Raw genomic sequence first — 57,671 nt, 5'->3', positions numbered from 1 at the left:
AAATACAGCGTCAGCGACATGTGCAAGCTGATCGGGGCTGACAGCCTGGGCTTTTTAAGCATTCCAAGCCTGATCAAGGCGGTTGACATGCCAGACGCCGGCGACGCGCCAAATGGTGGTTTAACTGTAGCCTACTTTGACGGCAAGTACCCGACTCCTTTGTACGACTACGAAAACCAAATCAAGGAACCACTGGACGTTGAACCGGTCGAAGAAATTTTAAAGAAGCAAAACAGAGGTGAATGATCGTGAATCGCTATAAGGATGCAGGCGTTGACGTCAATGCCGGCTATGAATTAGTACGGCGGATCAAGGGGGCGGTAGCCTCAACCAAGCGGCCGGGTTACGTTGGCAATATCGGCGGCTTTGGCGGCCTGTTTGACCTTGATTCCCTGGGCTATGACCACCCGGTCCTGGTTTCCGGGACTGATGGTGTCGGTACCAAGCTGATGATTGCCCAAAAGATGGACAAAAATGACACTGTCGGTATTGACGTCGTAGCCATGTGCGTCAACGATGTCCTGGCTCAAGGGGCAGAACCGCTTTTCTTCCTGGACTACATCGCCTGCGGGCACAACGATCCAGCCCTCCTGGCTTCAGTTGTCCAAGGCGTGGCTGAAGGCTGCAAGCAGGCAGGTGCCAGCTTGATCGGCGGGGAAACCGCGGAAATGCCAGACATGTATGCGCCAGATGAATATGACCTGGCCGGCTTTACGGTTGGGGTAGCGGAAAAAGACCGCCTTTTGTCAGTTGACACTCCACAAGCCGGGGATGTTCTCTTGGGCCTGGCTTCAAGCGGGGTTCACTCCAACGGCTTTTCACTTGTCCGCAAGATCCTCTTTAAGGACCATGACGTCAAGTTGACTGACACGCCAGCTGAATTAAAGGGCAAGAGCGTGGGCGAAAGCTTGCTGGCTCCGACCAGAATCTATATCAAGTCTGTCCTGCCTTTGATCAAGCAAGGCCTGGTTCACGGCGTGGCCCACATTACGGGGGGCGGCCTCATTGAAAACGTGCCGCGGATGTTTAATGACGGCCTGGTGGCAGAAATTACCGCTGGCAGCTGGGAAGTTCCAGATGTCTTCAACTACCTCAAGCAAGTTGGCAATTTGTCAGATGATGACTGCTGGCAGACCTTCAACATGGGCCTGGGGATGATTCTGGCAGTTCCAGCTGACAAGAAGGAAGAGGCCAAGCAGCTGCTTTTGGAAAGCGGCGAAAAGGTCTTTGAAGTTGGCCGCTTGAGCCAGAGAACTGACGGCGAAAAGATCATTATCAAATAGGTGGCAGCGATGAAAGTAGCAATTTTTGCATCCGGCAACGGAACCAACTATGAAGTTCTGGCCGAACATTTTCAAAAGGGCGACCTGCCCGGCGAACTTGCCCTGCTCTTTTGTGACCACCCGGACGCTCCGGTGATCAAGCGGGCAGAAAAATTCCACACCCCGGTAGTGACCTTTACGGTCAAGTCCTGCGGCGGCAAGCAAAAGTACGAAGAAAAGATCCTCCAGGTTCTGCAGGATTACCAAATCGACTTTATTGCCCTGGCTGGCTACATGCGGGTAATCGGGCCAACGATTTTGAACGAATATGAAGGCAGAATCGTCAACCTCCACCCGGCATATTTGCCGGCTTACCCTGGCCTGCACTCAATTGAACGGGCCTTTGCCGACCACCCAGCCGAAACTGGGGTAACGGTTCACTATATCGACTCTGGCCTGGACTCTGGTCCGGCTATTGCTCAAAAGCACGTGCCCATTTACGATGACGACACGGTTGATACTCTGGAAGCAAGAATTCACGAATGTGAACACCACCTGTATCCGGAAGCCTTAAGAAAAGCTTTGCTGAAATTTGAAGAGGAGAACAAATAAATGAAGCGTGCACTTGTAAGTGTTTCAGACAAGACCAACCTGGTTCCTTTTGTCAAGGGCCTGGTAGCCAATGATTACGAAATCGTGTCAACTGGTGGTACCAAGCGCGTTTTGGACGAAGCCGGCATCCCAACCATTTCAGTTGAGGACGTGACTGGCTTCCCGGAAATCCTTGACGGCCGGGTTAAGACCTTGAACCCCTACATCCACGGCGGCCTCCTGGCCCGGCGGGAATTGCCTGAGCACGTGGCAACCTTGAAGGAACACAAGATTACGCCAATCGACCTGGTTTGCGTTAACCTTTACCCATTCAAGCAAACCATTGAAAAGCCTGACGTGACCCTGGCCGAAGCCATTGAAAACATTGATATCGGCGGCCCAAGCATGGTGCGGTCAGCTTCTAAGAACTACCGTGACGTAACTATTGTCGTTGACCAGGCCGACTATGACCAGGTTTTGGCTGAAATTGAAAAAGACGGCTCTACCAGCTTGGAAACCCGGGCTAAGTTGGCGGCCAAGGCCTTCCGTCTGACTGCTTCATACGATGCCTTGATCTCCCAATACTTGACTGAAAAGGCCGGCGAAACTGCCCCGGAAAAGCTGACTTTGACTTACGATTTAAAGGAAGCCATGCGCTATGGGGAAAACAGCCACCAAAAGGCCTGGCTCTACGAAGATGCTCTGCCAAAGGCCTTCTCAGTTCTGCAGGCTGAACAATTAAACGGCAAGCAGCTGTCCTACAACAACATCAAAGACGCTGACGAAGCCTTGAGATGTGTCCGCGAATTCAGCAAGCCGACTGTCGTAGCCATGAAGCACATGAACCCATGCGGGATCGGTCAAGGGGAAAGTTTGGAAGAAGCCTGGGACCGGGCATACGAAGCTGACCCTGTATCAATTTTTGGCGGGGTAATTGCCTTGAACCGGAAGGTTGACCTGGCAACCGCTGAAAAGATGCACAAGATCTTCCTGGAAATCATCATCGCGCCAGACTATGATGAAGATGCGTTGGCAGCTCTGAAGACCAAGAAGAAGAACCTGCGGATTCTCAAGCTGGACTTCAGCAAGAAGGATGAAGCAACCCGCAAGGAAACTGTTTCCGTTATGGGCGGTTTGCTGGTACAAGACCAAGACGTTCTGGACGAAGACTTTGCTGACTGGGAATGCGTAACTGAAGCTAAACCAACGCAAGAACAGCTGGAAACTCTCCTCTTTGCCTGGAAGGCCGTTAAGCACACCAAGTCCAACGCCATCGTCGTGGCCAACAACGAACGGACTCTGGGCGTTGGTGCCGGCCAGCCAAACCGGATCGATTCTGAAAAGATTGCCATCGACCACGCGGCAGAAGCGCTGGACGACCGGGCAGTCATTGCCAGCGATGCTTTCTTCCCATTCAGTGACTGCGTTGAATACGCCGGCAAGCACGGCATCAAGGCAATCGTGCAGCCAGGCGGGTCTGTCCGTGACCAGGAATCCATCGACATGGCCAACAAGTATGGCATTACCATGGTCTTCACCGGCGTTCGTCACTTTAGACACTAAAAGGGCTGATAAAAATGAAAGACAAGCTGAAAATTTTGGTAGTCGGGTCTGGTGGCCGGGAATTCGCTGTCGCCCGCGCTTTGAAGAAGAGCCCGCACGTTGCTGAAGTCTTCTGTGCTCCGGGCAACTCCGGCATGGCCGCGATCGGCGTTAAAGCCACTGGCATTCCAGAAGATGATTTCAAGGCCTTGAAGGACTTTGCTATTAAGGAAGATATTGCCTGGACCTTTGTCGGGCCAGAAGATGCCTTAGTAGCCGGGATCGTTGACTACTTCCACGCTTTTGACTTAAAAATCTTCGGGCCAAATGCCAGAGCAGCCCAATTGGAAGGGTCAAAAGACTATGCTCTGCAGTTCATGGAAAAATACCAGGTGCCGCACCCGCGCTATGAAACTTTCCAAACAGCAGAGACCGCGATTAGTTCCTTGCCAGACTTTGGCCTGCCAGTCGTTTTGAAAGAAGACGGCCTGGCTGGCGGGAAAGGCGTGGTTATTGCTGAAGACCAGGAAACGGCAGAAAGTACTTTGACGGAAATGTTTGCCAAGGGTCAAAAGCAGGTTGTTCTTGAAGAATTCCTGACTGGTCCTGAATACTCCGTCTTTGCCGTCATGCAAGGCGGCAAGTACCGTCTCCTGCCCCTGGCTCAAGACCACAAGCGGGCCTATGACGGTGACAAGGGGCCAAACACTGGCGGGATGGGGTCATACAGCCCTGTTCCGCAGTTGAGTCAAGCAGAATACCAGGAAATCGTTGACCAGTTGGTTGAACCAACGGCCAAGGGTCTTCTCGCTGGCGGCTATGACTACCACGGCGTTTTGTACCTGGGTCTCATGATGACCAAGCAGGGGCCGAAGATGATCGAATACAACGTCCGTCTGGGCGACCCGGAAACGGAAGTTGTATTGCCACGCTTGAAGAGCGACTTTGCTGAACTGGTTGATGCAAACGTAAATGACCAGGAAATGCCAGCCGTTGAAGAAAAAGACGAGGCTGTTCTTGGCGTCATTTTGGCCGCTGAAGGCTATCCGAAAAAGCCGCTTAAGGGGCAAAAACTGGGCCAATTGCCAGCAGAAGAGGGCATTTACGTTGACTATGCCAACGTATCCGGTCCAGCTGACGATTTGGCTGGCAGCGGCGGCCGGATCTTGATGGTCCGGGCAGAAGCTGCTGACTTAAAAGAAGCGCAAGAGCACGTTTATGCCTACTTGGCCAAGCTGGATATCCCGCAGACTTTCTGCCGGCGCGATATCGGCTACCGGGCAACCGGCAAGAAGTTTTAAAGCTAGAAAAAGGAGCCACCCGCTCCTTTTTCTTTTTGCCTAAAAACAAAAATTAAACAAAAATGATAAATGAGCTTGACATTAAGACAAAAGTTAAATAAAATAAAAGCAACTTAAAATTAAAAGGAGCTGAGAATTGTGAAATGTCAAATGTGTCAACAAATGAATAATGCCATGCTGTTCTCAGCTGCCGTCATTACTCTCTTGCAAATTATGTAGAGCTCTGTGTGAGCTCTTCTTCGTCTGCATTTGTGAGTGAGCTCAATGATCCGGATTAAGAGTCTTCACTCACGAGATGAGTGAAGACCTTTTTAATTTAGGTTTAAGTGTAAAGAAAGAATTTGAAGCCTAATATATTTGATTGAAATGGGGAAATTCATTATGCAATTCAAGAAAGCTTTCGGCTTAGCCGCCGCAACCATGATGTCCGCCGCAGCCCTGACCGGTTGTGCAACCGCCAAGACCAGCTCAACTGCCGGCAACAAGTCCAGTGACAACACGATCAGAATCGGGGTCAACCTGGAACTTTCCGGTTCAGTTGCCAGCTACGGCCAGCAAGAAAAGAAGGGGGTTGCTTTAGCTGCTCAAGAAATCAACAAGAAGGGCGTCAAGATCGGCGGCAAGACTTACAAGGTTAAGCTGTATATCAGCGATAACAAGTCATCCACTTCAACTGCCGCTTCTGTAGCTGCCCAAATGGCCAACAGCGACAAGATCGTTGCCCAAGTCGGCCCGGCAGCTACGGCTTACGCTACTGCTTCAATCGCCAACCTGACCAAAGCGGGCGTGCCAATGGTTGGTCCATCAGCAACCGCTGCTGAATTCACTCAAACCAAGAGCGGGCAGACGCAAAAGTACGCTTTCCGTGCTTGCTTCATCGACCCGTTCCAAGGCAAGAAGGCTGCTGACTTCATGTACAACACTTTAAAGAAGAAGAGCGTGGCCATCATGGCTGACAACTCAACTGACTACGGTACTGGTCTGACCAAGTCCTTCACTAAGGAATTCAAGAAGCTGGGCGGCAAGATCGTCACTACCCAATACTTCCAATCAGGTGACAAGGACTTCAACTCAACCCTGACTACCATTAAGGGCAAGAAGCCAGAAGCAATCTACCTGCCAGGCTACTACACTGAAATCGGTCTGGTCCTCAAGCAGGCCCGGGAAATGGGCTTAAACGTTCCAGTTGTTGGTGCTGACGGCATGGGCTCACCAAAGCTTGCCCAAATCGCCGGCAACAAGAACGCAACCAACGTTTACTACACTACCCACTTCTCAACCAAGTCCAAGGAACCAGAAGTTGTTAAGTTCCTGAAGGCTTACAAGGCTAAGTACGGTGAAGAACCGGCAACCTTCAGCTCCCTGGCTTACGACTCAGTTTACATGATCGTCGACGCTGCCAAGAACGAAGGCGAAGTATCTTCAAGCGCTATCCAAAAGGGCCTGGCAAACCTGAAGAACTTCAAGGGCGTAACTGGGAACATCACTATGGACTCCAAGCACAACCCGCAAAAGTCAGTCGTTGTTGAACAAATGACCAACGGCAAGGTATCAAAGGCTTACACGGTTAAGTAATTAATTTTGGATTTGATAATTTAGCCGGTAATGCCACAGGCAAGTCAAGGAGGTTTTAAACTTGCAAACATTTTTCCAGCAATTGATAAATGGGCTCTCCCTCGGCAGCATTTATGCTTTGCTGGCTTTGGGATACATGATCGTTTACGGGATCTCAAAGCTGCTTAACTTCGCTCACGGGGACGTCTACATGCTAGGTGCTTACTGGGGTTACTACACGATCAACTACCTGCACTTTGGCTTTATCACCGCCTTGATCACGGCTATGATTGTCTGTGGCTTGGCCGGCGTGATTATTGAAGCAGTTGCCTACCGGCCGCTGAGAAACGCGCCCCGAGTTGCTGCTTTGATTACGGCCATTGGTGTTTCATTCTTCCTTGAAAACGGGATGTCCTACCTGGTAACTTCAGACACGCGGAATTTCCCTCAGGTCATCAAGCGGAAGACTTTTGACCTGGGCGGGGTAACGATTTCCAACATTCAGCTGATCATCCTGGTTACTACTTTAGTTTTGATGCTGGGTTTGATGTACATCATCAACTACACCAAGACCGGCCGGGCCATGCGGTCAGTTTCAACTGACTACGACGCAGCCAGCTTGATGGGGATCAACATCAACCATACTGTTTCTATTACTTTCGCCCTGGGCAGCGCCCTGGCTGGGGCAGCCGGCGTTCTGATCGGCTTGTACTACAACTCAATTGACCCACTGATGGGGATGACGCCAGGGATCAAGGCCTTCGTTGCCGCCGTGCTCGGCGGGATCGGGTCCATCCCAGGGGCAGCTGTCGGCGGCTTCTTGATCGGTCTTTTGGAAACGGCCGTCCAGGCCATGGGCTTCTCAGCCTTCAGAGATGCGGCCGTCTACATCGTTTTGATTGTTATCCTGCTTGTCCTGCCGGGCGGTCTGTTTGGCAAGAAGCAAGTTGAAAAGGTTTAGGAGGAAGAAGTCAGATGAAGAAAAACTGGAAATACAATCTTTGCTGGCTGATCCTCATGGTGGCAGGTTTTTACCTGATCAACACCTTGATGCTGACCGGCGTGATCAATACCTTCATTGAAAACATGCTGGTAACGATTGGGATCAACATCATTCTGGCGGTCGGGTTGAACCTGGTCATCGGCTTTTCTGGTCAATTCTCATTGGGTCACGCGGGCTTCATGGCCCTGGGGGCATACGCCACCGGGATCATGACCCAGACGATGAACTCGGCAGGCGGCTTTTACCTGTCGATTCTGGTCGGGGTGGTTCTCGCGATTGTTGTTGCCCTCTTGGTCGGCATTCCGACCCTGCGTCTGCACGGCGACTACTTCGCCATCGCGACGATGGGGGCAGCGGAAATTATCAGAATCGTGATCAACAACATGAAGATCACCAACGGGGCAGCTGGTCTGTTTAACATTCCTCAGTTTGCGACCTGGGACGTGGTTTACATCTTTGTCTGCTTGACCACGATCGTGACTGTCAACTTTATTCACAGCCGGGACGGCCGGGCGGTTATTTCCATCCGGGAAAACGAAATCGCGGCTGAAGCCATGGGGGTCAACACGACTAAGTGGAAATTGTCAGCCTTCGTTTTAGGGGCAGCAACAGCTGCTATCGCGGGTTCCCTGTACGCTTCATACCTGCAGACAATCGTTCCGTCCAGCTTCGGGATCATGGAATCAATCAACACTTTGATCTTCGTGGTTCTTGGCGGTCTGGGCAGCATCACCGGGACCTTCGTGGCCACTACCCTCTTGGGTGTTTTGGACGCGGCTCTGCAAAGCCTGGGCGTTTTGCGGATGGTCTTCTACGCGGTAGCTTTGATCATCATCATGATCTTCAAGCCAGGCGGTTTGTTTGGCAAGTGGGAATTTTCTTTCAAGCGCCTTTTGACTAAAAAGCAAGACGGCGACATGAAAGAAGCCGGAAAAGAAAGCAAGTAGTGAGGAGGAACTGAAATGACAGAAGCTTTAAGCGCGGACCACATCACCAAAGTCTTTGGCGGTTTGACCGCGGTCGACGATGTTTCTCTGCACGTGGGCGAAAAAGAACTGGTTGCCTTGATCGGGCCTAACGGGGCCGGGAAGACTACCTTCTTCAACTGCCTGACCGGGGTGGCGCCAGCCACCACTGGTACGGTCAAAATCGGTGGCCAAGAAGTTAAGAAAAATACCAAGGCCTACAAGGTAGCGCAGATGGGTATTTCCAGAACTTTCCAGAACATCCGCCTCTTCAGCCAGTTGTCCGTTTTGGAAAACGTGCTGATTGCCTTGACCAACCATTACAAGGAAAATTTCTTGACCGCGGTTCTCCGGCTTCCAGCTTACTATAAGACTGAAGATGCCATGGAAGAGCGGGCCAAGGAATTGCTGAAGGACTTTGACCTGCAGGATGTCATGTACTTCCCTGCTGGCAGTCTCCCATATGGGACCCAGCGGAAGGTTGAAATCGTCCGGGCTCTGGCAACTGACCCAAAGATCATCTGCCTGGATGAACCAGCTGCCGGGATGAACCCGGAAGAAACGGCTGATTTGACCAGACTGATCAAGCGCCTGCAGACTGAATACGGGATTGCCGTCCTCTTGATCGAGCACGACATGTCCCTGGTCATGAACCTGGCGGAAAGAATCTATGTTTTGGCTGAAGGCAAGCTGCTGGCAACGGGGACGCCAAGTGAAATTCAAAACAACGAAGCCGTAATTAACGCATACCTCGGAGGTGGAGCAGATGCCTAAAGAAATTTTAAAAGTCGACCACCTCTCAGTCAATTACGGGGCGATCAAGGCCGTCCGCGACGTCAGTTTTGACATCAAGGAAGGCGAAATCGTGACCTTGATCGGGGCCAACGGTGCCGGCAAGTCGACTATTTTGAAGACGATCTCTGGCCTCTTGAAGCCGGCTGACGGCGACATTGTCTTTTTGGGCCAGTCCTTGTCCAAATTGACCGCGCCAAAGATTGTGGCTGCCGGGATTTCCCAGGTGCCAGAAGGCCGGCGGATTTTCGCCGGGATGACGGTTAAGGAAAACCTGCAGCTGGGCGCCTACCTCAGAAAGGACAAAGATGGGGTGGAAAAGGACATGGAAGCCATGTTCAAGCGCTTCCCGATCTTGAAGGAAAGGCAAAAGCAGGATGCCGCCACTCTTTCCGGTGGTGAACAGCAGATGCTGGCCATGGCCCGGGCCTTGATGGCGCGGCCAAAGCTGCTCTTGCTGGATGAACCTTCCATGGGTTTGGCGCCAATCTACATTCAAGAAATTTTTGACATTATTAAAAGCATCAACAAGGAAGGCATGACTGTTCTCTTGATCGAGCAAAACGCCCGGCAAGCCCTCAGCATTGCCAACCGGGGCTACGTTTTGGCTTCAGGCGAAGTCAAGATGACCGGCAGCGGGCAGGACCTGCTCAGTGACCCGGCCGTGCAAAAGGCCTACCTTGGCGGCTAATAAATCTGACCTCTGAAATTAGGATCCTAATTTCGGAGGTTATTTTTTCTTCAATTTTCGTTTCTAGGAAAAGCCGGCTCCTTCGGGTATAATTAAGCTTAGATTAAAGAAAATCCTGATAATGAAATTAGGCTTAATGCAAAAAGGAGGAAAAAGATGGCGGGATTTAACACGCGGCTGGTTCACCAGCCAAGGCAAGACGATAATCAAACCGGGGCCGTGGCCGTGCCGGTTTACAAGGCGACCACTTTTGCCTATCCAAAGATCGGGGCGGAAGTAAAGTATGACTATTCCCGGTCGGGCAATCCAACCAGAAATGCCGTTGAAGAGCAGCTGGCCAGCTTAGAGGGCGGCGACCGGGCCTTTGTTTTTGCCAGTGGGATGGCGGCGATTCACGCGGCTTTGGCGATTTTTGAAGCAGGTGACCATATCGTCATCGGTGATCAGATCTATGGGGGCACCTTCCGGATTGTCTACCAGTACTTCAAAGACCGGGGCTTGGATTTCACGGCGGTTGACACCAGGGATTTGGCGGCAGTGGAAAAAGCGATCCAGCCTAATACCAAGGCAATCTACTTTGAGCCGGTGACCAATCCGCTCTTGCAGGTGACCCCGGTTGAGGGAATTGCCAAATTAGCTCATGAGCACGGCATTCTGGCCATTACCGACAACACTTTCCTCAGTCCTTATCTTTTGCGGCCGCTTGAATACGGGGCAGACCTGGTCGTGCACAGCGCGACCAAGTACCTGGCCGGCCACTCCGACGTTAGTGCCGGGGCCGTGATTGCCAAGGGAGCAGAGCTGGCAAAGCGGGTTTACTTTGTGCAAAATGCCATCGGCGGGATTTTGTCGCCGGAAGATTCCAATGAGCTGGCCCGGGGAATCAAGACCTTGTCACTGCGCTTAGACCGGCAGATGGAAAATGTCCTGGCCATTATTGCCTTTTTGAAAAAGCAAGCTGGAATCGACAAGATCTACTATCCAGGTGATCCAGACTTAGCTGGTTATGAGGAGCTGCGTAAAGAAGCCAAGGGGGCTGGCGGTGTCTTCTCCTGTGAACTGGACGACGAAGCTTATGACCCGGTAGCTTTTGTCAATAGTTTGCAGCTTTTCAGCCTGGCTGTAAGTTTGGGCGCGGTTGAGAGCCTGGTCGAACTGCCAAGCAAGATGAGCCATGCTGAATTGTCAGAAGAAGAGCAGCTGGCTGCCGGAATCAAGCCAGGACTGATCCGCTTCGCCGTGGGCATTGAGGACGCGGATGACTTGATCGCCGACATTGCCCAGGCCCTGGCAAAGGCTAAAAGATAACGGATTTGAGGAAATGGAGAAAAAAGATGACAGAAAAAGATACCCGGTCTTTTGAGACCATCGTGGCGGAAGCTGGCAGCATTAAAGACGGAGCTAATCCGGTTGCCCAGCCCCTATACTTGTCGGCCTGTTACCGGCACCCGGACTTGGACCAGGCGGTCAACTTTGACCGCTTGCAGGGCTTCACTTATTCCCGGGTGGAGACCCCCAACCGGAAAACAGTGGAAGAAACCCTGGCCAAACTGGAAGAAGGATGCCAAGCTTTCGCGGTAGCCAGCGGGATGGCAGCTGTTCAGCTGGTCTTGAGCGTTTTGAAGACCGGGGATGAAGTAGTCAGCTTAGACGACCTTTACGGGGGCGACTTCCGCTACTTCCGCCACCTGGCAGACCACTTCCAGATCAAGTTCAAGCTCTGGAACGGGGAAGCTCTGGACTCATTAAAGGAACTTTTGACGCCAAAGACGAAGCTGGTCTGGCTGGAAACTCCGTCAAACCCGATGATGAAGAGCGTGGACATCCAGGCCGTGGCAGATGCCGTTCATGACTATAATCCAGACATCCTGGTGGCTGTTGACAATACTTTTTACACGCCATATTACCAAAAGCCCTTGACCCAAGGGGCAGACGTGGTTATTCACTCAGCTACCAAGTACCTGGGGGGCCATAACGACATCTTAGGCGGGATCGTGGTGGTCAAGGATCCGGTCTTGGCCGACTTTTACTTCCAATACACGATCACGGTTGGCGATACCATGTCGGCTTTTGACAGCTGGCTTTTGACCAGAAGCTTGAAGACTCTTCCTTTAAGAATGCAGCAGCACACGGCCAGCGCGAAAAAAATTGTTTCCTTCTTGGAGCAGGCGCCGCACGTGGAAAAAGTCCTCTACCCGGGCAAGGCGGGGATGATCTCCTTTTATTTGGACAGCGACGAAGAAGTCGACCGAGTTCTGAGGAGCGTCAAGCTGATTACTTTCGCGGAAAGCCTGGGCGGGGCAGAAAGCCTCTTGACCATTCCTTACTACCAGACCCATGACGACGTTGAAGAAGACCAGCGCCTGCGGCTGGGGATTACGCCGCGGCTTTTGCGGCTCTCAGTTGGCCTGGAAAACGCGGATGACTTGATTGCTGACCTGACCCAAGCCTTAGGGGAATAAAAGAAATAAAAAACAAGTTCCGGAAGTCGGAACTTGTTTTTGCTATTTCCAGGTCTGCTCATAGACCTCTTCTTTAAAGCCGCAGGTTAAGTGCTGGTCATCAACGACCAGGGGGCGCTTGATCAGCTTGCCGTCTTTAGACAAGAGGTCAGCTGCTTCTTCCAGAGTCATGTCCGGCAACTTGTCTTTTAGGCCCATTTGCCGGTAGTGCTGGCCGCTGGTATTGAAAAAGTAGCGCAGGCCGCGGTCTTGGTACTTGGTCAGCCAGGACAAGAGCAGGTCTTTTTCAGGCGGAGTCTCCACCAGGTCCTGGAAGTCATAGCTGATGCCGTTGTCATCAAACCACTTCTGGGCTTTGCGGGAAGTGGAGCAGCGCTTGTATCCATAGAATTTTGGCATATTTTTTCCTCGATTTCTTCCTTACAAATTATCTCTTTTGAGTTTAACGCAAAAAATCTGGCAAAAACAGGAATTTGCCTGGCAAAAGACTTGAGCAAGGCGGGCAAAGCGTGCTATACTAACAGAGTTGCAATTTGAGTGATACCTCGATTCTGCAACCGCGCAGATAAGGTTGACAAGCCTGCTTTGGGCAGCACCTTTGATGGCGAGTCTAAGTAATTTTATACGGAGGTGTACTAATGTACGCAGTTATTAAGACCGGTGGCAAGCAATACAAGGTTGCCGAAGGCGAAAGTATCTTCGTTGAAAAGCTTGACGTACAAGCTGGCGAAGAAGTTGTTTTTGACCAAGTTATCCTGGTAGCTAATGGTGACGACGTTAAGGTTGGTACTCCATTAGTTGAAGGTGCTAAGGTAGTTGCCAGTGTTGACAAGCAAGGCAAGGAAAAGAAGGTTGTAACTTTCAAGTACAAGCCAAAGAAGCACTCACATTCTAAGTACGGTCACCGTCAACCTTACACCAAGGTTACTGTTAAGAGCATCGAAGCTTAGTAAGAGGTGAACACTATGATGATGAACATTCTTTCAAACGCAAAGTTACTCGCCCACCACAAGGGTGGTGGTTCAACTGCCAACGGTCGTAACTCAGCTGGTCGTCGTTTGGGCGCAAAGCGTGCCGACGGTCAAGAAGTACACGCTGGCTCAATCATCTACCGTCAACGTGGTACTAAGATCCACCCAGGCAAGAACGTTGGCCGCGGTGGCGACGACACTTTGTTCGCATTGACTAACGGTGTTGTTAAGTTCGAACGTCTTGGCAAGTACAAGAAGCAAGTTTCTGTTTTGCCAGTAGAAGACGCTGAATAATCAAGCCGGCAAAGGAGCAGACAGCCCAGCTGCCTGCTTTTTTCTTGCCCTTTTTCAAGGGAAAGCATGTTTAAGCCCTTGATCTTTTGTATAATAAAAGCATCATGAACAAAAGCTTAAAAGCTGCAGAAAAGGATGGTGCTTATGATCAAAAACAATGAATTGTTAAGTCTGCTGACCAGACGGATCAAGGAAACTGCTGACTTGATCAAGGACAAAGACGCGGATGCTTTGCTGGTTTTCAACCGGGCAAACTACCGCTACTTGACCAACTTTACAGGTGAAGAAGCCCAGCTGATCATTACCAAAAACGGCGACCGGGTACTTCTGTCAGACTCCCGTTTTGCCCCGCAAATCGAAGCCCAGGCTGTGGGTGAATTGAAGGTGGTCATGAAGCATGGACGCGAAGCTGCTGAAATCGCGGCAGAAATCAAGAAACTGGGGGTCAAGAAGCTCTTAGTCGAAGCAGAATTCGTTTCTGCTTATGAATATGACGCGATCAAGGCCCAGCTGCCAGATGTTGAGATGGTCATGGCTGCTGAAATCGTGGAACGGGTCCGCAATGTCAAGGATGACCTGGAACTGGCTACTCTCAAAAAAGCAGTTGAAATTTCAGAAAGAGCTTTTGAAGAAGTTCTGCCAATGCTTAAGCCGGGTGTTAAGGAAAGAGACGTGGGCGCCAAGCTCGACTACCTCTTCAAGTTATACGGCGGCGACGGCCCGGGCTATGACTCAATCATCGCTTCCGGTCCGCGGTCTTCCTGGGCACACGGGGTGGCCAGCGACCGCTTGATGCAAGAGCATGAACTGGTCGTAATTGACGCGGCCGCCTCATACAACGGCTACACCGCCGACATTACCAGAACTTACGCTTTGGGCAGCGTGGAAGACGAACTGGAAAAGATCTACAAGATCGTTCTGGAAGCCCAAAAGCGGGGGATTGCTGCTGCCGTTGTCGGGGCAACTGGCAAGGATGTTGACCAGGCAGCCCGGGGCTACATCAATGACGCTGGTTACGGGCAATACTTCGGTCACGGGATTGGCCACGGGATCGGCTTGGAAATCCACGAAATGTGCCAGCCGGAATTTTTGTTCAGCCAGACGACCCTGGAAAACGGAATCGTGCACACGGTTGAACCAGGTATCTACCTGCCGCAAGGCGGGGTCCGGATCGAAGACGATATTTTGGTTAACGGCGACACGCCGGAAGTTTTGTCAACTTTGCCAAAGGACGAACTCATTCACCTGTAAGATTATTTTTATGGTAAAATTTAGTGTTTATTGGTACAATTTAAGATGTAGAAATGGGGGATTTACCAGATGACAATGATTTCTGTTAACGAATTCAAGAACGGCCTCACGATCGAATACAACAACGACCTGTGGCGTATCGTTGAATTCCAGCACGTTAAGCCAGGTAAGGGTAGTGCCTTCGTTCGTTCAAAGCTGAAGAGCTTGCGGACCGGCGCTGTTCAAGAATACACCTTCCGTTCAACTGCCAAGGTTGAAACGGCCGACATTCAAACCCGGCAAATGCAATACCTTTACAACGACGGTTCAAGCTATGTCTTCATGGACACGGCAACTTACGAGCAATTGGAAGTGCCGAACGCCCAGATTGACCAGGAAGCCAAGTACCTGAAGGAAAACATGATTGTGAACATTATTTCCCACAATGGTGAAACCTTGGGTCTGGACCTGCCAAACACGGTTGACCTGGAAGTCGTTGAAACCGAACCAGGCATCCGCGGCGATACCTCATCTGGTGGTGGTAAGCCAGCTACGATGGAAACCGGTTTGGTTGTCACCGTGCCATTCTTTATTAACGTTGGTGACGTGCTGACGATCAACACTAGTGACGGTTCATACGTATCACGTTCTAAGTAGTAGTTTTCGAGGTGGAAAAATGGCTGATAATTCAACAATCGTTTTAAGCGGCAATGATGAGGGTGATCAAATCAAGATCGACCTGCAGGTACTCGAAGTCATTCTGGGCATTTCTGCTCAGAAGGTCGACGGCGTTGCCGGGATGCGCGGTGGCTTGAAGTCAGGCTTGAGCCGTGTCTTTGGCCGCGAGGATCGGGGCAAGGGAGTTGCCGTCTCTGTTGATGAAGACGGCGAACTGACGGCTGACGTTTACGTATATCTCAAGTACGGCGTCAACGTGCCAGCTGTTGCGGGCAAGATTCAAGAAGCTTTGAAGCAGCAGTTGACGCAGATGACGGATATGAATTTGAAGTCAATTGATGTTCATGTCGTTGGTCTCGTCTTCCCTGAAGATGAAAAGAACTTTGAAGATGCTGATCAACCATTATTCCCCGATCAAGAAGAAGATAAGTAATGAATCAACACGATAGTCGAAGAATTGCACTGCAAGCCATTTATCTGTACAACCAGGATCCCAGCTTGACGGCCAGTGAATTGGAAGACAATGTCAAGTCTGCTTTGGACTTGGATACTTTGCCGGCCTACAGCAAGGAACTGGTCAGCGGCGTGATCGACAAGCAGGCTGAACTGCGTGACAAGCTTTCCGCTAACTTGAAGCAAGGCTGGCGCTTGGAGCGGTTGAGCAAGACCAGCTTGGCGATTTTGGAAGTAGCCCTGTACGAAATGCTGTACAGCCCGGTTATTGAAGACCGGTCAGCCATCAACGAGGCTTTGAATTTGTGTGACGAGTTTGATGACCCGAAGTCAAAGGCCTTCATCAATGGCATATTGGCAAACTTTGTGCAAGAATAATCTTTAAGCCGGCGTTTTGCCGGCTTTTTTTCTTAAGGAGGCAATTTTGGGAGAAATTTTGGACGGGAAGAAGCTGGCCCGGGAATTAGGCGAAAAGTTAGGCAGTGAAGTGGCTTCCTTAAAAGAACACGGAGTCAGCCCTAAACTCTGCGTAATCAATATTGGTGATGACCCGGCCAGCAAGGTCTATGTCGCCTCCAAGAAACGGAAGGCTGAGAAACTGGGGATCAAGCAGCTGGTCTACCAATTGCCGGCTGATGAAAGTGAAGAAGATGTATTAAAGCTGATCGACAGCTTGAATGCCGACCCGGAAGTTTCCAGCTTGATGGTCCAATTGCCGGTTCCCCCGCAGATCAATGCTGACCGGGTAATCGAAAGGATCGATCCGGAGAAGGATGTTGACTGCTTGACTCCGGCTAATATCGGCCGCCTTTGGCAGGGCAAGCACTTTGTTGAACCAGCCACGGCAGCCGGCATTATTGCCCTCTTAGACCACTACCAAATTGACTTGACTGGCAAAAACGCAGTGATTGTCGGCCGGTCAAACATTGTTGGCAAACCTCTGGCCGCCTTGATGCTGGAAAGAAATGCTTCTGTTTCAATCCTGCACTCCCGCAGCCGGAACCTGGCTGACTTGACTAAGCGGGCCGATATCCTGGTCTGCGCGGTTGGCAAGGCGGAAATGATCAAGGCTGACATGGTCAAAGAAGGGGCCGTGGTGATCGATGTAGGCATCAACCGGGTCGACGGCCGCCTGGTCGGCGACGTTGATTTTGCCCCCGTTAAAGAAAAGGCCAGCTGGATCACGCCAGTGCCCGGCGGGGTTGGTCCATTGACGGTAGAGTTTTTAATGGAAGAAGTCATTAAATTGACAAGGAGACAGCATGGACTCGATTAAGGGGACTGATGAAAAGTACTTGACTGTCAGTGAATTAAATTGGTATGTCAAGCAGAAGTTTGACCGAGATCCCTACCTTCATCAAATTTTTCTCCAAGGGGAATTGTCGAATTTCCGCTTTCGCAGAGGTGGTCACCAGTACTTTTCTTTAAAAGACGACAAGTCTAAAATCAATGTGGTAATGTTCCGCGGTGATTTTGAGAAAGTCAAGTTTGAGCCTGAAGAAGGGATGAAGGTCTACGTGACCGGCCGCCTGTCAACTTATGAGGCCCAGGGCAGCTACCAGTTTTATGCCAAAAGCATGGAACCAGCCGGCTTGGGGGCCTTGTATGAGCGCTTCAAGCAGCTGCAGGAGAAACTGGCTAAAGAAGGCCTTTTTGCCCAAGAGCACAAGCGGCCTCTGCCCCTTTTTCCAGATAAGATCGCGGTTGTGACGTCAGCCTCTGGGGCAGTTATCCATGACATCATGGTAACGGCTAACCGCCGCTTCCCGCACGCTGAAATCGACCTTTTCCCGGCCAAGGTGCAGGGAGAGGGCGCGGCCGGCAGCCTGGTTTCCGCCATGCAGCAGATTCAAGTCCGGGCAGATGAATATGACGTGCTCATTATCGGGCGGGGTGGCGGGTCTTTAGAAGACCTGTGGCCTTTTAACGAAGAAGAAGTGGTCCGGCAGGTTTATGCCATGAAGATGCCGGTGATTTCTTCAGTTGGTCACGAAACAGACACGACTCTTTGCGACCTGGCTGCTGACTGCCGGGCAGCTACGCCAACAGCAGCCGCTGAAATGGCGACGCCGGACCTGCCCCGGGTCCTGGCTGAGATCGGCCAGCTGCAGACCAGGCTTTTGACTGATATCCGGGCCGTTATTCAGGTCCGGGCCCAGGCTCTGGCCCAGCTGGAAAATTCTTTTATCATGAAAGAACCCCAGCGCCTCTATGAGCAGAAAATGCAGCAGGTCGACCAATTGTCCCAGCAGCTGAACCGGATGATGGAAGTTATTGTCAAAGACCAAAGTCAAAAGCTCAGCCTTTTGACCCAGCGCCTTCAGCACCAGGCTCCAGACCGGCGGATCAAGCAGCTCAAGCAGGAAAATAATTACCTGGCCAAGAGCCTGGAGCTGGGAATCAAGCGGATCTTGGAGCAAAAGCAGGCTGCCTGCCGGCAGGCCGTCCAGCAGCTGGACGACTACAGTCCTTTAAAGACCCTGGCCCGGGGCTACAGCTACACGACTGACGCAAGCGGCACCGTGGTCAAGTCAGTTCAGCAATTGTCGCCAGGCGACCAGGTTCGCCTGCACTTAAAGGATGGCCAGGCGATCGGCCGGATTGAAGAAGTTAAGGAAGAAAAAAATGACTGAAAAGAATAATTTTGAAAGCCAGCTCAAGGAGCTGCAGGAAATCGTTGGTCAGCTGGAAAATGGCCAGTTGTCATTAGAAGAATCATTGGCCCAGTTCCAAACTGGTGTCAAGCTGAGCCGGGAATTGAAGCAGGAATTGACCAAGGCGGAAAACACCGTGGCCAAGTTGATTGAATCAGATGGCAGTGAGAAAGAACTTGACCCAACTGATGCCTCAGCGCCAAAGGAATAAGATCATGACGACTTTTAAAGAATTTCAAGCTAAGTACACGCCGATCATCAATGATTTTTTAAAGGGGCAACTGCCAAAAGAAAGCGATGACCCCCGTTTTGCCGAAATCATGGCTTATTCAGTCATGGCCGGGGGCAAGCGCCTGCGGCCCCTGCTTTTTTTGGCAACTTTGGACGCCTTGGGCATTGAAATCACGGAAAAAGAAATCCAGGCAGCCTGCGGGATTGAACTGATTCATACCTATTCTTTGATCCACGATGACCTGCCAGCCATGGACAATGATGACTATCGGCGGGGGAAATTGACCAGCCACAAGAAGTGGGGCGAGGCTGAAGCTATCTTGGCTGGGGATGCCCTCCAGCCCTTAGGCATCCAGTGGATCGCCCAGGCTGAACACAACTGGAAGCTGGTCGAGATCATCACTGAAGCAGTGGGTCCTAAGGGGATGGTGGCTGGCCAGTACCTGGACATCGACACCACCAACACTGAAGACAGCAGCGAAGAAGTAATTGACCATATGGAATGGCTGAAGACCGGCTGCTTGATTTTGGCCAGCGTCCAGATGGCCACGGCTTTAGCCGCTTGCCCAGACCAGCAGGCCCAAAAGTACCTGGCCTTTGCCAAGCACTTTGGTCGCTCTTACCAGCTCTATGATGACCTGGTAGATATCGTTGAAAGCCAGGAAGAAGCGGGCAAGGCGACCCATAAGGATCAAGAAGTTGGCAAGAACAACAGCTTGACCATGCTGGGGGCTGAAGCAACTAGACAGGAGCTCAAGCAGCTGATTGAAATGGGCAAGGCTGATCTGGCCGGGGAAAAGGCAGAAGTTTTGCTGGGCTTTTTGGATTTGTATCAGAAGGTGCTTTAATGGCAAGTAAAGAACGCGCGGACGTATTATTGGCCGCCAAGGGAATTTTTAACTCCAGAACCCAGGCGCAAAGAGCCATCATGGCGGGGCTGGTGACTGACCATAACCACCAGCGGATCGACAAGGCCGGGGAGAAGTTTCCGGTTGATGAAGAATTTTTCATTAAAAAAGACAAGCTCAAGTATGTTTCCCGGGGCGGCTTCAAATTAGAAAAAGCGGTCAAGGTCTGGAATATTGACTTAAAAGACAAGATCTGCCTGGATATTGGGGCTTCAACAGGGGGCTTTACCGACGTGGCCTTGCAAAACGGGGCCAAGCTGGTCTATGCCTTGGACGTGGGCTACAACCAACTGGCCTGGCAGCTTCGGGATGACCCCCGGGTGGTGGTGATGGAGCGACAGAACTTCCGCTACTCGGTTCCAGCCGACTTTACCGAAGGCCTGCCGGACTTTGCCATGACGGACGTGTCCTTTATTTCCCTGGACTTGATCATGCCGCCAATGTATGAAATCTTGAAAGACCAAGGGGATGCCGTCTGCTTGATCAAGCCCCAGTTTGAGGCAGGTCCGGAAAATGTCGGCAAGCACGGGATCGTCCGCGACCATGCCGTCCACCAGGCCGTGATTGAGCACACCATGGCCCAGGCCCTGGAAATCGGCTTTTCCATTTTGGGTGTTGACTATTCGCCAATCAAAGGCGGCAAGGGGAATATTGAATTTTTGATTCACTTGAAAAAGGATCAGGCAAATCCAGGACAGAATCTCTGGTCCGGCTCAGTCAGCGAGCTGGTTGACCGGGCTGCCCAGGGTCTGTAGAAAGGATGCTGTGGGACGCTTATGCTTGTGGAATTGGATATCCAAAATTTTGCCATCATTAAGAGTCTGAAAATCAAGTTTCAGCCGCAAATGACCGTCTTGATCGGGGAAACCGGGGCCGGCAAGTCCATCTTGATTGATGCCCTCTCCCTTTTGCTAGGCCACCGGGCCCAAAAAGAAATGGTCAGATCTGGCCAGAGCAAGGCAGTAGTGACCGGCCTTTTTACCCTGCAAGACGATGAAATGCGGGAAGTTGAGCAGATTGCGGTCGACTACGGCCTGCCGATGGACGGCGATGACTTGATCATCAGCCGGGAGATCTCCAGCAAGGGCCGCAACGTCATCCGAATCAACGGGCAACTGACCACCATCACTGCTTTGGCAAAAATCGGCGAGTACCTCGTCGACATCCATGGCCAAAATGACCAGCAGATGCTGATGGACCAAAGCCGGCAGATTGACCTGGTTGATGAATACGCGGGCAAGGACTTTAAGCCCCTTTTAGCCAAGTACCAAGCTGAATACCAGTCCTGGCTGGCCCTCAACCAGCGCCTGGAGCACCTGCGCCGCGACAGCCGGGAACTGGCCCAGCGCCAGGACATCCTTCAGTTCCAGGTTGAAGAACTCACCCAGGCAGATCTGACGGATGAACATGAAGACCAGGATTTGGAAGATGAGTTCAATAAGCTGAACAACTACCAAAAGATTGCCGAATCCGCCAACTTCATGATCCAGCTTTTTGACGACGACGAGCACGGCTTGACTAGCCTGTTGGGGGATGCCCAGGGGACGGCGGAAGACTTAGCTGACCTGGATAAGGACTTCAAGAACGTGGCCCAGTCTATTACTGACGGGGTATATTCACTGAGCGATGCCCGTTCAGAACTTGGCGACATCATGGACAGCCTGGAGTTTGACGAAGAGCGCTATCAGTATGTGCAAAACCGCCTGGACCTCTTAAACAACTTGAAGAAGAAGTATGGTCCAAGCCTGGCTGACGTCTTTGACTTTTATGAAAAAGTCTCCCAGGAACTCAGCCAGTTTGAAACCGGCGGCCTTGACGAGGAAGAACTGGTCAAGCAGATTGCAGCCGTTGAGGAAAAAATGTCAGTCCTGGCTAGCGACCTCCACCAGGCCAGAGAAGCTACAGCCTTGAAGCTGGAAGAAGCGATCAAGCATGAACTGGCCGATCTGTACATGGATAAGGCCCGCTTCTCCATCCGCTTCGCCAAGACCGACACTTTCACGGCTAAGGGGACAGACGACTTGGCCTTCTACATCGCGCCAAACCCAGGCGAGGAATTGATGCCGCTAGTTAAGATCGTTTCTGGCGGGGAACAGTCCCGGCTGATTCTGGCCTTGAAGGCTATCTTCTCCCGGGTTGAGCCGGTCGGCACCATGGTCTTTGACGAAATTGACACCGGGGTTTCCGGGCGGGTGGCAGCGGCTATCGGCAAGAAGATGCACGCGATTGCCGGCCAAAAGCAGGTTATTGCCATCACTCACTCTCCGCAGGTAGCGGCCAGTGCCGATCACCGCTTCGCTATCGCCAAGACCGTTGCAGAAGGCGAGACCTTTACCCAGGTCAAGGAGCTTGATGAAGACAGCAGCGTCAAGATGATCGCCCAGATGATGGCCGGTGCCAATGTCAGTGAGGCAGCTGAGCAAAACGCTGCCGACTTGATTGCCAGCCAGCAACAAGATTAAAAAACAGCTAGAAAAAATAAGCAAAAAATTACTCTCTTGCCAAAAGACAAGAGAGCTTTTTGCATGCTAATGGGAAGAAAACGTAATTTTCACTTTATCCACAGGTAAAAATTATTGACAATGGATAATCGTTATTTTAATATGATTTTAAAGAAACTTCCAGAAAAAGTGATGTGTTTCTGGAAACAATGTAAAATCTGCAAGAAAGAGAGGACGAAAAAATGAGATCCATAAAAAATAAAGCGCCGCTGGCTTTGGCGGCCCTGGCAATGGTTATGCTGACTGCCTGTGGTAAATCCAGCAGTCAAGGCAGCAAGAAGCAGGAATTCTCTTGGTCAGCTTCAGCTGAAATTTCGACCATCGACATGTCCAAGGCCAGCGATACCGTCAGCTTCGACCAGCTCAGAAACACGATGGAAGGCTTGTACCGGACTGGCAAAAATGGCAAGCTGATGCCAGGCTTAGCCACCAGCAGCACCGTTTCCAAGGACGGCAAGACCTATACTTTTACCCTGCGCAAGTCCAAGTGGAGCGACGGCAGTCCGGTCACAGCCAAGGACTTTGTCTATTCCTGGCGAAGAACGGTCGATCCAAAGACAGCTTCAGAATATGCCTACTTGTTTGAAGGCATCAAAAATGCCACGGCCATTACTGCGGGCAAGAAGCCTTTATCCAGCCTGGGTATTAAGGCAGAAGGCGACTACAAGCTGGTCGTGACTTTGGACCGGCGGATTCCATACTTCAAGAATTTGATGGCCTTCGCCCTCTTCTTCCCGCAGGCGGAAAAGGCGGTCAAGAAGTACGGGTCAAACTACGGGACAGCTTCAAAGTACATGCTTTATAACGGCCCGTATGTTCAAAAGGGCTGGACGGGTTCCAACCTCTCCTGGAAGATGGTCAAGAACAAGTACTACTGGGACAAGAAGAATGTCAAAATCCAGCAGATTGACTGGAGCGTGCAAAAGACGCCGTCAACTGCCTACAACCTCTACCAGTCAAACAAGCTGGACGCCCTCAGCCTGGACTCTTCCCAGACCAAGCAATTGTCTAAAAAGCCTGGCTTCCAGCTGATCAACAACGGTGGGACGGCCTATCTGCAATACAACCTGCAAGAAGACAAGAACCTGGCCAACGTCAACATCCGCCGGGCAATCTCTATGGCGATTGACCGCTCTGGTCTCTGCAGCACTTTAGGCGGCAACAACCAGCCAGCCAAGACCTTTACGGCCAAGGGCGTAATGTATGTCGGCAATAGTGAATACACCAGCGGCGTTGCCAAGAGCTCAGAAGCTTACAACAAGTACAGCAAAACTGAAGCAAAGAAGCTCTTTAATAAGGGCCTGGCTGAACTAGGCAAGTCATCCATCACGATTTCCATCATGGCTGATGACACCGATTCCGGCAAGAAGACGGTTGAAGCCCTGCAAAGCGAATTAACGCAGACTCTGGGCAAGATCAAGGTTGAAACCACGACCGTGCCGTTTAAGACCCGGATGGCCCGCCGGGAAGAAGGGAAGTTCGACGTCATGGTTTCTACCTGGATCGCCGACTTCAACGACGCTATTTCCTTCCTGGACCTCTTGACCAGCAACAACAGCAGAAACTACGGCAAGTGGTCTAATAGCGAATACGACCGCTTGATCGCTGATTCTAAGACGACCGGCGACAGCAGCCAGCGGGTAAGCGACTTGCAAAAAGCTGAAGCCATCTTACTTGAGGATGAAGGGATCACCCCAATCTACTACATCTCAACTGCTTACTTGATCAGACCGGAAATCAAGAACGTCTATAACGACAACCTGGGCGGCTGGCAGTTCAAGTACGCCAACGTAAAGTAACGAAAGATAAACAAGAACATAAGTGCAAAAAGAGTCTGGAGAAAACAGACCCTTTTTTTGCTTTAAGGCAGCTCAACTGTTAAAATGTCATTAATGTCAAGCAGGTAAAAAATCTTGTTGTCGGCGTCACGGAAAACGAAGCGGCTGGGTGAAATCCGCTTAGTGATCTTGCCGACCCGCCAGCTGCCATCATTTAAGGTGACCAGAAGATACTGCCTCTTCAAGAAGGCCAGCTGCAGCTTGGCTAAGTTAACGGCCAGGCTGTCGCCGCGGAGGGTGAGCCGGTCTTCGTCATAGGCAAAGAGATAATGAAAGGCCTTCTTGAGGGGCTGGGCGGCTTGTCTGGCAAAAGTTTGAAATTGGGACATGATGAAGACTCCTTTAAGTAAATAATTTTCGAACGCCTGTTTGTAAACATATTATACGAACGAATATTCGAAAAAGCAAGCCTCTTTTTTAAAAAAGCTTTTTTCGGCCTTAAGACTTGATCAGAAGGCGCTTATGGTCCAAAATAGAATTACTAGTCAAAAAAAGGAGCTATCATGGCAGATAAAGGATTACTGTTGGTTTTGTCCGGCCCGTCCGGGGTTGGCAAGGGAACCGTCAAAAGCGCAATTGTTGAACACAAGGTCTTTCCCTTCGAATACTCAGTCTCAATGACTACCCGCAAGCCCCGTGAAGGCGAAGTGAACGGGAAAGACTACTACTTCGTGACCAGAGAAGAATTCAAGCAGGCCATCGCTGACAATCAGCTGCTGGAATACAACGAATACGTTGGCAACCTTTACGGCACCCCTTTGGGACCGGTCAAGGAAATGCTGGCTGCCGGCAAGGACGTTCTGCTGGAAATCGATGTCAACGGGGCCAGAACGGTTCGCCAACAAATGCCAGATGGCGTCTTTATTTTCTTGACGCCGCCTGACCTGCACACTTTAAGAGACCGGCTGGAACACCGGGGTACTGAATCTGAAGACGTGATCCGGGGCAGAATTGCCCAAGCGCGCAAGGAAATTCTGGTGATGCAGGACTATGACTACGCGGTAGTCAACGACACTGTTGCTAACGCCGTCAACCACATTAAAGCAATCGTTGACGCTGAACACGTCAGCGTCAAGCGCGTGATCGACGATTATCGGAAAATGGTTAAGGAGGACTAAGATGAGAATTACCTATCCATCAATTGACAAGCTGCTAGATGAAATCGATTCAAGATACTCACTGTCAGTTCTGGCTGCCAAGCGGGCTCACGAATTGGAAGCCGGCAAGCCGGGCGCTTTGGACAACTACCACAACTTGAAGCCAGTCGGCCAAGCATTGGAAGAAATTGCTGCCGGCAAGGTAACGATTGACGTTGAACCTCACGGTGAAGCCGAAGAATAATCCTTGAAGAGGAGCGGACCTGAAGCCCGCTCCTTTTTTAGCGTTAAGAAAGGGGTGAAAGACTTGATCGCAGAAGTTATCGTCGATGTGGCCGCCCATCAGACCGACCGCGTTTTTGAATACCATATCCCTGATGGCCTGGAAGCTGAAGTTGGCAGCCGGGTGGTAGTACCTTTTGGCCGCCGCAAGGTCCAGGGCTTTGTCGTTGCCGTGAAAAAAAGCAGTGACTTTACCGGCCAATTAAAGGACCTGCTTTTAGTGGTCGATGAAATGCCACCTTTGACTCCCGAGCTGGTTGCCTTGTCCAGCGACTTAGCCCAGCAGATTTTTGCCTACCGGATCAGCATCCTCAAGACCATGCTGCCGGGCGTCATGCGGGCCAATTACCGGAAAATCCTCCTGCCAAACAGCCAGCGGGCAGAGCAGCTGCCCCTTTTTGCCGGGGATCCGGTAGATTTGGCTAAGCTGGAAGAGCCGCGCTTGATCAAGCTGGTCAAGCAGCTCCTTGACAAGGGGGATGCCAGGATTGAATACCTGGTTGAAAACAAGGCTAAAAAGAAGCTGGTTTCGGTCTACTATCCTCTGTTAACTGCTCTTGATTACCAGGAGATTTTTGCAAAAAGCAGGAAGACGGCCAGCCAGCAAAGGAAATTGCTGGTCGATTTGGCCGAGAACATGGCTGACTATCCAAAAAGCCGGGAGCAGTTGACCGGCCTGGGCATCAGTTCAGCTACTTTGAAAACGGCTGTCAGCAAAAAATGGCTGCAGGAAAAAGAGCAGGAAAAATACCGGCGGCCAACCAAGCCGGTTGCGCCCAGCCGCCCCCTGGACTTAAATGACGAGCAGGCCGCGGCCTTAAGCCGGGTCAGCCAGGACATCAAGGGCCGGGTCAGCCAGACCTTTCTTTTGGAAGGGGTGACCGGTTCCGGGAAAACCGAAGTCTACCTGCAGGCGATCAGCCAGACTTTAACCTTGGGCAGGACAGCCTTGATGCTGGTGCCGGAAATTTCCCTGACCCCCCAGATGGTCAAGCAGGTTCAGGCCCGCTTTGGCCAGCAGGTGGCGGTTTTGCACTCGGCCTTGTCGGAAGGGGAGCGCTATGATGAATGGCGCAGGATCCGCCGGGGACAGGCCCAGGTGGTCGTGGGTGCCAGAAGCGCGGTTTTTGCCCCTTTGGACAATCTGGGCTTGATTATTATCGATGAGGAGCATGAAGGCTCCTATAAGCAGGACAATAATCCCCGCTACCATGCTCGGGACGTGGCGATTTGGCGGTCCCGCTACCACCACTGCCCCTTGATTTTGGGCAGCGCGACTCCGTCTTTGGCCAGCCGGGCCCGGGCCCAAAAGGGCGTCTACCAGCTTTTGCGCTTAAAAAAGCGGGCCAAGAGCCAGCCCCTGCCGCGAGTCGACTTGCTTGACTTAAAGCACGTGCAGTTTGCCGGCAGCCAGTTTGACATCTCTTGTCCTTTGGCTGAGGCGATTCAAAAGCGGCTGGAGAAAAAAGAGCAGGTGATTCTGCTTTTAAACCGGCGGGGCTTTGCCAACTTCATGCTCTGCCGCAATTGCGGCTTTGTTTTGAAGTGCCCCAACTGCGACTTGTCCTTGACCATGCACAAGGATACCTGGACCATGCAATGCCACTACTGCGGCTACCAAGAAGCTGTTCCGGAAATTTGTCCTAACTGCCGGGACCGGCAGATCCGCTTTTTAGGGACGGGGACGCAGAAGGTGCAAGAAGAGCTGACTGAGCTTTTTCCTCAAGCCAAAATTCTCCGCATGGACGTCGACACGACCCGGAGAAAGGGCAGCTATGACAAGATTTTGACCAGTTTTGGCCAGGGAGAAGCCGATATCTTGCTGGGCACGCAGATGATTGCCAAGGGACTGGACTTCCCCAACGTGACTTTGGTTGGGGTGATCAATGCCGACACTGGTTTATGGCTGCCCGACTACAATGCTTCTGAGCGGACTTTTGAATTGCTCACGCAAGTTGCTGGCCGGGCCGGGCGGGCTGATAAGGAAGGGCAGGTCATGATCCAGACTTATAATCCAGACCACTATGCCATCCGCCTGGCCCAAAAGCAGGACTATGAGCTTTTTTATGCCAAAGAAATGCAGGTCCGCCATGCCGGCGACTACCCGCCTTACTTTTACACGGTCTTAATCTCCGTTTCGGCCAAAAATGAGCAAAACGCGGCCAGGGAGGCTTTTAAAATCAAGCGCCAATTGCAAAGAGAGTTGCGGGCGCCAACCATTATCCTTGGTCCGGCTCCGGCAACAATCAGCCGCTTAAAGAGCCAGTATTATTACCAAATACTGGTAAAATATAAAAGAGAAAAACACTTAAATGAGCTCTTGCACCAGATCCAGGACCAGGCCCAGGAAGTGAAAAAGTACGGCCTGACTGTTGAGATCGATTCAGAGCCAGAGAGAATTATGTAAAGGAACAATAAACGTGAATTCAGTAATCTTTTTAGGGACGCCGCAATTCGGCGCTACAGTTTTGGAAGGCCTGATCAAGGCCGGTTATAATATTTTGGCCGTGGTAACTCAGCCGGACAAGAAGGTTGGCCGCAAGCAGAAGGTTGTCTTCTCTCCGGTCAAGGAAGTGGCTTTGGCCAACAACTTGCCCCTTTATCAGCCAGTCCGTCTGTCTAAGTCAGCTGAACTTGATGAATTGCTGCAGCTTGAAGCAGATTTCATCATCACTGCTGCCTTTGGCCAGTTTTTGCCGACAAAATTCCTAAAGTCAGCTAAAATCGCGGCCGTCAACGTGCACGGGTCCCTTTTGCCGAAATACCGGGGCGGGGCACCGATCCAGTATGCAGTCAGAAACGGGGATGCCGAAACCGGGGTGACCATCATGGAAATGGTCAAGGAAATGGACGCCGGCGACATGTACGCCCAGGCCAGCCTGCCGATCAGACCAGATGAAACCAGCGGTGAAGTTTTCGCGGAACTGGCTCCTGTTGGCCGGGACCTGCTTTTGGAAACTCTGCCAAAGATTGCTAGTGGCGAAATTGTCAAAAAGCCGCAAGATCCAAGCCAGGTAGTCTTTTCTCCAACCATCACCAAGGCTGAGGAGAGAATTTCCTTGAAATTGACGGCCAAGGAGGCCAAGGACTTGATCCGGGCCCTCAACCCGGACCCCGGCGCCTACCTGGTCATCAAGGGCCAGCGCTTAAAGGTCTGGAAGGCGGAAGTAGCTGATGACAATACCAGTCTGCCAGCTGGACACCTCTTGACCAACCAGGGCCGCTTTGCCATCAGCTTTGCCGGCAACACGGTCTTGAACCTGCTTGAAGTCCAGCCAAATGGCAAGAAGGCCATGGCCATCAAGGACTTTTTGAACGGGCAGGGGAAGAAGTTTGCAGCAGGAGAAAAGATCGTAGATGAAGACTAACGCCCGCACCGTGGCCCTGGACACCTTGATGAAGGTTATCAACCAGGGCTCATATTCAAACATCAGCTTAAACCACGCTCTGAAAGCGGCGAAGCTGCCAGCCGAAGAGAGCCGGCTGGCTACCAATCTGGTCTATGGAACCATCCAATACCAGCTTTACCTGGAATACCAGCTTAAGGACCTGGTCAAGGCTCGGCTGAGAGAGCCGTATATCAAGCCGCTATTATTGATGTCGGCCTACCAGATTTTCTTCTTGGACAAGGTACCGGACCGGGCAGTCTTAGACGAAGCCAACAAACTGGCCAAGGCTTATGGCCGGCCTAAGTCCAGCGGCTACCGCCTGGTCAACGGGATCTTGCGCTCGCTATTGCGGCGGGGGGAAGTCCTGCCGGAAAAAGACGCGCCAGACTATCTCAGCGTGAAGTGCAGCATGCCCCTTTGGCTGAGTGACTATTTCGTGGCCAACTGGGGCAAGAGCCGGGCGGAAAAAATCATGGCCAGCTTCAACAGCAAGGCCAAAAACGAAATCCGGATTTCTGCTTTGGCTGATGAAAAAAGAGTCGTCCGGGACCTGGACCGGGCACATTTTGCTCCTAAGGAGTCGCCTTTGGCCAGCCGCAGCTATGCCTTAAGCAGGGGCGGAATCGTTTTGACCGACTTTTTCAAAGATGGTGAAGTTACGGTGCAAGACGAAGCAGCCAGCCTGGTGGCAGAAGCCTTTGACTTTAAGGGAAACGAACAGGCCCTTGATGCCTGCAGCGCCCCGGGCGGCAAGACCATCCAAATAGCTGAACAAGTGCCAGAAGGACAAGTTACGGCCCTGGATATCCATGAAAAGAAATTGCGCCTGGTCAAGGAAAATGCCGCCAGAATGCGGGTTGCTGATCGGGTCAAGGTCAAAGCTTTGGACGCGCGGAAGGCAAGGGAGTATTTTTCCGGGCAAGAATTTGATAAGATATTGATAGACGCACCATGTTCCGGTCTGGGACTGCTGCGCCGCAAGCCGGAAATCCGCTATACGAAAACGGCGGAAGACATCAGCCATTTGGCTGAGATCCAACTGGATATTTTGAATGAAGTAGCCGGCTTGCTGAAAAAGGGCGGGGAGTTAGTCTACTCCACCTGCTCAATCTCTGTAGAAGAAAACGAAGAAAACGTGCGGAAATTTTTAGCCGCGCATCCAGATTTTGCATTGAAACCATTTGAAACGGTCAAGATCTCAGCTCCCAAAGGGATGCTGAAGATCCTGCCCGACAGCTACAACAGTGATGGATTTTTCATTGCCAAGTTTACGACAAGGGGTTAGTACTTGTGATTAAAACGGCATTTGCTTCAAGCATTGGTAGAGTTAGAGAGAGCAATCAAGACTTCGTGCAGATTTTTCAAAATCGCGTTGGGGTAACCATGGCCATCGTCTGCGATGGGATGGGAGGCCACCAGGGCGGCGACGTGGCATCCACGATGGCGGTCAGCCACCTGGGCCACAACTTCGCCAATACCGACCTGCATGACAAGAATCTGGCCAGAAAGTGGCTGGACGTCCAGCTGCGCTCAGAAAACGAAACGATTCTGAAGGCCGCAGACCGCTTCCCTGATTTGAATGGGATGGGGACGACGATTGTCCTGGCAATTTTCTTTGACCAGGAAGTCTTGATTGCCCACCTGGGCGACTCCCGGGCCTACAGCTACTCTGAAGGGAATTTCCGCCAAATCACCGAAGACCACTCCTTAGTCAACGAACTGGTCAAGATGGGGCAGATCACCAAAGAACAGGCGAAGACCCACCCTCAGAAAAATATCATCACTCAAGCCTTAGGCGTTTCAAGCACTATTGATCCGGAATATAATGAACTTGAAATGAAGACTGACGACGTGTTCCTTCTCTGTACTGACGGCTTGACCAATTCCCTATCGGATCCTTTGATTCAACAGGTTTTGGCAACCAAGGGCCTGAACCTGCAGGAGAGGTGCAACAAGTTGGTCAATGAAGCCAATCGCCTGGGCGGCGGCGACAATATCACCGTTTGCCTGGCCGTAAATGAGGAGGATGGCGCGAGTGATCAATAAAGGTTATTTGCTTGGAGACCGCTACCGGATCGTCGACACCCTGGGTGAAGGCGGGATGGCCAACGTCTACCTGGCTGATGACATAATTTTAAAGAGACAGGTCGCCGTTAAAATTATTCGCCTTGACTTGCAGAAGGACTCCCAGGTTCTGGCCCGATTTCAAAGAGAAGCTCTGGCCACCAGTGAACTGAGCCACCCAAATATTGTTTCTGTTTTTGACGTGGGGACCGACCATGGCTTGCCATATATGGTCATGGAATACGTGAAAGGACCCGACTTAAAGGACTATATCCGGGAAAACAGCCCGATTCCCCTGCCGCAGGTCATCAAAATCATGGATCAGATTTTGTCAGCGATGGAACTGGCCCACAAGCACAACGTGATTCACCGCGACTTGAAGCCGCAGAATATTTTGATGGATGAAAAAGGCAACATCAAAATTGCCGACTTCGGCATCGCGGTTGCCTTGAACCAAAGCGCGATCACCCAGACCAATTCGGTCCTGGGTTCGGTGCACTACATGTCTCCTGAACAGACCCGGGGCGGGATGGTCACCAAACAGTCTGACATCTATTCTTTGGGGATCATCCTGTATGAGGCCTTGACCGGCCATGTGCCTTTTAACGGGGAAACGCCGGTAGCGATTGCCCTCAAGCATGCGGAAGACGATATTCCGTCCCTCAGAAAGCAAAACAAGGCCATTCCCCAGGCCTTGGAAAACGTTGTTTTAAAGGCGACGGCCAAGGACCCGCGGGACCGGTATGCTTCCGTGGCTGAAATGAAGGCTGATCTGGACACCAGTCTGGATCCGAGCCGGGCAGGTGAAGCCATTTACCGGCCAAGCCACGGCAACAATGATGAAACCAAAATTCTGCCAGCCTTGAACGGCAAGGTCATGCAGGCTGAGAAGGCCAAAGAAGGCAAGGCTGAAGAGCCAAAGAAGCGGTCTTTATGGGCCAATATCAAGAAATATAAGTGGTGGTGGATCGGGTCATTATTCCCGGTCTTTGCCATTCTGCTTTTTATGTTTTTGGCAGTTGGCCACAACAATGTCCGGGTTCCGGACGTCGTGAACATGACGGAAAAGGCAGCCAAGACCTCTTTGAAGAGTGCCGGTCTGGCGGTAGGGGCTGTGAAGCGGACCTACTCCAGCGAGGTCAAGAAGGGCAAGGTGATTTCGACCACGCCGGAGGCCAACAGCCCCGTTGACAAGGGGCGGAAGGTCAGCCTGCTGGTCTCCAAGGGGCCAAACTTGACCAAGGTACCAGATGTAGAGGGCCTTTATTTGTCGACCGCCAAAAAGAAGCTGAAGAAACTGGGCTTCAAGGTCAAGAGCCGGGAGGCACCGTCTAATGAGTACCTGCCAGGTTTGATCATCTCCCAGAGCGTCAAGGCTGGCCGTAAGGTAGATGCTTCTAAGACAACGATCACTTTGGTGGTGGCCGTGGCGTTGGAAGACCAGCCCAAGCCCTCCAGCTCCTCCAGCAGCAAGACCACTTTTAAACTGGAAGATTTGACGGGCAAGAGCTTGGAGAATGCCGAGTCTTACGCTAAGAGCAAGAAGTTGAACCTCAAGGTTGTGAAGGATTACTCTGACAGCGTGGACAGCGGCGACGTGATTTCGACGGATCCGGCAGCCGGCAGTGAAGTCGCTGAAGGGGACAGCTTGACGGTTACGGTTTCTAAGGGTGCAGAAAAGAAAGAGGTCAAGAAGACCTACACGGTTGACTACCAGGCAGATGAGAGTTCATCAAGCTCTAGTGAATCAAGTGACGAATCCAGTGAGTCCAGCTCTAGCTCTTCCTCAAGCCAGGGCAACCATGTCCGGATTTATATCCAGGACGATGACCACAGTCTTGGCAATATTTACCGGGACCAGTACATCACCAAGGATACGGACTTCACGATCACTTTTTCTGTTACTAAGGGTGACGGCAAGATCAAGATTGTGCGTGATGATCAAACCGTTGTTGATGAGACGGTTTCAGCAGATGACAGTGAAAGCGGGAATTAAATGGCAGAAATAGTACAAGGGACGGTTGTTTCTCTGATCGCCGGCTACTACGACGTGCAGACGCCGGCAGGAGTCGTGCGGACCAGGGCCCGGGGCGTTTTCCGCAAGAACCGGGAGAAGCCCCAGGTCGGCGACAGCGTGCAGGTCAAGCTGGATGAACAGGGCTTGGCTTATTTGGTGAAAATTCTGCCCCGGAAGAACCGGATCGGCCGGCCGGCGGTCGCTAATGTCGACCACGTGCTTTTGGTCATTTCGGCAGTGGAACCGGATTTCTCCACCGCTCTTTTGGACCGCTTCCTGGTCTTTTTTGCCTGGCAGGGGGTAGAGGTAACGATCTACCTGTCAAAGAGCGACCTGCTGGAGAAAGACCGGCTGACAGAAATAGAAAGCCAGCTGGCATACTATCAAAAGATTGGCTACCGGGTTTATCTGGACAGGGAAAATCTGGCAAGCGACTTGCCAAAGCAGATCATGGAAAGCAAGATCTGGACTCTGGCTGGCCAGTCAGGGGCCGGGAAGTCGACCCTGCTGAACTTTATCAAGGAAGACGCGGGGCAGGCGACGGGCGCGATCTCGACCAGCTTGAACCGAGGAAAACATACAACTAGAACGGTTACCCTTTTTAAATTAGGGGAAGGCTTTTTGGCAGATACCCCAGGCTTTTCGGCAATTGATTTGACGCCGATCAAGCTGAATGAACTGTGTACGTATTTCAAGGAATTTAAAGCCTTGAGTCCGGGATGCAAGTTCCGGGGCTGCCAACACCTGCATGAGCCGAAGTGCGCGGTCAAAGACCAGCTGGCTTTAGGTGAAATCGCGGCTTTCCGTTATGACGATTATCTGGCCATGCGGACGGAAATTGAGGAAGGCCGGATGCCGGAGTATTTGAAGTGATGAGATAAGACAGGATAGGGTGTTTTGTGATGGATGCTGCAGTATTGCTTGGCGGGCCAAAGGAAGAATGGCCGGCTGATTTAAAAGATCAGCTGAAGCAGGCGCAAGAAAGTGGCGACCTTTTGATCGGGGTTGACCGGGGAGCGCTTCTTTTGCTGGAATTAGGCTTTAAGCCGGATTTGGCGATCGGGGACTTTGACTCACTGAAGGCTGATGAACTGGCCTGGGTAGAAGGGACGGTTGCGGATATCCGCTATTCTGTGCCAAAGAAAGACTGGACCGATTCTGAGCTGATGCTGGGAATTGCTTTTGGCGATTATAAGATTGACCAGCTGAAGGTTTACGGGGCTACTGGCGGCAGGCTGGACCACGCGGCGATCAATGCTTTTGGCATTTTGAACCCGGACCTGCGCAAGTATGCCAACCAGTTGACCTTGATTGACAAGCAGAATATGATTTTTTACCGGCAAGCTGGCAGCTATGAAATTCAGAAGCAGGACTATACCTACTTTGGGGTAAGTTGCTTAATGCCGGTAGAAAATTTGACGATTGAGGGAGCCTTGTATGACCTGGCGCCTTATAGTGGCGACTACCTGCGTTCCTTCACGTCTAATGAGTTTTTGCCGGATAAGGATAGCTGCCGGTTATCCTTGAAGAAGGGCTTAGTAGCGGTCGTTTATTCTAAAGACTTGAACCGTTATGAGCAAGCTTGATTTGCACAAGATAATATAATTAAGATAATAAAAAAGTCTCGCTGAAAAGCGGGACTTTTTTGCTTACCACCCTTTTTAAAAAATTAGATTTCAATATTTACATTCTAATTTTTTAGTAGTATTATTTTAAGCATATTTAACAATCTTACTAAAATATTTACGAGGAGGAGAAAAATGACGTTAAAATATGCCAGCAAGTGGAAACTGCTGGTCTTTGCGGTCTTCGCTGCCGCCAAGGCAATGCAGGCGGTTTTTATCGCTTATGTCTTCCAAGAATTTATTAATTTTGCCGGACATCCTAAGGGGAGTTTATTACAATTAACTGTTAAAGCAGTCGTGGGTATTGTCCTTTTTGCTTGCCTGGCCCTAATCTACCAAATTATGCAGGCAAATATCATCAAGGATGTCAACTTGAAAATCAAGGAGCAGGCAACAGAATATCTCTTGTATTCAGATAATGCTGATCCAAAACTTGACTTGTCCTTTATGACCAATGACTTGAAGCAGGTCGAAAGTCACCGGGTGGAAGCTGAGCTGGATATTGTTTTTAATGGTTTGCAGTTTATAGCGGCATTTGCGGCGGCTCTGCTGTCTTCCTGGGCTCTGTCCTTGATCTTCCTGGTCGCATCCCTGGCACCTGGTCTACTGCAAAATATTTTCGGGCCAAAAATCGAAGCTGCTTCTTCTGCCTGGGAAGAGGAGAACAGCAAATATACTGAGGCAATGACGGATACCATCAATTTTGCTACTTTTGCCAGACTTTATGACGCTGAAGACAGCATTTTTTCCAGAATGCTCCACTACAGCCAGAAAATGGAAGCGGCCCTGGCCAAGATGAAGCGGACAGAAATGGTGACGGGTGAAGTCATCACGGCTTTCGCCTATGTCTGCAGCATGATCATTCCTTTTAGCCTGGGCATCTACTTTGTAACCCAAGGGCAGATCACTTTGGGGACCTTTATGATGATCTCCCAGCTGGCCAACAACTTTATCAATCCGATTGTCGGCATCTTTTCATCTGTCAATGAAATTAAAACCAGCAATCCGATCTGGAAAAAGTATACTGCAGTGGCAGGTTTTACAGCAAAAGAAAGTGCTGCAGACCGGGATGAGTTTAAGGAGCTTTCTTTAGACGATGCAAGTGTGCAAAGAGGAGACCGGAAGCTTTTGAATGATCTTGATTTAACTGTTAAAAATGGTGAAAAAGTATTGCTGGAAGCACCATCTGGCTGGGGGAAGTCAACTTTGCTTAACGTCCTTGTTGGCCGGATCGAGCTGGCAGATGGGGACTACGAGATCAACGGAAAAGACGCGAATGGCGATTGGAGCAGGGATCACGAGTACTTCTCCTTTGTCCAGCAGAAACCTTATATTCTCGATGATACTATCGAATACAACGTTTCCTTAGGCAGAGAAGTCAGCCGGGAAGACCTGCTGGCAGTTTGCCAAAAAGCCGGTTTGACCAGCCTGGTTGAAGAAAAGGGCTTAGATTACCAAGTTGGCAAAGAAGGCAAAAATCTCTCTGGCGGCCAGGGCCAGCGGCTGGAAATTGCCAGAGCTCTCTTGGCCAAGCGGCCGGTTCTTCTGGCCGATGAAGCTACTTCAGCATTGGATCCTCGCCTCTCCAAGCAGATTCACCAGACAATTCTGCAGAATTTCCCTGGCACCGTGATCGAGGTAGCCCACAAAATTTCAGATGAAGAAATAGCCATGTTTGACCGGGTGGTCAATTTGGCGGAGAAGTAAAAAAAACAGGCAGCTATTCAAGCTGCCTGTTTTTGCTGATGATTTTAGAGCAAAAATAAAACCCGGCAGATCGTTGATCTGACGGGCTCGTTTCGTCACTAGACACGGGTAACTTTACCAGACTTCAAAGTCTTGGTTGAAACCCAAACGCGCTTAGGCTTGCCGTTTACAAGAATGCGAACTTTTTGAAGGTTTGGCTTCCAAGAACGACGTGATGAGTTCAAAGCGTGTGAACGCGTGTTACCAAAAGTGGTCTTCTTACCGGTTACGAAATCTTTTGCCATGCTGCTAAACCCCCTTTACATGTCATGTCATACTATTAGACTTTACCATAAAGTTTGAGCTTTTTCAATTGTTATTTTGAAAAGTATTTTCTAGAAAATAAAGTCGTTAGGGTTAGCTTTTTATCTCGTTATGATAAAATAAGGGTGTATATTGGAAATAAGACGGAGGATAAACATGGCTGTTAAAATCAAGACAAAGTATGGTTTGATTGATATTTCAAACGGTGTAATTGCAACTGTTGTTGGTGGTGCAGCTACGTCTAACTATGGCGTTGTCGGTATGGCATCCAAGAATGCCATCAGAGACGGAGTCGACAGCATTTTAAGCCGGGCAAACTACAAGCGCGGCGTCGTTGTTAAGTCTGACGAAAATCAAGTAACTGTTGATGTCTATATTATTGTTGGCTACGGCTTGAAAATTTCTGAAGTAAGTCGTAATGTACAAGACAGTGTCAAATATAACTTAAGAAGCCAGCTGGGGATCGACACCAAGGCGGTCAACGTCGTTGTCCAAGGTGTAAAGGTTCTCGACGACTAGATAAGTGGAGGATTCAATATTGGTTTTAAGTGAAATTAGCAGTAAAGAATTTAGAGACATGGTGCGGATTGCCTCTCACCGGATGAGCAAGAACGTGCAATTCGTCAATGATCTAAATGTTTTCCCAGTTCCTGACGGCGACACTGGCACGAATATGAATCTCACGATGGAAAGCGGTGCTAAGGCCGTTTCCGAAAACGCAAGCAGCAGTGTCGGCGACTTGACTGAAAGCCTGGCCAAGGGGATGCTGATGGGCGCGCGCGGCAACAGTGGGGTTATCACTTCCCAGCTCTTCCGCGGCTTCTACAAGGCAACCCAGGGCAAGACCACTTTGAACGCCCAGGAATTGGCAAATGCCTTTAGCAATGGTGTAGCTACTGCCTACAAGGCTGTGATGAAGCCGGTTGAAGGGACCATCTTGACTGTGGCCCGGGTCGGCGCTCAAGCAGGTGCCAACAAGGCTAATGAAACCGATGATGTAGAAGAAGTAATGAAGGCCGTAGTTGAAGGCGCTAAGGAAGCTCTGAAGAGCACTCCTGACCTGCTGCCAGTTCTTAAGCAAGTCGGCGTGGTTGACTCCGGTGGTCAAGGTCTGGTCTTCATCTATGAAGGCTTCTTAGAAGGTCTCTTGGGCGAAAACTTCGATGACAAGTACGTTCCAGATGCCGACGACATGAACTCCTTGATCAACGCGACTCACCACCAGGCTGTGCAAGGGCAATTGGCAACTTCAGACATCACCAACGGCTACTGTACCGAAATCATGGTTGACCTTAAGGCTGACGTGCCAAACAAGAAGCCATTTGACCTGGAAGAATTCAGAAGCTATCTGTCAGAATTGGGTGACTCCCTCTTGGCAGTTTCTGACGGGGAAATCGCCAAGGTTCACGTGCACACTGAATACCCAGGCAAGGTCTTCCTTTACGGGTCACAATTTGGTCAATTAGGCAAGATCAAGATCGACAACATGCGGATTCAGCACGAAACGATCGTTGACAACGAACAAGAACAACAAGAGAGCGTTGACTTTGCAGTGATCGCGGTTGCTTCCGGCAACGGTGTCCGCAAGCTCTTTGAAAGCGAAGGGGTCAACCGAATCATCTCCGGCGGGCAAACCATGAACCCTTCAACCCAAGACATCATTGATGCCATCACCAAGTCCGGTGCAAAGCAAGCGATTATCCTGCCAAACAACGGCAACATCATCATGTCCGCTAAGCAGGCAGCTGAAGTTGCTGAAATTCCGGTCGGCATCGTGCCATCCAAGACCATCCAGCAAGGTTTGACCGCTATGCTGGCCTTCAACCCGGAAGCCAGCGTTGACGCGAACGTTGAAGCCATGAGTGATGAACTCGGTTCAGTCAAGTCAGGTGAAGTAACCCGAGCAACCCGTGACACTGAAATCAACGGGGTTGAAATCCACAAGGGCAACTTCATTGGTATCGTAGACGGCACGATCATGGTTGATGACGCTGACCCAATCAGCGCAACTGTAGCCATGACGGAAAAGATGCTGGACGAAGACTCTGAAATCGTGACTGTAATGTACGGCAGCGACGCTACTGAAGAAGAAGCCCAAGCAGTTGTTGACCGCCTGGAAGCAGCTCATGAAGATGATGACTGCGAATTCGAAATTCACGACGGTGGCCAGCCAGTTTACAACTTCTTGATTTCTGTAGAATAATGACTTTAAACGAAGCTATTTTCAGACCGGTGACGGCCTTGAAGGGGGTAGGAGCCAAGACGGCAGAGGCTTTGCAGTCGCTAGGCATTTACAGCATCTACGACTTGCTCTTCTACTTTCCCTACCGCTATGACGAACTGGAGAACCTTCCGCTGGACCAGCTGGAAGATGGGCAGAAGGTCATGCTGAAAGGGATTGTGGCAACCAATCCCTACCAGAATTACTTTGGCTACCACAAGAGCCGGGTCAGCTTCAAACTGCGAATTGATCATGATATTATCATGGTCAATTTTTTTAATCAGCCATGGCTGACCAAGCAGCTGAGCGTGGGCCAGGAAATTGCCGTCTATGGTAAATATGAGCTCAGAAAGCAGAGCCTGTCAGCCTATAAGCTCATCGCCAGCAAGCATGAAGATGACGGAATGGCACCCATTTATTCGGTCAACCGGCAGATCAAGCAAAAGAAGCTGCAGACCATGATAGACCTGGCGATCGCTGAAAGCATGGACGAGATGGGCAATGCCGTGCCGGAGGACTTGCGGAAGCACTACCGGCTCATGGATGACCAGGATCTGGTTATCGCCATGCACCACCCTAAAGACTTGGCTCAAGCTAAAGAGGCTCGCAGAAGCGCGGTATTCCGGGAATTCTTCCTCTTTCAGATGCAGCTGGCCTTGATGTCCAGCCAGAATAAGAGCCACAGCGGCTATGCCAAGCACTATGACCTGGAAGAAATTGGCAAGCTGACCAAGTCTCTGCCTTTTGACCTGTCGCCTGACCAGAAAAAGGTTATCAATGAAATTTTTGCCGACATGTTTGTTGACCGGCAGATGCAGCGCCTTCTTCAAGGGGACGTTGGGTCCGGGAAAACTGTGGTCGCAGTGTTTGCCATCTATGGAGCGATAACGGCTGGCTACCAAGCCGCTTTGATGGTGCCAACGGAAATTTTAGCCAACCAGCACTACCAAAAGATTTCCACCATGCTGGAAGACTTTGGCGTCCGGGTGGCCCTTTTAACCGGGTCTACCAAGACAATGGAGCGGCGGGAAATTTATAGGGAACTGGCTGATGGCAGCATCAACGTGGTGATCGGTACCCATGCTTTGATCCAAGAGCAAGTGGCTTTTAAGAAGCTGGGCTTGGTGATCATTGATGAGCAGCACCGCTTTGGCGTTGCCCAGCGTCTGGCCTTGATCAACAAGGGCGACCGGCCGGATATCCTAGCCATGACGGCCACCCCGATTCCGCGGTCATTGGCCTTGACTGTCTATGGCGATACCGCCTTGTCAGAAATCAGACACCTGCCTGCCGGCCGTAAGCCGATCAAATCCTATTGGAAGACCAGCAGCCAGCTGGATGAGGTATATTCACTGATGCGCCAGCAACTGGCCGAAGGCTTCCAGATCTACGCGGTTACGCCCTTGATCAGCGAATCGGAAACAATCGACCTAGAGAACGCTGAAGCATTACATGAAAGGCTGGCTGGCGAATTTCCAAACCAGGAAGTTGTTCTTTTGCATGGCAAAATGGCGGCAGCTGACAAAGAAAGCATCATGGACCGCTTTGCGGCCGGAGAGATAAATATCCTGGTTACAACCAGCGTGATCGAAGTCGGAGTAGACGTGGCCAATGCCAACTTGATGGTGATCTTTGATGCTGACCGCTTTGGTTTAAGCCAGCTCCACCAGCTGCGCGGGCGGATCGGCCGGGGGCAGACGCAAAGCTACTGCGTCTTTTTGGCTGACCCCAAGACTGAAGCCGGCAAGAAGAGGATGAAGATCGTGGCTGAAACCAACGATGGCTTCAAGCTCGCGGAAGAAGACCTCAAGATGCGGGGCGAGGGCGATCTCTTTGGCAAGGCCCAGTCAGGCCTGCCGGAATTTAGGACAGGCAGCGTTGTCAGCGACTACCAGGTCATGGTGGTGGCCAGAGACGAGGCCAAGCGGATCGTCCAGGCTGATCCAGACTTGAAAGCAGAAAAGTTGGCAGACCTGCAAGCTGTGATAAAATATAAGAAAATCGTACAAGCGAGAGCTTAGTCCAAATAGAAAAAGAGATTATTGATGAGAAAAATCGCGATTGACGCCATGGGCGGGGAAAATGCCCCTGAGGCGATTGTAGAAGCAGTTTTGAAGGCCAAGCCAGAATTGCCGGAAGACAAGTTCATTTTCTTTGGCGATGAAGGCAAGCTGAAGCAGCTGCTGCCAGCAGGCGATGACCAGATCGAAATAGTAGCCACCACGGAAGTGATCCTGGATGAAGATGAGCCAGTCAAGGCCATGCGGACCAAGAAGGACTCTTCCATGGTCGTAGCAGCTAACTGGGTCAAGGAAGGTAAGGCAGACGCCCTTTTGTCACTGGGCAATACCGGGGCTCTGTTAACTTGCGGGATCTTTATTGTCGGACGGATCAAGGGCGTTGCCCGGCCAGGCCTCATGCCAACCATGCCGGTTGAATCTTCAGATGACGGCTTCAACATCATTGACGTTGGAGCTAACGCCACTAGCAAGCCGGAATACCTGCTGCAATGGGCTGAGATGGCATCCTACTATGCTGAAAAGGTCCGCGGCGTATCCAAGCCAAGAGTAGCTCTTTTGAACAACGGGGCAGAATTTGACAAGGGTGACGACCTGCACAAGGAAGTCTACCAGCTCTTGAAGGACAGTTCCTTGAACTTCACTGGCAACATTGAAGGCCATGAGCTCCTGCAAGGGAAGGCGGACGTCGTGGTTACGGACGGCTTTACTGGCAACGCGGTCTTAAAGAGCATCGAAGGGACAGCCAGTGTCATCATTCACATGTTGAAGGATGGTTTGCTGAACAATGGCGTTAAGGCCAAGCTGGGTGCCCTTTTGGCCAAAGATGCCTTGAAGTCTGTCGCCAGCCGTTTTGACACGGCCAAGTACGGCGGGGCAGTTTTGCTCGGTTTGAACTCACCAGTAGTTAAGCAGCACGGCCGGTCTGACGCCCGGGCCGTCTACTACGCGGTTAAGCAGATCGACAAGATTTTAGCTGAAGACTTGATTAGTATTTTTGAGAAAGAATTTAGCAAATAAGGATAAGCAAAAAAGAATACCCTTATAAATAGGAAGATTGGAAATTATAGGAGAAAGAATAATGACTGAAGCAGAAATTTTTGACAAGATTGCCACTTTGATCGCGGACAACTTCCAATTGGACAAGGACAAGATCACCATGGATACTGACTTTACCAAGGATCTGGACGCGGACTCAATCGACTTGGTGGAATTCATCATGCAGCTGGAAGACGAATTCGGCGCTGAAATTCCTGACGAAGACGCTGCAAAGATCACCACTGTTGCCGATGCGGTAGCCTACATCAAGAGCCACCAAGGCTAAAGTGGATTGAAAGCAAATTGAAAGTGAATTGAAAACAATTAATATTTAATTAGCATTTGCCAAAAAGATCTGTGGCAAATGCTTTTTTTGTGCGCATTTTCCGGAAAAGGCAGAAAAATATGATAAAAATCGAACAATAATTTAACAATTATGATATGAATCGGCGAAAATAATGAAGAAATAAGTAAAAAACACTAGAAAAAATGTTAAAAATCTATTGAAAAAGATTTGAGAAAAGTTAAAATTTACTAGTGTGATATTTATTTACTAAGTAATAATTATTTTGAAGGAGAAAAAAGTTGGACAATCAGCAAAACGTTTTACTAGACGTCGAACAGCTTCATACCGGCTACCGCCTGCAGGGCGAGTTCTATGACGCGGCTGATGGCATCGATTTTACTCTCAAGCGCAACGAAGTTTTAGCTATTGTTGGCGAAAGCGGCTGCGGCAAGAGTACGATTGCCTCCAGCATCGTTGGCCTCTATGACCGGAAAAACACCCGGGTTCAAGGAGAAATTAAGTACAAGAACCTGAACTTGGTGAATTTGAGTGAAGATTTGTTTAACCAAGTTCGCGGCAACAATATTGGCATGATTTTCCAGGACCCGATGGCCAGCTTGAACCCCTTGATGAAAGTCGGGGACCAGGTAGCGGAAGCCTTGCTTTACCACACGGACATGAACAAAGAGCAGCGCCGCGTCCGGGTGATTGAACTTTTCAAGCAAGTCGGGATGCCAAAGCCTGAAGCTATGTATGACATGTACCCGCATGAACTTTCCGGTGGTTTGCGGCAAAGAGTGGTTATTGCGATGGCCATTGCCTGCAAGCCTGAGATCATTATTGCTGACGAACCAACAACGGCTTTGGATGTGACTATTCAAGCCCAGATCCTGGATTTGCTTAAAGAGATCCAGAAAGAATCCGGCTCAGGCATTATCTTGATCACTCACGACTTGGGCGTCGTGGCGGAAACGGCTGATGAAGTTGCCGTGATGTATGCCGGGCAAATTGTAGAAAAAGCTGATGTGAAAACCTTGTTTACTCATCCTTTGCACCCTTACACCCGGTCACTGCTAAACTCCATGCCGCAGTCAGATGATGACAAAGATGATTTGCACGTGATCCAGGGCACGGTTCCGTCACTGAAAAACATGCCGCGGACCGGTGACCGTTTCGCCGCGAGAATTCCATGGATTCCAGCTGACGCTCATGAAGCAGATCCACAGCTGCACGAAGTAGAGCCAAATCACTTTGTCCGCTGCACCTGCTGGAAGACTTTCCACTTTCAAGATGAAGGATAGGTAGCAAGTATGGCAGAAGAAATTATTCAAGTTAAAGATCTGAAGGTCCATTACCCAATCCGGTCGGGCTTTTGGAACAGAATTACTGATTATGTCCGGGCTGTTGATGGGGTTTCTTTTTCAATCAAAGAAGGGGAAACTTACGGCTTGATTGGTGAATCAGGTTCCGGCAAGTCCACGACTGGCAAGGCAATCGTTGGCGTGGAAAAGGTGACCAGCGGGCAGATTCTCTACAAAGGCAAGGACATCACCAAGGAATCAGTCCGCCGGAAGATGAACTATAACAAAGACGTGCAGATGATCTTCCAGGACTCCATGTCCAGTCTTAACCCCCGCAAGCGGATTGAGGACATTATTGCTGAACCGATCCGGAATTTTGAAAATCTGACGACTGACCAGGAACGCGACCGGGTTCAGGAATTGCTGGACATCGTAGGGATGCCAAGTGACGCGATCTACAAGTTCCCCCATGAATTTTCCGGTGGCCAGCGGCAGAGAATCGGGATTGCCCGGGCCGTTGCTACGAATCCGAAGCTGATCGTGGCCGATGAACCAACGAGTGCCTTGGACTTGTCAGTTCAAGCCCAGGTTTTGAACTTCATGAAGCACATTCAGCAGCAGTACAACATTGCCTTCTTGTTTATTTCCCATGACCTTGGAGTAGTCAAGCACATGTCCGAAAACCTGGCAATCATGCACCGGGGCCGTTTGGTGGAAGTGGGCAGCCAGGAAGAGATCTACAAGAATCCGATGCACATTTACACCAAGCGCCTTTTGTCAGCCATTCCGAAGGTTGACGTTGAGCACCGGGCTGAACACGCGGCCAGACGGCGGGAAATAGAAAAGGAATTTTTGCAGGACCAGGCAAACTGGTATGATGCAGATGGCCGGGTCTACCCATTGACCGAGGTTGCACCTAACCACCAGGTTGCCTTGCCGAAAGAACAGCTTAAGGGAGGAGAATAGCAAATGTGGAAAACAGTCTTAAGACGGGTTTTGATCATGATCCCGCAGCTGATCTTGCTTAGTATTATTGTCTTTATGCTGGCGAAAATGATGCCTGGGGACCCCTTTACCGGCTTGATCAACCCTAACTCAAGCCCAAAGGAAATCGCCCGCTTAAAGCAGGCTTATGGCCTGAATGACCCAGTGCCGGTTCAATATATGCGCTGGATTAAGAATTTGCTTCATGGTGATTTGGGGCAAAGCTATATCCAGCACGTACCAGTTGCGTCTTTGATTGCTGACCGGGCTCAGAACACTTTCTGGCTCTCGCTCTTGTCAACTGTCTTGCTCTACGGCATTGCCATCCCAATGGGGATCAGCGCCGGCAAGCATGAAGGCGAATGGCAGGACCGAGCAATCTCAGTTTTCAATTATGTGACTTATGCTATCCCTGGCTTCGTCTTTTACCTGCTGGGTCTCTGGCTCTTCGGCTTTACTCTGGGCTGGTTCCCGATCAGCGGGACGGTTTCCGCTAATGCCAGCGGCTTTTGGGGAATTTTCTTCAGCCGCCTGCAGCACATGATTTTACCGGCCATTCTCTATGCAATCATCGCCACGACTGGGACGGTGCAATACCTGCGTACCGGGATCATTGACAACAAGGTGGAAGACTATGTTAAGACTGCCCGCAGCAAGGGCGTGCCGGAAAAAGTCGTCTTCAACAAGCATATCTTGCGGAACTCTTTCTTGCCGATCGCTGCCTTTATGGGTAACACCATCACCGGTCTGCTCGGCGGGTCAATGATCATTGAAACGGTCTTCTCCTTCCCAGGGATGGGTAAGCTCTTCCTTGATTCGATCAGCCAGCGTGACTATACAACTCTGACGGCTTTGATCATGATTTACGGGACCTTGACTCTGCTGGGCAACCTCTTGTCTGATATTATCATGAGTCTGGTTGACCCGAGAATTCGCGTGAAGTAGAGGTGAAATGATGGCTTTATTTACTGTAGGCAAAAAGAAGCAAGATGACAGAGCCCAAATTCCGCCATCCGCTTTGAAGATTGCTTTTAGAGAAATTTTTAAAAGCAAGGCTGCGACTGTGGCCTTTTGCACCATCGTCGTTATTTTGCTGCTTACCTTTGGCGGTTCTTTGTTCTTGAACAGCAGCCAGGTTACTGAAATGCACATTTTGGAATCTTACGCTGGCTGGGGGCAAAATGGCCACCTGCTGGGAACCGATGACGGTGGCCGGGACATTCTGAATCTGTTGATCATGGGTGGGCGCAATTCCATCATGATTGGTCTCCTGGTCACTTTGTTCTGTGAACTGGTTGGCCTTGTAGTCGGCCTTGTAGCCGGCTACTATGGCGGCACTATTGACTCCATCATCATGCGGATTGTCGACTTTGTGCAGATTTTGCCGCAAATGCCAATTTTGATCGTTTTGGTAACGGTTTTGCCAAACTATAATTCCATGACTTTGGTTTTGCTGATTTCGATGTTCGGCTGGACGGTTGAAGCAAGATACTACCGGTCCTTTATTTTGTCACAGAGAGAAAGAGACTATGTTCTGGCTTCCAAGACTTCAGGCTCCTCAAACACCAAGATCATGTTCCGGGAAATTCTGCCAAATATTGCATCAATGATCATCATCGATGTCGTTTTGAGCGTTTCCGGCAACATCGGGATTGAAACTGTCCTGTCCTTCATCGGCTACGGTTTGCCGACCAAGATTCCATCTTTGGGGACCTTGATTGGTTTTGCCAATGACCCGGTCAACATCATCGACCGGCCATGGCTGTGGCTGCCGGCAACTGTCTTGCTTTTGGTAATCTGCTTGAGTATCAACTACGTCGGCCAAGCTTTGCAAAAGGCTGGCGACGCCCGGCAAAGAGAAAACTGAAATAATTAGTATTAAATTAAATTTGTCATTGACTTTTAAAATGAAAATGCTAAAGTAAAAGGCATGAAAGATAAATTTTGTGAATTGCTATCTTGATAACTATTCATATGCTGTGTATTTTGTCTTTTGAATATATTGTGTGGAGGTAAATTAAATTATGAAGAGACGAATGCTCGGAACATTAGGAGTATTCCTGGCTGGTGCAGCTTTGCTGGCTGGCTGCGGCAAGAGTGGCTCAACTGACAGTAACAGCGGGGCCAAAGACGCGAAGAAGTTCCCGGAAGCTACGGCAACCGGCGTGGCTAAGAAGGGCGGCAGCCTTAGCATCGCTGAAGAATCTGACACGCCAGTCAAGGGTGTCTTCTTAAACGAAGTTTCAGACAGCCAATATGACCAAGACTTTATGGCTTTTGGGAATGAAGGTCTGTTTGCAACCGATGATCAATACAAGATCAACAACAAGGGGGCCGCAACCTTTAAGATGGACCGGAAGGCCAAGACGGTAACGATCGAAGTTAAGAAGGGGGTCAAGTGGTCTGACGGCAAGCAGGTAACTGCCAAGGATGTTGAATATTCCTACGAAATCATCGCTAACAAGGCCAGCCAGTCATCCCGCTACACCAGTTCTTTGGCAGATATCGTCGGTTTGGCAGAATACCACGAAGGCAAATCCAAGAAGATCTCCGGGATCGAAATGCCTGACGGTGAAAACGGACGCAAGGTGGTTCTGCACTTTAAGGAAATGAAGCCAGGCATGACCCAGTCCGGTAACGGCTTCTTCTGGGAATACGCTGCACCGTACCATTACCTAAAGGATGTCCCATTCAGCAAGCTGCAGTCCAGCGACAAGGTCCGGAAGAACCCGCTTTTCTTTGGTGCATACAAGCTCTCCAAACTGGTCCGTGGCCAATCAGCGACCTGGGTAAGAAACCCTTACTACTACCGTGGCCAAGCCAAGTTAAACAAGATCACTATCTCAGTAATCTCTCCAAACTCAGCTTCCCAGTCAATCAAGTCCAAGAAGTTTGACTTGATTGAAGTTGTCAACTCCCAATGGAAGGAAGTTAAGGGGACCAAGGGCTACAACTTTGTTGCCCAAATTCCATTATCATACTCTTACATGGGCTTCAAGGTCGGCAAGTGGGACAAGAAGACCGGCTCAGTCAAGATGAACAAGAACTCAAAGATGAGCAACCGCTACCTCCGCCAAGCCATGGGTTACGCTATGAATGTTGATGAAGTAACCAAGCACTACACCCAGGGCCTGTCCTTCAGAGTCAAGACTTTGGTTCCAGAATCCTTTGGTGACTTCTCAGACAAGAGCGTGAAGGGCTTCCCACTTAACTTGAAGAAGGCTAATGCTTTGCTGGACAAGGCTGGCTACAAGAAGAAGAAGGGTGAAACTTACCGCCGGGATCCAAATGGCAAGAAACTGACCATCCACCTGGCTGCCATGAGCGGATCTCCAAACCAGGAAGCAATCGTCCAAAACTACATCCAGCAATGGAAGAAGATTGGTCTGCACGTAACTTTGACCACTGGCCGTCTGATCGAGTTCAACTCCTTCTATGACAAGGTACAAAACGATGACCCGTCAGTCGACGTCTTCATGGCCGCATGGTCACTGTCTAGTGAACCTACCCAAGATGATCTTTACGGTGCCAAGGCTCCATACAACTTCACCCGCTTCGCAACCAGCGAAAACACCAAGCTGCTGAAGGAAATGGGCAGTGACAAAGCCTTTAACCACAGCTACCGGGTACAAAAGTTCCACGAATGGCAACAATACATGCAAAAGGAAGCCTTTGTAATTCCTTTGACCAACTCATACACGATCACCGCGGTCAACAGCAAGCTGGTCAACTACTCAACCAAGCCATCTAAGACGGCTACCCTGTGGTATGAAACTGGCTTTAAGAAGTAAAAATAATATCTAATGACTCAAAAGAGGAGGTTTTCCCTCCTCTTTTTTCTGTTCTCTCGCTTCGGCCCGGTCTTGCTCCTTTTGTTATGGTAAACTAAGTATTGTAGCAATTAGCAAAAAGGACTCTTGATTGATGAAGAAAATAACAAAATTAGCAATTTGCTTTTTGGCGGCTCTAAGCCTGGCAGCTTGCGCGCAAAAGACCAGCAAAAGCAAGCAGGACAATAACAGCGGGGCTGAAGATGCCATGCAGTTCCCTGTGGCCACCAGCTTTGCCAAGACTAAAAAAGGCGGCAGCATCAAGGTTGCCTTGGAAACTGACACCCCTTTTACGGGGATTTTTTCTGATGAACTGGCAGATTCGACAACCGACGCCACTTTAGCCCAGTTCGGCTCTGAATCTTTGTTTGACACGGACAACAGCTACAATATCACTGACAGCGGGGCAGCAACTTTTAGCCTGGACCGGCAGGCCAAGCAGATCACCATCAAGATTAAAAAAGGGGTCAAGTGGTCTGACGGTAAGCAGGTCGTGGCAAAAGACGTGGAATATGCCTACGAGGTAATTGCTAACAAAGCCACTAACAGCTCCCACTACACTTCTTCTTTGCAAGACGTGGTGGGCCTAAAGGAATACCATGACGGGAAAGCCAAGACAATCAGCGGGATTGAAATGCCGGACGGGGAAAACGGTCGCAAGGTTGTAATTCACTTTAAGGAAATGCACCCGGGGATGTTGAAGTCGGGCAACGGCTATTTCTGGGAATCAGCCCTGCCATATCATTACCTTAAAGATGTGCCTTTCAGCAAGCTGAGAACCTGCATCGAAATCCGCAAAAAGCCTGTCTATTTTGGTCCATACAAGGTCCAGAGCATTGAACAGGGGCAGAAGGTGGTTTGGACCCGCAATGAATACTACTGGCGGGGGACACCGAGCTTAAGCAAGATCACCATCTCCATTATTTCCCCGAAGTCAGTCGCCACGGCCATCAGTGAAAAAACTTACGACATCATCGAAGTGGTCAACTCCCAGTGGAAGCAGATCAAGAGCACCAAAAACTACCGCTTTGTCGCCACGATTCCCTTGAGCTACAACTACCTGGGCTTCAAGCTGGGCAAATGGGACGAGAAGACCAACTCAGTCAAGATGAACAAGAATTCCAAGATGGCCAACAAGTCTCTCAGACAGGCGATCGGCTATGCAATGAACGTTACCCAGATCGAGCGCAAGTACACTTCTGGCTTGACCTTCCGCATCAAGAGCCTGATCCCGTCACAATTTGGCGACTACTATGACGACAAGAGCAAGGGTTATCCATATAACCCAGCTAAGGCTAAAAAGCTTTTGGACAAGGCAGGCTACAAGCTCAGGTCTGGTGAAAAATACCGGCGGGACCCACAGGGGCATAAGCTGGTAATCCACCTGGCTGCCATGACTGGTGACTCCAGCCAAAGCAAGATTATCAAGAACTATATTAAGAAGTGGAAGGAAATTGGCTTAAACGTCAAGCTGACCACAGGTCACTTGCTGGAGTTCAATACTTTTTACAACATGCTCTTCCAAGACGACAGCCAGGTCGACATGTTTATTGCCGGCTGGACATTAAACAATGAGCCTTCCCAAAATGGCATCTACGGTGCCGGCACCCAGTACAACCTGGAGCGGTTCGCCACCAAGACCAATACCCAGCTTTTGGAAGCAATGGACTCAGACAAAGCCTTTAATATCAGTTACCGGATCAAGGTCTTCAAGCAGTGGCAAAGATACATGCAAGAGCAAGCCTTTGTAATTCCTTTGACCAGTTCCTATAAGATTACAGCCATCAACAAGAAGCTGGTCAACTACTCCTATGAACCGGCAGAAATGAACAACAGCCATCCTTTATGGTATAAAATCGGCTATAAAAAATAATCTGCGACTCTGTTTTGTCCATTTGCCGGACAAGGCAGAGTTTTTTCTTGGAATTAGGTAAAAAAGGCGCTCCGATGGCGGGCTTTTGATATAATTTTTAGTGTTATGAAAGGATGAATAGTTCATGGTCTCAACTAAATTTATTAAAATGCTGGATGAAAAATACGGGATCCGCTTCAAGGATGCCCGCCTGCTGGAGGAAGCCTTTACCCATTCCTCCTATGTCAATGAAAATCCAGGCAAAACTTTGGGGAATTACGAAAAGTTGGAATTTCTGGGGGACGCGGTCCTGGAATTTACGGTCTCTGACTACCTCTACCGCCACTTCCAGCACTTAAACGAAGGGGAACTGACCAGACTGAGATCAAATATCGTCCGCACTGAAGGCTTCTCGAAAGTGGCACTGGACTGCGGCTTTAAAGAAGAAATCAACCTGGGCGTCGGCGAGGAAAAAGCTGGCGGCCGCAACCGCAAGGCCCTTTTGGAAGATGTCTTTGAAGCCTTCAACGGCGCCTTGTTCTTGGACCAAGGGATTGAAGTGGTTGAAAAGTTTCTTAGCCAGACCGTCTATCCTTTAATCGCGGCCGGCTACTTTACCCCGTCACGTGACTTTAAGACGGATCTGCAGGAGCTTTTGCAGCAAAACGGCAGCGTGACCATCGAATACCGGGTGTTGAATGAGAGCCAGCAGCCGCCCCACTTTGAAGTTGAAGTCCTGGTTGACGGCAAGAAGCTGGCAAACGGGGAAGGACGCAACAAGAAGAAGGCTGAGCAGGACGCGGCCAGCCACGCCTTGGAGCACTTGAATGGAGGAAAATAGTGCCTTTAACTAGTTTGATTTTGGACGGCTTCAAGTCTTTTGCTGACAAGACGGTGATCGACTTTACTAAGGGGATTACCGGCATTGTCGGCCCAAATGGGTCGGGCAAGAGCAACATCACGGAAGCCATTCGCTGGGTCATGGGGGAAGGCAGCGCTAAATCCCTGCGTGGCCGCAACATGAAAGACGTTATTTTTGCCGGGAGTCAGTTCCGCAAGCCCTTAAACCGGGCCGAAGTGACGATGGTGTTTGACAACCGGGACAAGGAACTGGACTTTCCAGCTGATCAAGTTTCTATCACCAGAAGAATTTTAAAGTCCGGCGACAATGAATACTTGATCAACCAGCAGCCAGTCCGCCTGCGGGACGTCCGGGCCCTCTTTCTGGACTCCGGCATTTCGCAAAACAGCCTGGCCATCATTTCCCAGGGGCGGGTGGACCAGATCCTCAATTCCCAGGCCCGGGAAAGACGGGGGATTTTCGAAGAAGCAGCCGGGGTGCTCCACTTTAAGCAGCAAAAGCAGCAGGCCCAAGGGCAGCTGGAAACAACCAATGACAACTTGATCCGGATCAACGACCTGGTCAACGAGCTGGAGAAGCGGTTGGAGCCTCTGCATGAACAGAGCTCTTTGGCTCAAGAATACCAATTCCAAAAAGCCGGGCTAGATGAGGACTTGAAGACCCTGCTGGCCTTTGAAATCGCTGACTTAGACCAGGAAGAGAAGGAAGTTTCCAAAAAACTGGCCCAGAGCCAGGAACTATTAAGCCGCTTGGACGCGGAAGTCAAGCAGTCCCAGGCCAAGCTGGCGGCTAAAAGAGAAGAATTCCAGCTGGAAAGCCAGAAGCGGGATCAGCTGCAGACTGAAGTCTTAAAATTGACCAACCGGCTCTCTGAGATCAACACTTCCTTGCAGGTTTCCCAGCAGTCCCGGCAGTTTGACCAGGCAACCAGGCTGGAATACCAAAGACAGCTGGCTGATTTAAAGGAAAACCTGGCGGCTACGGAAGCGGAAATTGCCAAATTGGCTGACCAGGAAGCTGAATATGCCGGGCAATTGGACCAGTTGAAAGAAAAAAGACAAAAGCTGGCCGATCAGCTGAAAGAAGACCCTGCCAGCCTCAAATTGAAAGTAGAAGACCTGCGCTCAGAGTACATTCAGACTCTGCAGGACCAGACCAGCGCCAACAACCAGCTGGTCTACCTGGAAGGGGAAATCAAGCGGGCCAAGGAGAGCAAGGACCAGCGCTATGAAGATGCCTCGAGTCAATTGGCCAAGAGCCAGGAAGAACTGGAAGGCTTGCGGTCTAAGGGGCAAAAGCTGCGGGCAGAAAATGACCAGCTGCAGGCGGAGTTAAAGGAAGCCAGTGACCAATTAGGGCATTTAGCTGCCGACCAGCAGGTCGCGCAAAAGCAGCTGCAGGCGGATTTGACCAACCTCCAGCGCCTGACTGCCCGCCGGGATGCCTTAGTCAACATCCAAAAGCGGCATGACGGCTACTATGCCGGGGTCAAGCAGGTCTTAAACCAGCCTGACCGCTTCCCGGGCATCATCGGGGCAGTTGGGGAACTTTTGACCTTCCCGGCTGACCTGGAAGCAGCCATGACGACCGCCCTTGGCGGCAGCGTCCAAAGTCTGGTGGCCAAGGACCGTTTGGCGGCTAAAGATGCCATCCAGCAGCTGAAGGTCAGAAGACTGGGCCGGGCAACTTTTTTGCCCCTGGATGCATTAAGATACCGGGCAATTCCAGCTTCAACCCGGCAGGCTCTGGAACGCTTTGCCGGCTTCCAAGGCCTGGCCAGCGAATTGGTTGAGGCTAAAGGCAAAACTGATATTTCAGAAGCTATCCAGTACCTGCTGGGCAGCATCATTATCGTCGACAATATGGACACGGCCCTGGCCGTTTCAAGACAGATCGGTCACTACCGGGTCGTTACCCTGGATGGGGATGTCATCAGTCCTGGCGGGGCCATGACTGGCGGGGCCCGCAACCAGCGGAGCAATTCTCCCTTGCAGACAACGGCTGAAATCAACAAAACGACAGCCATGCTGGAGGAATTAGAAGGGCAGTTCCATATTAAAGAAGAAAAGCTGGCCAGCTTAGACAAGCAAGTCAAAGACAAGCAGGAGAACCGGGAGCAAATCAGCCGGGACCTGCAGAGCCTGCAGCAGGACTTGAGCGCGGCAGTCTTGACCTTCCAAAACCAGGAAAAAGAAGTCAAGCGCTTGGAAAGCGCCGTAAAGCTTTACCAGGCCCAGCAGGCTGAACAAGCTGCCTACCTGGCAGATTTGCAAGACAAAGAGGCAGCTCAAAAGACTAAGAAAGAAGAGCTGGCCGCTTTGGCTGACCAGCAAAAGCGCGACTTGGCCAGTTTGCAAGAGACCATTCAGAACTACACTGATGTAAACCAGGGCGTGCAGGAAAAACTGGCAGAGCTTGACCCGCAATTGGCAGTTTTGGCCAACAAGCAGGAAAACCTGCAGGCCAGAAAAGCTGAGCGCGACCGGCAAAAGGCGGGCAGCCAGAAGCAGATCGCGCAGCTGGAAGAAAAACTGGCTGCTTTGGACAGTTCCAGTCAAATGTCAGCCAGCAAGAAAGAGGAGCTGGGCCTTGAGAAAGACCGGCTCCTGGCTGAGCAAAAAGACAAGCAGGCTGACCTGGATTCAGCCAGCCAGCTTTTGGGGCAGTTAAACGGGCAGATCAACCAGTTGGAAGCAGTTGCGACCAGAAACTATGACTTAAGAAAAGACGCGGCTAGTGAACAAGAGGAGTTTTCAGTCAAATTGGCCACGGTTAAAGGCGAGCTCAAGCAGCACCTGGACAGTTTAAGAGAAGACTACTCCTTGACTTATGAAGCCGCGCTTTCCCAGGCCAAGCTGGAAAATACGGAAGAAAACCAGGAAAGCTTGCGCCGCAGCGTCAAGCTGCACCGGATGTCGTTGGAAGATATTGGCCCGGTCAACTTGGGGGCGATTGACGAATATAAGGAAGTCAAGGAACGCTATGACTTCTTGAACGGGCAGCAAAACGACCTGCTTGAAGCAAGAAGCAACCTGCAGCAGTCGATGGATGAACTGGACCAGGAAGTGAAGGACCGCTTCAGTCAGACCTTCCAGCAGATTTCGGCTTCCTTCAGCCGCCTTTTCCCGGTGGTCTTTGGCGGCGGCAATGCCCGCTTGGCCTTGACGGATCCGGACGATTTGCTGGAGAGCGGGGTGGAAATCATCGCCCAGCCGCCTGGCAAGAAATTGCAGCGTTTAAGCCTTTTGTCCGGCGGGGAGCGGTCGCTGACGGCGATCACCTTGCTTTTTGCCATGCTGGAAGTCAACCCAGTGCCTTTCTGCGTGCTGGATGAAGTGGAAGCGGCCCTGGACGATGCCAATGTCGTCCGTTTTGCCCATTTCCTGCGCCAGTATGACAGCCAGACACAATTTATCGTGATTACGCACCGGCGGGGGACCATGGAACAAGCTGACCAGCTCTACGGGGTGGTCATGCAGGAATCTGGGGTTTCCCAGATTTTGTCGGTCTCCTTGAAAGATTTAAAAGATGAGGTATAACCGTGGGATTATTTGATCGAATCAAAAAGAGCCTGTTTGGCCAAAAAGACGAAGAACAGCCAGAAGAAGTCAAGGTTGATCAGGAAGAAGCCGCAGAAGAAAGTGCTGAAGCGGAAAATGAGTCAGTAGCAGAAAAGGCTGAAGAAGAAGCGGCAGCAGAAGAAACTACTGAAGAATCTACCGAAGAAAAAAGTGTAGAAGAAACTAAAACTTCTGAAGAAACTGTTGAAGAAGAAACTAAATCTTCTGCTGAAGCAGTTGAAGAAGAAACAGAAACTACAGAAACAGCAGAAGAAACAGTTGAAGAAGAAAAGACTGAAGCTGAAGAGGAGACAACTGAACCAGCAGAAGAAAGTACAGAAGAAAAAACGACCGAGCTCTATGAAAAGGGGCTGGAGAAGTCCAACAAGGGCTTTGGCGCCCGCCTCAACGCCTTTTTGGCCAAGTTCAGAACGGTTGACGAAGACTTCTTCGACGACTTGGAAGAATTGCTGATTGAATCTGACGTGGGCTATGAAACCAGTGAAGAACTGACTGACCAGCTCAGCGAAGAAGCCAAGCTGCAAAAGGCAAAGAGCCGGGATGACTTGAAGCGGGTCATCGTCCAAAAGCTGGTGGAAGTCTACGACGAAAATGCCAACAGCGAAAACGAAAAGCTGGCTTACGATCCAAACGCCAAGCCAAATGTCTACCTCTTCGTCGGCGTCAACGGGGCCGGCAAGACCACTACGGTCGGCAAATTGGCCAAGCGTTTCCACGACCAGGGCAAGAAGGTCCTTTTGGTCGCTGCCGATACTTTCAGAGCCGGCGCGGTTGAGCAGCTGGTTGAATGGGGCAAGCGGACCGGGGTTCCAGTCGTAACTGGCCCGGACAAGGCTGACCCGGCTGCCGTGGTTTACGACGGCTTAGAGCGGGCGATTGCGGAAGAGGCTGACTACCTACTGGTTGACACGGCCGGCCGTTTGCAAAACAAGGTCAACTTGATGAACGAATTGGAAAAAATCCAGCGGACCATCAAGAAGCGCCTGCCCGACCAGCCGGCTGAAACACTCCTGGTTTTGGACGGGTCAACTGGGCAAAATGCTCTCCTGCAGGCCAAGGACTTTGACAAGACGACCAAACTGACTGGCTTAGTCTTGACCAAGCTGGACGGGTCTTCCAAGGGTGGGGTGGTCCTGTCCATCCGCCACGAAATGAAGCTGCCTGTTAAATTGGTTGGCCTGGGCGAAAAGGCTGAAGACCTGGCCGACTTTGACGCGGCCAACTATGCCGTTGGCCTCTTCCACGATCTGCTGTAATTTTTTCAAAGAAGCTAAGTTAGAATTAGAGGATTAAAAAGAAAAATGAAAGACGATGCATGTACTTCAATTTTAGTCGGCAAAAAAGCTGCCATGGATGGCAATAACTTGATTGCCCGCAATGACGACACCTTTTCTCCTTTAAACCAGCAAAAGTTTGTCGTTAACCCGGCAGTTCACGGGGAAAAGGGCCGCAAGATCAAGTCCTGGCTGAACAAGTTCACGATGGACTTGCCGGAAGACGCCTACCGCTATCCAGCCGTGCCTAATGTCGACTACAAGAAGTACGGCTACTATGAAGAAAGCGGCATCAACGAAAAGAACGTGGCCATGTCAGCTACTGAGTCAACTTACGGCAATGAACGCACTCTGGCCTTTGACCCCTTGGTGGTTGATGGTTTGGACGAAGATTGCATGGTCAATGTCGTCTTGCCTTACATCGATTCAGCCAGAGGCGGGGTCAAGCGCCTGGGCGACTTGATCGCCAAGTACGGGTCAGCTGCCGGCAACTCAGTTCTTTTTTCCGACAAGGATGAAATCTGGTACATGGAAATCGTGACCGGCCACCACTGGGTCGCCCAAAGAATCCCGGACGATGCCTACGCCATCGCCGCCAACCGGGTCTCCATCCAGGAAGTTGACTTTTCTAAGCCGGATGACTTCATGTGGAGTGCAGGAATCCAGGACTTTGTTGCCAAAAACAAGCTTAACCCCGACCTGGAAGGCTGGAACTTCCGTCATATCTTTGGCACTTTCACCGAGCAAGACCGCCACTACAATACTTCCCGTGTCTGGTACGGGCAAAAGATCTTGAACCCAAGCATTGACCAGGACCCGGAAGACCCTGACCTGCCATTTATCCGCCGGGCAGAAAAGAAGATTAGCAAGGAAGACATCGAATATATCCTGGGTTCTCACTACCAGGACACGGTCTACGACCCATTTGCCGTCAAGGGCAGTGATGAAGAACACCACCGCTACCGGCCAATCGGCCTCAACCGGACGCAAAACGCCCACATCCTGGAAGTTAGAGATGACCAAGCAGATGGCGTGGCTGGAATCATGTGGCTCTGCATTGGTGGGCCGACTTTCACCCCCTTTGTGCCTTTCTTTACCAACATGAATGACACTGACCCGTCTTATAACGATACTTCCCTGGAATACCGGCAGTCAGATGCCTGGTGGTTCTACAAGTCTTTAGCGGCTCTGGTGGAAAGTCACTATTCTCACTTCGTCCAAATGGACGCCAAGTACTTGACTGAACTGAACCGCTACTTCCGCTGCCGGGTGGCTGAAGTAACTGACCAGGCCCAAGCTTTATCCGGCGAAGAACTGACCGCCTTTTTGACCAAGGCCAACCAGGAAACGGTGGCCCACTGCCGCCAGGAAAGCGAGAAGTTCTGGGGCGAGCTCTTTAAGGAAGCCATCAAGCTTTCCAAGCTGACTTTCAATATGGATAAAAATCTTTAAAAAGTACTGCACTTGCAGTGCTTTTTGCTATACTGGTAACCAGGTGAAAAAGATGGATGAATTAAGCAAAAACGAAACTCTGGGTGACCTGTACGCCATGTACGGTGCCTTGCTCACCCAGGGCCAGCAGGATTATTTTGAAGATTATTACTATAACGACCTGTCTTTAGGGGAAATTGCCGACAACCGGCATGTTTCAAGACAAGCGGTCTATGACAATTTACGGCGCAGCGCCAAGTCTTTGGAAAAATACGAAGACAAGCTGCAGCTCCTGGCCAGTTACAGCCAGTTGGAAGACGGCATCAGCCAGGCCTTAGCCAGCTTGCAGGCAGGCGACCAGGAAGCAGCCAAAGTGCAGCTGGAAGACTTGCTGCAGGTAATTAGAGGAGAATAAGATGGCATTTGAAAATTTAAGCGAACGTTTGCAGAAGGCCCTGCGCAACTTGACCGGGAAGGGGAAGATCTCTGAAGAAGACATCAACGCTGCCTCCCGGGAAATCCGCCTGGCCCTGCTTGAAGCCGACGTCAACTTCAAGGTGGTCAAGGACTTCATCAAGACCATCAAGA

55 protein-coding genes and 1 other annotated feature (2 of these 56 only partly in view) are annotated in these 57,671 nt (G+C 50.6%); of the genes, 52 read left to right on the top strand and 3 right to left on the bottom strand.

The window, feature by feature from the left end; translation table 11 throughout:
- From purF to ACYVUU_RS07090, 12 genes are all read left to right on the top strand, one after another.
- Window positions 1–246, top strand: partial view of an amidophosphoribosyltransferase gene (gene purF, locus ACYVUU_RS07145; protein ID WP_484500457.1) — the 3' portion only. 1,233 nt of this gene lie to the left of the window's left edge; 246 of the gene's 1,479 nt are visible here — the last part of the coding sequence; the start codon falls outside the window, past its left edge; its stop codon occupies window positions 244–246.
- A gap of 2 nt (window positions 247–248) precedes the next feature.
- Entirely contained in the window at window positions 249–1,283 is a 1,035-nt protein-coding gene (gene purM / locus ACYVUU_RS07140; protein WP_484500456.1) for a phosphoribosylformylglycinamidine cyclo-ligase, read from the top strand.
- Window positions 1,284–1,292: 9 nt separating this feature from the next.
- Entirely contained in the window at window positions 1,293–1,874 is a 582-nt protein-coding gene (gene purN / locus ACYVUU_RS07135) for a phosphoribosylglycinamide formyltransferase (RefSeq protein WP_484500455.1), read from the top strand.
- Entirely contained in the window at window positions 1,875–3,416 is a 1,542-nt protein-coding gene (gene purH, locus ACYVUU_RS07130) for a bifunctional phosphoribosylaminoimidazolecarboxamide formyltransferase/IMP cyclohydrolase (protein WP_484500454.1), read from the top strand.
- Window positions 3,417–3,430: 14 nt separating this feature from the next.
- Complete coding sequence (purD, locus tag ACYVUU_RS07125) at window positions 3,431–4,696, top strand: phosphoribosylamine--glycine ligase (RefSeq protein ID WP_484500453.1); 1,266 nt, start codon at window positions 3,431–3,433, stop codon at window positions 4,694–4,696.
- Between the two features lie 381 nt (window positions 4,697–5,077).
- Window positions 5,078–6,271, top strand: a complete 1,194-nt coding sequence (locus tag ACYVUU_RS07120) for an ABC transporter substrate-binding protein (protein WP_484500452.1) — start codon at window positions 5,078–5,080, stop codon at window positions 6,269–6,271.
- A gap of 61 nt (window positions 6,272–6,332) precedes the next feature.
- Window positions 6,333–7,211 carry a branched-chain amino acid ABC transporter permease gene (locus tag ACYVUU_RS07115; RefSeq protein ID WP_439775983.1) on the top strand — a complete coding sequence of 293 codons (879 nt, stop codon included), beginning with the start codon at window positions 6,333–6,335 and terminating at the stop codon, window positions 7,209–7,211.
- Window positions 7,212–7,225: 14 nt separating this feature from the next.
- The gene (locus ACYVUU_RS07110; protein ID WP_484500451.1) at window positions 7,226–8,200 is read left to right on the top strand and encodes a branched-chain amino acid ABC transporter permease; all 975 of its coding nucleotides are present in this window, start codon (window positions 7,226–7,228) and stop codon (window positions 8,198–8,200) included.
- Between the two features lie 15 nt (window positions 8,201–8,215).
- Window positions 8,216–8,992, top strand: a complete 777-nt coding sequence (locus ACYVUU_RS07105) for an ABC transporter ATP-binding protein (RefSeq protein WP_439775985.1) — start codon at window positions 8,216–8,218, stop codon at window positions 8,990–8,992.
- Window positions 8,993–8,996: 4 nt separating this feature from the next.
- Complete coding sequence (locus ACYVUU_RS07100; RefSeq protein WP_484500898.1) at window positions 8,997–9,701, top strand: ABC transporter ATP-binding protein; 705 nt, start codon at window positions 8,997–8,999, stop codon at window positions 9,699–9,701.
- 156 nt (window positions 9,702–9,857) lie between these two features.
- On the top strand, window positions 9,858–11,009 hold the full coding sequence (locus ACYVUU_RS07095; protein ID WP_484500450.1) for a trans-sulfuration enzyme family protein: 1,152 nt from the start codon (window positions 9,858–9,860) through the stop codon (window positions 11,007–11,009).
- A gap of 26 nt (window positions 11,010–11,035) precedes the next feature.
- A complete protein-coding gene (locus ACYVUU_RS07090; protein WP_484500449.1) occupies window positions 11,036–12,163 on the top strand; it encodes a trans-sulfuration enzyme family protein in 1,128 nt (375 codons plus the stop codon).
- Window positions 12,164–12,205: 42 nt separating this feature from the next.
- On the opposite strand, the gene ACYVUU_RS07085 is transcribed toward ACYVUU_RS07090, so the two are convergent.
- A complete protein-coding gene (locus ACYVUU_RS07085; RefSeq protein ID WP_439774811.1) occupies window positions 12,206–12,562 on the bottom strand; it encodes an arsenate reductase family protein in 357 nt (118 codons plus the stop codon).
- A 146-nt stretch (window positions 12,563–12,708) separates the two neighbouring features.
- Window positions 12,709–12,785: a sequence feature (ribosomal protein L21 leader region), on the top strand.
- Between the two features lie 16 nt (window positions 12,786–12,801).
- On the opposite strand from ACYVUU_RS07085, the gene rplU reads away from it, so the two are divergent.
- From rplU to ACYVUU_RS07020, 13 genes are all read left to right on the top strand, one after another.
- The gene (gene rplU, locus ACYVUU_RS07080) at window positions 12,802–13,113 is read left to right on the top strand and encodes a 50S ribosomal protein L21 (protein WP_003618434.1); all 312 of its coding nucleotides are present in this window, start codon (window positions 12,802–12,804) and stop codon (window positions 13,111–13,113) included.
- Between the two features lie 15 nt (window positions 13,114–13,128).
- Entirely contained in the window at window positions 13,129–13,428 is a 300-nt protein-coding gene (gene rpmA, locus ACYVUU_RS07075) for a 50S ribosomal protein L27 (RefSeq protein ID WP_201331855.1), read from the top strand.
- 144 nt (window positions 13,429–13,572) lie between these two features.
- Window positions 13,573–14,679, top strand: a complete 1,107-nt coding sequence (locus ACYVUU_RS07070; protein WP_484500448.1) for a M24 family metallopeptidase — start codon at window positions 13,573–13,575, stop codon at window positions 14,677–14,679.
- A gap of 69 nt (window positions 14,680–14,748) precedes the next feature.
- Window positions 14,749–15,315: an elongation factor P gene (gene efp, locus ACYVUU_RS07065; protein WP_035174949.1), complete on the top strand. Its 567-nt coding sequence runs from the start codon at window positions 14,749–14,751 to the stop codon at window positions 15,313–15,315.
- Between the two features lie 19 nt (window positions 15,316–15,334).
- Window positions 15,335–15,769 (top strand): Asp23/Gls24 family envelope stress response protein, encoded by a 435-nt coding sequence (locus ACYVUU_RS07060; RefSeq protein ID WP_004560645.1) that lies wholly within the window; start codon window positions 15,335–15,337, stop codon window positions 15,767–15,769.
- Window positions 15,769–16,167 carry a transcription antitermination factor NusB gene (gene nusB, locus ACYVUU_RS07055; RefSeq protein ID WP_439774698.1) on the top strand — a complete coding sequence of 133 codons (399 nt, stop codon included), beginning with the start codon at window positions 15,769–15,771 and terminating at the stop codon, window positions 16,165–16,167. The genes ACYVUU_RS07060 and nusB overlap by 1 nt, the downstream gene beginning before the upstream one ends.
- Window positions 16,168–16,213: 46 nt before the next feature.
- Entirely contained in the window at window positions 16,214–17,065 is an 852-nt protein-coding gene (locus tag ACYVUU_RS07050; RefSeq protein ID WP_484500447.1) for a bifunctional methylenetetrahydrofolate dehydrogenase/methenyltetrahydrofolate cyclohydrolase, read from the top strand.
- Window positions 17,052–18,422 (top strand): exodeoxyribonuclease VII large subunit, encoded by a 1,371-nt coding sequence (gene xseA / locus ACYVUU_RS07045; protein ID WP_484500446.1) that lies wholly within the window; start codon window positions 17,052–17,054, stop codon window positions 18,420–18,422. The genes ACYVUU_RS07050 and xseA overlap by 14 nt, the downstream gene beginning before the upstream one ends.
- The gene (locus ACYVUU_RS07040) at window positions 18,415–18,654 is read left to right on the top strand and encodes an exodeoxyribonuclease VII small subunit (RefSeq protein WP_002879682.1); all 240 of its coding nucleotides are present in this window, start codon (window positions 18,415–18,417) and stop codon (window positions 18,652–18,654) included. The genes xseA and ACYVUU_RS07040 overlap by 8 nt, the downstream gene beginning before the upstream one ends.
- Window positions 18,655–18,658: 4 nt before the next feature.
- The gene (locus ACYVUU_RS07035; protein ID WP_484500445.1) at window positions 18,659–19,522 is read left to right on the top strand and encodes a polyprenyl synthetase family protein; all 864 of its coding nucleotides are present in this window, start codon (window positions 18,659–18,661) and stop codon (window positions 19,520–19,522) included.
- On the top strand, window positions 19,522–20,337 hold the full coding sequence (locus ACYVUU_RS07030) for a TlyA family RNA methyltransferase (protein WP_484500444.1): 816 nt from the start codon (window positions 19,522–19,524) through the stop codon (window positions 20,335–20,337). Before ACYVUU_RS07035 ends, ACYVUU_RS07030 begins: the two co-directional genes overlap by 1 nt.
- A gap of 21 nt (window positions 20,338–20,358) precedes the next feature.
- Window positions 20,359–22,044 carry a DNA repair protein RecN gene (recN, locus tag ACYVUU_RS07025; RefSeq protein WP_484500443.1) on the top strand — a complete coding sequence of 562 codons (1,686 nt, stop codon included), beginning with the start codon at window positions 20,359–20,361 and terminating at the stop codon, window positions 22,042–22,044.
- 221 nt (window positions 22,045–22,265) lie between these two features.
- On the top strand, window positions 22,266–23,882 hold the full coding sequence (locus tag ACYVUU_RS07020) for a peptide ABC transporter substrate-binding protein (protein WP_484500442.1): 1,617 nt from the start codon (window positions 22,266–22,268) through the stop codon (window positions 23,880–23,882).
- A gap of 62 nt (window positions 23,883–23,944) precedes the next feature.
- On the opposite strand, the gene ACYVUU_RS07015 is transcribed toward ACYVUU_RS07020, so the two are convergent.
- The gene (locus ACYVUU_RS07015) at window positions 23,945–24,250 is read right to left on the bottom strand and encodes a hypothetical protein (protein WP_439774705.1); all 306 of its coding nucleotides are present in this window, start codon (window positions 24,248–24,250) and stop codon (window positions 23,945–23,947) included.
- A 174-nt stretch (window positions 24,251–24,424) separates the two neighbouring features.
- Between ACYVUU_RS07015 and gmk the strand changes: the two genes are divergently transcribed.
- From gmk to ACYVUU_RS06965, 10 genes are all read left to right on the top strand, one after another.
- Window positions 24,425–25,039 (top strand): guanylate kinase, encoded by a 615-nt coding sequence (gene gmk / locus ACYVUU_RS07010; protein WP_300616186.1) that lies wholly within the window; start codon window positions 24,425–24,427, stop codon window positions 25,037–25,039.
- Window position 25,040: 1 nt separating this feature from the next.
- On the top strand, window positions 25,041–25,262 hold the full coding sequence (rpoZ, locus tag ACYVUU_RS07005; RefSeq protein ID WP_439774706.1) for a DNA-directed RNA polymerase subunit omega: 222 nt from the start codon (window positions 25,041–25,043) through the stop codon (window positions 25,260–25,262).
- Window positions 25,263–25,325: 63 nt separating this feature from the next.
- Window positions 25,326–27,707: a primosomal protein N' gene (gene priA / locus ACYVUU_RS07000; protein ID WP_484500441.1), complete on the top strand. Its 2,382-nt coding sequence runs from the start codon at window positions 25,326–25,328 to the stop codon at window positions 27,705–27,707.
- Between the two features lie 13 nt (window positions 27,708–27,720).
- Window positions 27,721–28,668 (top strand): methionyl-tRNA formyltransferase, encoded by a 948-nt coding sequence (fmt, locus tag ACYVUU_RS06995; protein WP_484500440.1) that lies wholly within the window; start codon window positions 27,721–27,723, stop codon window positions 28,666–28,668.
- A complete protein-coding gene (rsmB, locus tag ACYVUU_RS06990; protein WP_484500439.1) occupies window positions 28,658–29,974 on the top strand; it encodes a 16S rRNA (cytosine(967)-C(5))-methyltransferase RsmB in 1,317 nt (438 codons plus the stop codon). Before fmt ends, rsmB begins: the two co-directional genes overlap by 11 nt.
- Window positions 29,975–29,979: 5 nt before the next feature.
- Window positions 29,980–30,735 carry a Stp1/IreP family PP2C-type Ser/Thr phosphatase gene (locus ACYVUU_RS06985; RefSeq protein ID WP_270447708.1) on the top strand — a complete coding sequence of 252 codons (756 nt, stop codon included), beginning with the start codon at window positions 29,980–29,982 and terminating at the stop codon, window positions 30,733–30,735.
- Complete coding sequence (gene pknB, locus ACYVUU_RS06980) at window positions 30,725–32,749, top strand: Stk1 family PASTA domain-containing Ser/Thr kinase (protein WP_484500438.1); 2,025 nt, start codon at window positions 30,725–30,727, stop codon at window positions 32,747–32,749. Before ACYVUU_RS06985 ends, pknB begins: the two co-directional genes overlap by 11 nt.
- Window positions 32,750–33,643, top strand: coding sequence for a ribosome small subunit-dependent GTPase A (gene rsgA / locus ACYVUU_RS06975; RefSeq protein ID WP_484500437.1), 894 nt, complete (start codon window positions 32,750–32,752; stop codon window positions 33,641–33,643). It abuts the gene before it with no gap.
- Between the two features lie 29 nt (window positions 33,644–33,672).
- Window positions 33,673–34,356, top strand: coding sequence for a thiamine diphosphokinase (locus ACYVUU_RS06970; RefSeq protein WP_484500436.1), 684 nt, complete (start codon window positions 33,673–33,675; stop codon window positions 34,354–34,356).
- 174 nt (window positions 34,357–34,530) lie between these two features.
- Complete coding sequence (locus ACYVUU_RS06965) at window positions 34,531–36,102, top strand: ATP-binding cassette domain-containing protein (RefSeq protein WP_484500435.1); 1,572 nt, start codon at window positions 34,531–34,533, stop codon at window positions 36,100–36,102.
- A gap of 98 nt (window positions 36,103–36,200) precedes the next feature.
- Here ACYVUU_RS06965 and rpmB read toward each other — a convergent pair whose 3' ends face one another.
- Window positions 36,201–36,386 carry a 50S ribosomal protein L28 gene (rpmB, locus tag ACYVUU_RS06960; protein ID WP_270447714.1) on the bottom strand — a complete coding sequence of 62 codons (186 nt, stop codon included), beginning with the start codon at window positions 36,384–36,386 and terminating at the stop codon, window positions 36,201–36,203.
- 175 nt (window positions 36,387–36,561) lie between these two features.
- Between rpmB and ACYVUU_RS06955 the strand changes: the two genes are divergently transcribed.
- The 17 genes from ACYVUU_RS06955 to ffh all read left to right on the top strand — a co-directional run.
- Window positions 36,562–36,924: an Asp23/Gls24 family envelope stress response protein gene (locus ACYVUU_RS06955; RefSeq protein WP_002879711.1), complete on the top strand. Its 363-nt coding sequence runs from the start codon at window positions 36,562–36,564 to the stop codon at window positions 36,922–36,924.
- A 19-nt stretch (window positions 36,925–36,943) separates the two neighbouring features.
- Complete coding sequence (locus ACYVUU_RS06950; RefSeq protein WP_484500434.1) at window positions 36,944–38,608, top strand: DAK2 domain-containing protein; 1,665 nt, start codon at window positions 36,944–36,946, stop codon at window positions 38,606–38,608.
- Window positions 38,608–40,647: an ATP-dependent DNA helicase RecG gene (gene recG, locus ACYVUU_RS06945; RefSeq protein ID WP_484500433.1), complete on the top strand. Its 2,040-nt coding sequence runs from the start codon at window positions 38,608–38,610 to the stop codon at window positions 40,645–40,647. Before ACYVUU_RS06950 ends, recG begins: the two co-directional genes overlap by 1 nt.
- A gap of 24 nt (window positions 40,648–40,671) precedes the next feature.
- On the top strand, window positions 40,672–41,664 hold the full coding sequence (gene plsX / locus ACYVUU_RS06940; protein WP_484500432.1) for a phosphate acyltransferase PlsX: 993 nt from the start codon (window positions 40,672–40,674) through the stop codon (window positions 41,662–41,664).
- 61 nt (window positions 41,665–41,725) lie between these two features.
- The gene (acpP, locus tag ACYVUU_RS06935; protein ID WP_201330913.1) at window positions 41,726–41,968 is read left to right on the top strand and encodes an acyl carrier protein; all 243 of its coding nucleotides are present in this window, start codon (window positions 41,726–41,728) and stop codon (window positions 41,966–41,968) included.
- 299 nt (window positions 41,969–42,267) lie between these two features.
- Complete coding sequence (locus ACYVUU_RS06930) at window positions 42,268–43,269, top strand: ABC transporter ATP-binding protein (protein ID WP_484500431.1); 1,002 nt, start codon at window positions 42,268–42,270, stop codon at window positions 43,267–43,269.
- A gap of 9 nt (window positions 43,270–43,278) precedes the next feature.
- Window positions 43,279–44,235, top strand: a complete 957-nt coding sequence (locus tag ACYVUU_RS06925) for an ABC transporter ATP-binding protein (protein ID WP_439776319.1) — start codon at window positions 43,279–43,281, stop codon at window positions 44,233–44,235.
- 3 nt (window positions 44,236–44,238) lie between these two features.
- Complete coding sequence (gene opp4B / locus ACYVUU_RS06920) at window positions 44,239–45,198, top strand: oligopeptide ABC transporter permease (protein ID WP_439776318.1); 960 nt, start codon at window positions 44,239–44,241, stop codon at window positions 45,196–45,198.
- Between the two features lie 10 nt (window positions 45,199–45,208).
- The gene (locus tag ACYVUU_RS06915; RefSeq protein WP_439776317.1) at window positions 45,209–46,120 is read left to right on the top strand and encodes an ABC transporter permease; all 912 of its coding nucleotides are present in this window, start codon (window positions 45,209–45,211) and stop codon (window positions 46,118–46,120) included.
- 157 nt (window positions 46,121–46,277) lie between these two features.
- Window positions 46,278–48,044 (top strand): oligopeptide ABC transporter substrate-binding protein, encoded by a 1,767-nt coding sequence (locus ACYVUU_RS06910; RefSeq protein ID WP_484500430.1) that lies wholly within the window; start codon window positions 46,278–46,280, stop codon window positions 48,042–48,044.
- 133 nt (window positions 48,045–48,177) lie between these two features.
- Window positions 48,178–49,956, top strand: a complete 1,779-nt coding sequence (locus tag ACYVUU_RS06905) for an oligopeptide ABC transporter substrate-binding protein (RefSeq protein ID WP_484500429.1) — start codon at window positions 48,178–48,180, stop codon at window positions 49,954–49,956.
- A 124-nt stretch (window positions 49,957–50,080) separates the two neighbouring features.
- Window positions 50,081–50,776: a ribonuclease III gene (rnc, locus tag ACYVUU_RS06900; RefSeq protein ID WP_439776314.1), complete on the top strand. Its 696-nt coding sequence runs from the start codon at window positions 50,081–50,083 to the stop codon at window positions 50,774–50,776.
- Window positions 50,776–54,336, top strand: coding sequence for a chromosome segregation protein SMC (gene smc / locus ACYVUU_RS06895; protein ID WP_484500428.1), 3,561 nt, complete (start codon window positions 50,776–50,778; stop codon window positions 54,334–54,336). Before rnc ends, smc begins: the two co-directional genes overlap by 1 nt.
- Window positions 54,337–54,338: 2 nt before the next feature.
- A complete protein-coding gene (ftsY, locus tag ACYVUU_RS06890; protein ID WP_484500427.1) occupies window positions 54,339–55,634 on the top strand; it encodes a signal recognition particle-docking protein FtsY in 1,296 nt (431 codons plus the stop codon).
- A 45-nt stretch (window positions 55,635–55,679) separates the two neighbouring features.
- Window positions 55,680–57,104, top strand: coding sequence for a C69 family dipeptidase (locus ACYVUU_RS06885; RefSeq protein WP_484500426.1), 1,425 nt, complete (start codon window positions 55,680–55,682; stop codon window positions 57,102–57,104).
- 52 nt (window positions 57,105–57,156) lie between these two features.
- Complete coding sequence (ylxM, locus tag ACYVUU_RS06880) at window positions 57,157–57,498, top strand: YlxM family DNA-binding protein (RefSeq protein ID WP_484500425.1); 342 nt, start codon at window positions 57,157–57,159, stop codon at window positions 57,496–57,498.
- A 1-nt stretch (window position 57,499) separates the two neighbouring features.
- On the top strand, window positions 57,500–57,671 hold the 5' portion of the coding sequence (gene ffh, locus ACYVUU_RS06875; protein WP_484500424.1) for a signal recognition particle protein. It continues 1,259 nt past the right edge of the window; the window shows 172 of its 1,431 coding nt (coding positions 1–172); the start codon lies at window positions 57,500–57,502; its stop codon lies off the right edge, out of view.

It is taken from the genome of Lactobacillus sp. WILCCON 0058, from assembly GCF_057198005.1.
This window is presented reverse-complemented; position numbering and strand designations above follow the sequence as displayed.

What these genes read in the sequence shown, in the direction of transcription:
- rsmB (WP_484500439.1), top strand. Translation starts at nt 28,658, where the DNA reads ATGAAGACTAACGCCCGCACCGTGGCCCTGGACACCTTGATGAAGGTT.
- ACYVUU_RS07085 (WP_439774811.1), bottom strand. Translation starts at nt 12,562, where the DNA reads ATGCCAAAATTCTATGGATACAAGCGCTGCTCCACTTCCCGCAAAGCC.
- ACYVUU_RS06885 (WP_484500426.1), top strand. Translation starts at nt 55,680, where the DNA reads ATGAAAGACGATGCATGTACTTCAATTTTAGTCGGCAAAAAAGCTGCC.
- ACYVUU_RS07030 (WP_484500444.1), top strand. Translation starts at nt 19,522, where the DNA reads ATGGCAAGTAAAGAACGCGCGGACGTATTATTGGCCGCCAAGGGAATT.
- recN (WP_484500443.1), top strand. Translation starts at nt 20,359, where the DNA reads ATGCTTGTGGAATTGGATATCCAAAATTTTGCCATCATTAAGAGTCTG.
- ACYVUU_RS06955 (WP_002879711.1), top strand. Translation starts at nt 36,562, where the DNA reads ATGGCTGTTAAAATCAAGACAAAGTATGGTTTGATTGATATTTCAAAC.
- gmk (WP_300616186.1), top strand. Translation starts at nt 24,425, where the DNA reads ATGGCAGATAAAGGATTACTGTTGGTTTTGTCCGGCCCGTCCGGGGTT.
- ACYVUU_RS07020 (WP_484500442.1), top strand. Translation starts at nt 22,266, where the DNA reads ATGAGATCCATAAAAAATAAAGCGCCGCTGGCTTTGGCGGCCCTGGCA.
- rsgA (WP_484500437.1), top strand. Translation starts at nt 32,750, where the DNA reads ATGGCAGAAATAGTACAAGGGACGGTTGTTTCTCTGATCGCCGGCTAC.
- ACYVUU_RS07120 (WP_484500452.1), top strand. Translation starts at nt 5,078, where the DNA reads ATGCAATTCAAGAAAGCTTTCGGCTTAGCCGCCGCAACCATGATGTCC.
- opp4B (WP_439776318.1), top strand. Translation starts at nt 44,239, where the DNA reads ATGTGGAAAACAGTCTTAAGACGGGTTTTGATCATGATCCCGCAGCTG.
- xseA (WP_484500446.1), top strand. Translation starts at nt 17,052, where the DNA reads ATGGACTCGATTAAGGGGACTGATGAAAAGTACTTGACTGTCAGTGAA.
- rpmA (WP_201331855.1), top strand. Translation starts at nt 13,129, where the DNA reads ATGATGATGAACATTCTTTCAAACGCAAAGTTACTCGCCCACCACAAG.
- ACYVUU_RS06910 (WP_484500430.1), top strand. Translation starts at nt 46,278, where the DNA reads ATGAAGAGACGAATGCTCGGAACATTAGGAGTATTCCTGGCTGGTGCA.
- ACYVUU_RS07095 (WP_484500450.1), top strand. Translation starts at nt 9,858, where the DNA reads ATGGCGGGATTTAACACGCGGCTGGTTCACCAGCCAAGGCAAGACGAT.
- purN (WP_484500455.1), top strand. Translation starts at nt 1,293, where the DNA reads ATGAAAGTAGCAATTTTTGCATCCGGCAACGGAACCAACTATGAAGTT.
- rpmB (WP_270447714.1), bottom strand. Translation starts at nt 36,386, where the DNA reads ATGGCAAAAGATTTCGTAACCGGTAAGAAGACCACTTTTGGTAACACG.
- ACYVUU_RS06905 (WP_484500429.1), top strand. Translation starts at nt 48,178, where the DNA reads ATGAAGAAAATAACAAAATTAGCAATTTGCTTTTTGGCGGCTCTAAGC.
- recG (WP_484500433.1), top strand. Translation starts at nt 38,608, where the DNA reads ATGACTTTAAACGAAGCTATTTTCAGACCGGTGACGGCCTTGAAGGGG.
- ACYVUU_RS06915 (WP_439776317.1), top strand. Translation starts at nt 45,209, where the DNA reads ATGGCTTTATTTACTGTAGGCAAAAAGAAGCAAGATGACAGAGCCCAA.
- ylxM (WP_484500425.1), top strand. Translation starts at nt 57,157, where the DNA reads ATGGATGAATTAAGCAAAAACGAAACTCTGGGTGACCTGTACGCCATG.
- purH (WP_484500454.1), top strand. Translation starts at nt 1,875, where the DNA reads ATGAAGCGTGCACTTGTAAGTGTTTCAGACAAGACCAACCTGGTTCCT.
- ACYVUU_RS07040 (WP_002879682.1), top strand. Translation starts at nt 18,415, where the DNA reads ATGACTGAAAAGAATAATTTTGAAAGCCAGCTCAAGGAGCTGCAGGAA.
- ACYVUU_RS07105 (WP_439775985.1), top strand. Translation starts at nt 8,216, where the DNA reads ATGACAGAAGCTTTAAGCGCGGACCACATCACCAAAGTCTTTGGCGGT.
- ACYVUU_RS06965 (WP_484500435.1), top strand. Translation starts at nt 34,531, where the DNA reads ATGACGTTAAAATATGCCAGCAAGTGGAAACTGCTGGTCTTTGCGGTC.
- plsX (WP_484500432.1), top strand. Translation starts at nt 40,672, where the DNA reads ATGAGAAAAATCGCGATTGACGCCATGGGCGGGGAAAATGCCCCTGAG.
- acpP (WP_201330913.1), top strand. Translation starts at nt 41,726, where the DNA reads ATGACTGAAGCAGAAATTTTTGACAAGATTGCCACTTTGATCGCGGAC.
- ACYVUU_RS07090 (WP_484500449.1), top strand. Translation starts at nt 11,036, where the DNA reads ATGACAGAAAAAGATACCCGGTCTTTTGAGACCATCGTGGCGGAAGCT.
- ACYVUU_RS06970 (WP_484500436.1), top strand. Translation starts at nt 33,673, where the DNA reads ATGGATGCTGCAGTATTGCTTGGCGGGCCAAAGGAAGAATGGCCGGCT.
- purD (WP_484500453.1), top strand. Translation starts at nt 3,431, where the DNA reads ATGAAAGACAAGCTGAAAATTTTGGTAGTCGGGTCTGGTGGCCGGGAA.
- rpoZ (WP_439774706.1), top strand. Translation starts at nt 25,041, where the DNA reads ATGAGAATTACCTATCCATCAATTGACAAGCTGCTAGATGAAATCGAT.
- ACYVUU_RS07015 (WP_439774705.1), bottom strand. Translation starts at nt 24,250, where the DNA reads ATGTCCCAATTTCAAACTTTTGCCAGACAAGCCGCCCAGCCCCTCAAG.
- ACYVUU_RS07060 (WP_004560645.1), top strand. Translation starts at nt 15,335, where the DNA reads ATGGCTGATAATTCAACAATCGTTTTAAGCGGCAATGATGAGGGTGAT.
- ACYVUU_RS07070 (WP_484500448.1), top strand. Translation starts at nt 13,573, where the DNA reads ATGATCAAAAACAATGAATTGTTAAGTCTGCTGACCAGACGGATCAAG.
- ACYVUU_RS06925 (WP_439776319.1), top strand. Translation starts at nt 43,279, where the DNA reads ATGGCAGAAGAAATTATTCAAGTTAAAGATCTGAAGGTCCATTACCCA.
- efp (WP_035174949.1), top strand. Translation starts at nt 14,749, where the DNA reads ATGACAATGATTTCTGTTAACGAATTCAAGAACGGCCTCACGATCGAA.
- ACYVUU_RS07110 (WP_484500451.1), top strand. Translation starts at nt 7,226, where the DNA reads ATGAAGAAAAACTGGAAATACAATCTTTGCTGGCTGATCCTCATGGTG.
- rnc (WP_439776314.1), top strand. Translation starts at nt 50,081, where the DNA reads ATGGTCTCAACTAAATTTATTAAAATGCTGGATGAAAAATACGGGATC.
- rplU (WP_003618434.1), top strand. Translation starts at nt 12,802, where the DNA reads ATGTACGCAGTTATTAAGACCGGTGGCAAGCAATACAAGGTTGCCGAA.
- ACYVUU_RS07035 (WP_484500445.1), top strand. Translation starts at nt 18,659, where the DNA reads ATGACGACTTTTAAAGAATTTCAAGCTAAGTACACGCCGATCATCAAT.
- nusB (WP_439774698.1), top strand. Translation starts at nt 15,769, where the DNA reads ATGAATCAACACGATAGTCGAAGAATTGCACTGCAAGCCATTTATCTG.